The sequence below is a fragment of the Pseudomonas sp. PS01300 genome (assembly GCF_029960155.1).
Classification (GTDB): Bacteria; Pseudomonadota; Gammaproteobacteria; order Pseudomonadales; family Pseudomonadaceae; genus Aquipseudomonas; species Aquipseudomonas palmensis.
Genome location: NZ_JASCPN010000005.1, coordinates 57672 through 107140 on the forward strand (window position 1 = coordinate 57672; position 49469 = coordinate 107140).

General features: G+C 58.8%; 75 protein-coding genes and 3 pseudogenes (2 of these 78 cut by a window edge). 22 read left to right on the plus strand and 56 right to left on the minus strand.

All coding sequences use genetic code 11. The annotated features are described in order from the left end of the window. The 3 genes and pseudogenes from QMX96_RS04380 to QMX96_RS04390 all read left to right on the plus strand — a co-directional run. Nucleotides 1–69 (plus strand): annotated as a pseudogene (locus tag QMX96_RS04380) (IS3 family transposase); its annotated part reaches 531 nt to the left of the window's first position; the annotation flags it as partial. A gap of 599 nt (nucleotides 70–668) precedes the next feature. Then, nucleotides 669–1211 (plus strand): YniB family protein, encoded by a 543-nt coding sequence (locus QMX96_RS04385; RefSeq protein WP_282361227.1) that lies wholly within the window; start codon nucleotides 669–671, stop codon nucleotides 1209–1211. Between the two features lie 266 nt (nucleotides 1212–1477). After that, on the plus strand, nucleotides 1478–1744 hold the full coding sequence (locus QMX96_RS04390; protein WP_282361228.1) for a hypothetical protein: 267 nt from the start codon (nucleotides 1478–1480) through the stop codon (nucleotides 1742–1744). A 1368-nt stretch (nucleotides 1745–3112) separates the two neighbouring features. On the opposite strand, the gene QMX96_RS04395 is transcribed toward QMX96_RS04390, so the two are convergent. The 14 genes from QMX96_RS04395 to QMX96_RS26940 form a co-directional block, all read right to left on the minus strand. After that, entirely contained in the window at nucleotides 3113–3379 is a 267-nt protein-coding gene (locus QMX96_RS04395; protein ID WP_282361229.1) for a hypothetical protein, read from the minus strand. Continuing rightward, nucleotides 3372–3923 (minus strand): DUF2514 family protein, encoded by a 552-nt coding sequence (locus tag QMX96_RS04400; protein ID WP_282361230.1) that lies wholly within the window; start codon nucleotides 3921–3923, stop codon nucleotides 3372–3374. The genes QMX96_RS04395 and QMX96_RS04400 overlap by 8 nt, the downstream gene beginning before the upstream one ends. Then, nucleotides 3920–4402 carry a hypothetical protein gene (locus QMX96_RS04405; protein ID WP_282361231.1) on the minus strand — a complete coding sequence of 161 codons (483 nt, stop codon included), beginning with the start codon at nucleotides 4400–4402 and terminating at the stop codon, nucleotides 3920–3922. The genes QMX96_RS04400 and QMX96_RS04405 overlap by 4 nt, the downstream gene beginning before the upstream one ends. A 133-nt stretch (nucleotides 4403–4535) precedes the next feature. Next, nucleotides 4536–4934 (minus strand): DUF1353 domain-containing protein, encoded by a 399-nt coding sequence (locus tag QMX96_RS04410; RefSeq protein ID WP_282361232.1) that lies wholly within the window; start codon nucleotides 4932–4934, stop codon nucleotides 4536–4538. Next, on the minus strand, nucleotides 4931–5530 hold the full coding sequence (locus QMX96_RS04415; protein ID WP_282361233.1) for a DUF4376 domain-containing protein: 600 nt from the start codon (nucleotides 5528–5530) through the stop codon (nucleotides 4931–4933). Before QMX96_RS04415 ends, QMX96_RS04410 begins: the two co-directional genes overlap by 4 nt. A gap of 742 nt (nucleotides 5531–6272) precedes the next feature. Continuing rightward, the gene (locus QMX96_RS04420; RefSeq protein WP_282361234.1) at nucleotides 6273–6689 is read right to left on the minus strand and encodes a hypothetical protein; all 417 of its coding nucleotides are present in this window, start codon (nucleotides 6687–6689) and stop codon (nucleotides 6273–6275) included. Beyond that, entirely contained in the window at nucleotides 6690–7055 is a 366-nt protein-coding gene (locus QMX96_RS04425) for a hypothetical protein (protein ID WP_282361235.1), read from the minus strand. After that, nucleotides 7055–7954: a hypothetical protein gene (locus QMX96_RS04430; RefSeq protein WP_282361236.1), complete on the minus strand. Its 900-nt coding sequence runs from the start codon at nucleotides 7952–7954 to the stop codon at nucleotides 7055–7057. Before QMX96_RS04430 ends, QMX96_RS04425 begins: the two co-directional genes overlap by 1 nt. Continuing rightward, a complete protein-coding gene (locus QMX96_RS04435; RefSeq protein WP_282361237.1) occupies nucleotides 7951–13395 on the minus strand; it encodes a phage tail tape measure protein in 5445 nt (1814 codons plus the stop codon). Before QMX96_RS04435 ends, QMX96_RS04430 begins: the two co-directional genes overlap by 4 nt. Nucleotides 13396–13453: 58 nt before the next feature. After that, a complete protein-coding gene (locus tag QMX96_RS04440; RefSeq protein WP_282361238.1) occupies nucleotides 13454–13882 on the minus strand; it encodes a hypothetical protein in 429 nt (142 codons plus the stop codon). Next, nucleotides 13883–14131 carry a zinc ribbon domain-containing protein gene (locus QMX96_RS04445; RefSeq protein ID WP_282361239.1) on the minus strand — a complete coding sequence of 83 codons (249 nt, stop codon included), beginning with the start codon at nucleotides 14129–14131 and terminating at the stop codon, nucleotides 13883–13885. Nucleotides 14132–14225: 94 nt separating this feature from the next. Continuing rightward, nucleotides 14226–15032 (minus strand): KilA-N domain-containing protein, encoded by an 807-nt coding sequence (locus QMX96_RS04450; RefSeq protein ID WP_282361240.1) that lies wholly within the window; start codon nucleotides 15030–15032, stop codon nucleotides 14226–14228. Next, the gene (locus tag QMX96_RS04455) at nucleotides 15029–15880 is read right to left on the minus strand and encodes a Bro-N domain-containing protein (protein WP_349016777.1); all 852 of its coding nucleotides are present in this window, start codon (nucleotides 15878–15880) and stop codon (nucleotides 15029–15031) included. The genes QMX96_RS04450 and QMX96_RS04455 overlap by 4 nt, the downstream gene beginning before the upstream one ends. A 74-nt stretch (nucleotides 15881–15954) precedes the next feature. Continuing rightward, entirely contained in the window at nucleotides 15955–16107 is a 153-nt protein-coding gene (locus QMX96_RS26940) for an Arc family DNA-binding protein (RefSeq protein ID WP_349016778.1), read from the minus strand. Between the two features lie 93 nt (nucleotides 16108–16200). Between QMX96_RS26940 and QMX96_RS04460 the strand changes: the two genes are divergently transcribed. Further along, entirely contained in the window at nucleotides 16201–16626 is a 426-nt protein-coding gene (locus tag QMX96_RS04460; protein ID WP_282361242.1) for an Arc family DNA-binding protein, read from the plus strand. Nucleotides 16627–16740: 114 nt separating this feature from the next. Here the strand turns inward: QMX96_RS04460 and QMX96_RS04465 are convergent, their stop codons facing one another. Then, complete coding sequence (locus QMX96_RS04465; protein ID WP_282361243.1) at nucleotides 16741–17358, minus strand: hypothetical protein; 618 nt, start codon at nucleotides 17356–17358, stop codon at nucleotides 16741–16743. A 583-nt stretch (nucleotides 17359–17941) separates the two neighbouring features. Then, on the minus strand, nucleotides 17942–18511 hold the full coding sequence (locus tag QMX96_RS04470) for a hypothetical protein (protein ID WP_282361244.1): 570 nt from the start codon (nucleotides 18509–18511) through the stop codon (nucleotides 17942–17944). 175 nt (nucleotides 18512–18686) lie between these two features. Here QMX96_RS04470 and QMX96_RS04475 point away from each other — a divergent pair, with 175 nt between their 5' ends. Then, nucleotides 18687–19181 carry a hypothetical protein gene (locus tag QMX96_RS04475; RefSeq protein ID WP_282361245.1) on the plus strand — a complete coding sequence of 165 codons (495 nt, stop codon included), beginning with the start codon at nucleotides 18687–18689 and terminating at the stop codon, nucleotides 19179–19181. A gap of 204 nt (nucleotides 19182–19385) precedes the next feature. Here QMX96_RS04475 and QMX96_RS04480 read toward each other — a convergent pair whose 3' ends face one another. The 18 genes and pseudogenes from QMX96_RS04480 to QMX96_RS04565 form a co-directional block, all read right to left on the minus strand. Beyond that, complete coding sequence (locus tag QMX96_RS04480) at nucleotides 19386–19682, minus strand: DUF1799 domain-containing protein (RefSeq protein ID WP_349016779.1); 297 nt, start codon at nucleotides 19680–19682, stop codon at nucleotides 19386–19388. Between the two features lie 17 nt (nucleotides 19683–19699). Then, on the minus strand, nucleotides 19700–20080 hold the full coding sequence (locus tag QMX96_RS04485) for a phage tail assembly chaperone (RefSeq protein ID WP_282361246.1): 381 nt from the start codon (nucleotides 20078–20080) through the stop codon (nucleotides 19700–19702). Between the two features lie 42 nt (nucleotides 20081–20122). Further along, a complete protein-coding gene (locus QMX96_RS04490) occupies nucleotides 20123–20779 on the minus strand; it encodes a phage tail protein (protein ID WP_282361247.1) in 657 nt (218 codons plus the stop codon). Between the two features lie 65 nt (nucleotides 20780–20844). After that, nucleotides 20845–21345 (minus strand): KilA-N domain-containing protein, encoded by a 501-nt coding sequence (locus QMX96_RS04495; protein ID WP_282361248.1) that lies wholly within the window; start codon nucleotides 21343–21345, stop codon nucleotides 20845–20847. A 186-nt stretch (nucleotides 21346–21531) separates the two neighbouring features. Continuing rightward, a complete protein-coding gene (locus QMX96_RS04500) occupies nucleotides 21532–21984 on the minus strand; it encodes a phage tail tube protein (RefSeq protein WP_282361249.1) in 453 nt (150 codons plus the stop codon). Continuing rightward, complete coding sequence (locus QMX96_RS04505; protein ID WP_282361250.1) at nucleotides 21981–22397, minus strand: phage tail terminator-like protein; 417 nt, start codon at nucleotides 22395–22397, stop codon at nucleotides 21981–21983. The genes QMX96_RS04500 and QMX96_RS04505 overlap by 4 nt, the downstream gene beginning before the upstream one ends. After that, nucleotides 22394–22993 (minus strand): hypothetical protein, encoded by a 600-nt coding sequence (locus QMX96_RS04510; RefSeq protein ID WP_282361251.1) that lies wholly within the window; start codon nucleotides 22991–22993, stop codon nucleotides 22394–22396. The genes QMX96_RS04505 and QMX96_RS04510 overlap by 4 nt, the downstream gene beginning before the upstream one ends. Before the next feature lie 19 nt (nucleotides 22994–23012). Further along, the gene (locus QMX96_RS04515; RefSeq protein ID WP_282361252.1) at nucleotides 23013–23405 is read right to left on the minus strand and encodes a hypothetical protein; all 393 of its coding nucleotides are present in this window, start codon (nucleotides 23403–23405) and stop codon (nucleotides 23013–23015) included. A 3-nt stretch (nucleotides 23406–23408) separates the two neighbouring features. Further along, nucleotides 23409–23786, minus strand: a complete 378-nt coding sequence (locus tag QMX96_RS04520; protein ID WP_282361253.1) for a hypothetical protein — start codon at nucleotides 23784–23786, stop codon at nucleotides 23409–23411. A 2-nt stretch (nucleotides 23787–23788) separates the two neighbouring features. After that, a complete protein-coding gene (locus tag QMX96_RS04525; RefSeq protein WP_210015040.1) occupies nucleotides 23789–24094 on the minus strand; it encodes a HeH/LEM domain-containing protein in 306 nt (101 codons plus the stop codon). Between the two features lie 46 nt (nucleotides 24095–24140). Beyond that, nucleotides 24141–25118: a major capsid protein gene (locus QMX96_RS04530; RefSeq protein ID WP_088514735.1), complete on the minus strand. Its 978-nt coding sequence runs from the start codon at nucleotides 25116–25118 to the stop codon at nucleotides 24141–24143. 3 nt (nucleotides 25119–25121) lie between these two features. Next, the gene (locus tag QMX96_RS04535) at nucleotides 25122–25895 is read right to left on the minus strand and encodes a hypothetical protein (protein WP_176516936.1); all 774 of its coding nucleotides are present in this window, start codon (nucleotides 25893–25895) and stop codon (nucleotides 25122–25124) included. 113 nt (nucleotides 25896–26008) lie between these two features. Further along, nucleotides 26009–27103, minus strand: a complete 1095-nt coding sequence (locus tag QMX96_RS04540) for a minor capsid protein (RefSeq protein WP_282361254.1) — start codon at nucleotides 27101–27103, stop codon at nucleotides 26009–26011. Next, on the minus strand, nucleotides 27048–28355 hold the full coding sequence (locus tag QMX96_RS04545) for a DUF4055 domain-containing protein (protein ID WP_282361255.1): 1308 nt from the start codon (nucleotides 28353–28355) through the stop codon (nucleotides 27048–27050). The genes QMX96_RS04540 and QMX96_RS04545 overlap by 56 nt, the downstream gene beginning before the upstream one ends. Nucleotides 28356–28480: 125 nt before the next feature. Continuing rightward, nucleotides 28481–29809, minus strand: coding sequence for a terminase (locus QMX96_RS04550; protein ID WP_282361256.1), 1329 nt, complete (start codon nucleotides 29807–29809; stop codon nucleotides 28481–28483). After that, complete coding sequence (locus QMX96_RS04555; RefSeq protein ID WP_282361257.1) at nucleotides 29784–30260, minus strand: DUF2280 domain-containing protein; 477 nt, start codon at nucleotides 30258–30260, stop codon at nucleotides 29784–29786. Before QMX96_RS04555 ends, QMX96_RS04550 begins: the two co-directional genes overlap by 26 nt. Nucleotides 30261–30591: 331 nt before the next feature. Next, nucleotides 30592–30933, minus strand: a pseudogene (locus QMX96_RS04560) (HNH endonuclease); the annotation flags it as partial. Beyond that, the gene (locus tag QMX96_RS04565; RefSeq protein WP_282361258.1) at nucleotides 30903–31520 is read right to left on the minus strand and encodes a putative metallopeptidase; all 618 of its coding nucleotides are present in this window, start codon (nucleotides 31518–31520) and stop codon (nucleotides 30903–30905) included. The pseudogene QMX96_RS04560 and the gene QMX96_RS04565, both read right to left, overlap by 31 nt. Nucleotides 31521–31591: 71 nt before the next feature. Between QMX96_RS04565 and QMX96_RS04570 the strand changes: the two genes are divergently transcribed. Then, a complete protein-coding gene (locus tag QMX96_RS04570) occupies nucleotides 31592–31852 on the plus strand; it encodes a hypothetical protein (protein WP_054915215.1) in 261 nt (86 codons plus the stop codon). A gap of 23 nt (nucleotides 31853–31875) precedes the next feature. Here QMX96_RS04570 and QMX96_RS04575 read toward each other — a convergent pair whose 3' ends face one another. From QMX96_RS04575 to QMX96_RS04590, 4 genes are read right to left on the minus strand one after another with little or no spacing between them, the layout of a single operon-like run. After that, entirely contained in the window at nucleotides 31876–32124 is a 249-nt protein-coding gene (locus QMX96_RS04575; RefSeq protein ID WP_054915216.1) for a hypothetical protein, read from the minus strand. After that, a complete protein-coding gene (locus QMX96_RS04580; RefSeq protein WP_054915217.1) occupies nucleotides 32121–32309 on the minus strand; it encodes a hypothetical protein in 189 nt (62 codons plus the stop codon). Before QMX96_RS04580 ends, QMX96_RS04575 begins: the two co-directional genes overlap by 4 nt. Continuing rightward, the gene (locus QMX96_RS04585; RefSeq protein ID WP_054915218.1) at nucleotides 32306–32497 is read right to left on the minus strand and encodes a hypothetical protein; all 192 of its coding nucleotides are present in this window, start codon (nucleotides 32495–32497) and stop codon (nucleotides 32306–32308) included. Before QMX96_RS04585 ends, QMX96_RS04580 begins: the two co-directional genes overlap by 4 nt. Continuing rightward, nucleotides 32497–32727, minus strand: a complete 231-nt coding sequence (locus tag QMX96_RS04590) for a hypothetical protein (protein WP_054915219.1) — start codon at nucleotides 32725–32727, stop codon at nucleotides 32497–32499. The genes QMX96_RS04585 and QMX96_RS04590 overlap by 1 nt, the downstream gene beginning before the upstream one ends. Nucleotides 32728–32773: 46 nt before the next feature. On the opposite strand from QMX96_RS04590, the gene QMX96_RS04595 reads away from it, so the two are divergent. Both QMX96_RS04595 and QMX96_RS04600 read left to right on the plus strand, forming a co-directional pair. After that, on the plus strand, nucleotides 32774–32977 hold the full coding sequence (locus QMX96_RS04595) for a hypothetical protein (protein WP_143516634.1): 204 nt from the start codon (nucleotides 32774–32776) through the stop codon (nucleotides 32975–32977). A gap of 105 nt (nucleotides 32978–33082) precedes the next feature. Further along, nucleotides 33083–33505 (plus strand): hypothetical protein, encoded by a 423-nt coding sequence (locus QMX96_RS04600; protein ID WP_123752616.1) that lies wholly within the window; start codon nucleotides 33083–33085, stop codon nucleotides 33503–33505. Here QMX96_RS04600 and QMX96_RS04605 read toward each other — a convergent pair. The 14 genes and pseudogenes from QMX96_RS04605 to QMX96_RS04670 form a co-directional block, all read right to left on the minus strand. Beyond that, nucleotides 33486–33803, minus strand: a complete 318-nt coding sequence (locus tag QMX96_RS04605; RefSeq protein ID WP_060489639.1) for a hypothetical protein — start codon at nucleotides 33801–33803, stop codon at nucleotides 33486–33488. The genes QMX96_RS04600 and QMX96_RS04605 overlap by 20 nt on opposite strands. Next, a complete protein-coding gene (locus tag QMX96_RS04610; protein WP_054915223.1) occupies nucleotides 33803–34174 on the minus strand; it encodes a hypothetical protein in 372 nt (123 codons plus the stop codon). Before QMX96_RS04610 ends, QMX96_RS04605 begins: the two co-directional genes overlap by 1 nt. A gap of 861 nt (nucleotides 34175–35035) precedes the next feature. After that, complete coding sequence (locus QMX96_RS04615) at nucleotides 35036–35626, minus strand: hypothetical protein (protein ID WP_054915226.1); 591 nt, start codon at nucleotides 35624–35626, stop codon at nucleotides 35036–35038. Further along, nucleotides 35623–35748 (minus strand): hypothetical protein, encoded by a 126-nt coding sequence (locus QMX96_RS04620; protein WP_256582827.1) that lies wholly within the window; start codon nucleotides 35746–35748, stop codon nucleotides 35623–35625. The genes QMX96_RS04615 and QMX96_RS04620 overlap by 4 nt, the downstream gene beginning before the upstream one ends. Then, nucleotides 35745–36347: a recombination protein NinG gene (locus QMX96_RS04625; RefSeq protein ID WP_282361259.1), complete on the minus strand. Its 603-nt coding sequence runs from the start codon at nucleotides 36345–36347 to the stop codon at nucleotides 35745–35747. The genes QMX96_RS04620 and QMX96_RS04625 overlap by 4 nt, the downstream gene beginning before the upstream one ends. Before the next feature lie 199 nt (nucleotides 36348–36546). After that, a complete protein-coding gene (locus QMX96_RS04630; protein WP_282361260.1) occupies nucleotides 36547–37134 on the minus strand; it encodes a DUF1367 family protein in 588 nt (195 codons plus the stop codon). Then, nucleotides 37127–37288, minus strand: a complete 162-nt coding sequence (locus QMX96_RS04635) for a hypothetical protein (protein WP_282361261.1) — start codon at nucleotides 37286–37288, stop codon at nucleotides 37127–37129. The genes QMX96_RS04630 and QMX96_RS04635 overlap by 8 nt, the downstream gene beginning before the upstream one ends. Beyond that, nucleotides 37281–37670: a hypothetical protein gene (locus tag QMX96_RS04640; RefSeq protein WP_282361262.1), complete on the minus strand. Its 390-nt coding sequence runs from the start codon at nucleotides 37668–37670 to the stop codon at nucleotides 37281–37283. The genes QMX96_RS04635 and QMX96_RS04640 overlap by 8 nt, the downstream gene beginning before the upstream one ends. Next, the gene (locus tag QMX96_RS04645; RefSeq protein ID WP_282361263.1) at nucleotides 37667–37948 is read right to left on the minus strand and encodes a hypothetical protein; all 282 of its coding nucleotides are present in this window, start codon (nucleotides 37946–37948) and stop codon (nucleotides 37667–37669) included. Before QMX96_RS04645 ends, QMX96_RS04640 begins: the two co-directional genes overlap by 4 nt. Next, entirely contained in the window at nucleotides 37948–38172 is a 225-nt protein-coding gene (locus QMX96_RS04650) for a hypothetical protein (RefSeq protein WP_282361265.1), read from the minus strand. The genes QMX96_RS04645 and QMX96_RS04650 overlap by 1 nt, the downstream gene beginning before the upstream one ends. A 29-nt stretch (nucleotides 38173–38201) precedes the next feature. Further along, a pseudogene (locus tag QMX96_RS04655) lies at nucleotides 38202–38300 on the minus strand (Replication protein P); the annotation flags it as partial. Continuing rightward, complete coding sequence (locus QMX96_RS04660; protein WP_282361266.1) at nucleotides 38270–38923, minus strand: hypothetical protein; 654 nt, start codon at nucleotides 38921–38923, stop codon at nucleotides 38270–38272. The gene QMX96_RS04660 and the pseudogene QMX96_RS04655, both read right to left, overlap by 31 nt. After that, nucleotides 38923–40263, minus strand: coding sequence for a replicative DNA helicase (dnaB, locus tag QMX96_RS04665; RefSeq protein WP_282361267.1), 1341 nt, complete (start codon nucleotides 40261–40263; stop codon nucleotides 38923–38925). Before dnaB ends, QMX96_RS04660 begins: the two co-directional genes overlap by 1 nt. After that, a complete protein-coding gene (locus QMX96_RS04670; protein WP_282361268.1) occupies nucleotides 40260–41249 on the minus strand; it encodes a replication protein in 990 nt (329 codons plus the stop codon). Before QMX96_RS04670 ends, dnaB begins: the two co-directional genes overlap by 4 nt. Between QMX96_RS04670 and QMX96_RS04675 the strand changes: the two genes are divergently transcribed. After that, a complete protein-coding gene (locus QMX96_RS04675) occupies nucleotides 41233–41463 on the plus strand; it encodes a hypothetical protein (protein ID WP_282361269.1) in 231 nt (76 codons plus the stop codon). The genes QMX96_RS04670 and QMX96_RS04675 overlap by 17 nt on opposite strands. Before the next feature lie 71 nt (nucleotides 41464–41534). Here QMX96_RS04675 and QMX96_RS04680 read toward each other — a convergent pair whose 3' ends face one another. The 3 genes from QMX96_RS04680 to QMX96_RS04690 are packed head-to-tail and all read right to left on the minus strand — an operon-like array spanning nucleotide 41535 to nucleotide 42167. Continuing rightward, nucleotides 41535–41741, minus strand: coding sequence for a hypothetical protein (locus tag QMX96_RS04680; RefSeq protein ID WP_060476702.1), 207 nt, complete (start codon nucleotides 41739–41741; stop codon nucleotides 41535–41537). Between the two features lie 18 nt (nucleotides 41742–41759). Next, a complete protein-coding gene (locus QMX96_RS04685; RefSeq protein WP_060476701.1) occupies nucleotides 41760–41960 on the minus strand; it encodes a hypothetical protein in 201 nt (66 codons plus the stop codon). Nucleotides 41961–41990: 30 nt separating this feature from the next. Further along, nucleotides 41991–42167, minus strand: coding sequence for a Cro/CI family transcriptional regulator (locus tag QMX96_RS04690; RefSeq protein WP_019751331.1), 177 nt, complete (start codon nucleotides 42165–42167; stop codon nucleotides 41991–41993). A gap of 108 nt (nucleotides 42168–42275) precedes the next feature. Between QMX96_RS04690 and QMX96_RS04695 the strand changes: the two genes are divergently transcribed. The 6 genes from QMX96_RS04695 (at nucleotide 42276) to QMX96_RS04720 (ending at nucleotide 45718) form a co-directional block, all read left to right on the plus strand. Beyond that, nucleotides 42276–42944, plus strand: a complete 669-nt coding sequence (locus tag QMX96_RS04695; protein ID WP_282361271.1) for a S24 family peptidase — start codon at nucleotides 42276–42278, stop codon at nucleotides 42942–42944. Between the two features lie 7 nt (nucleotides 42945–42951). Beyond that, nucleotides 42952–43194 (plus strand): hypothetical protein, encoded by a 243-nt coding sequence (locus tag QMX96_RS04700; protein WP_282361272.1) that lies wholly within the window; start codon nucleotides 42952–42954, stop codon nucleotides 43192–43194. A gap of 22 nt (nucleotides 43195–43216) precedes the next feature. Beyond that, entirely contained in the window at nucleotides 43217–43534 is a 318-nt protein-coding gene (locus QMX96_RS04705) for a hypothetical protein (protein ID WP_282361273.1), read from the plus strand. Between the two features lie 25 nt (nucleotides 43535–43559). Continuing rightward, nucleotides 43560–44270 (plus strand): hypothetical protein, encoded by a 711-nt coding sequence (locus QMX96_RS04710; RefSeq protein WP_282361274.1) that lies wholly within the window; start codon nucleotides 43560–43562, stop codon nucleotides 44268–44270. A gap of 163 nt (nucleotides 44271–44433) precedes the next feature. Beyond that, complete coding sequence (locus QMX96_RS04715) at nucleotides 44434–44670, plus strand: hypothetical protein (RefSeq protein WP_282361275.1); 237 nt, start codon at nucleotides 44434–44436, stop codon at nucleotides 44668–44670. 784 nt (nucleotides 44671–45454) lie between these two features. After that, nucleotides 45455–45718, plus strand: coding sequence for a DUF1654 domain-containing protein (locus QMX96_RS04720; protein ID WP_267909304.1), 264 nt, complete (start codon nucleotides 45455–45457; stop codon nucleotides 45716–45718). A gap of 478 nt (nucleotides 45719–46196) precedes the next feature. Here the strand turns inward: QMX96_RS04720 and QMX96_RS04725 are convergent, their stop codons facing one another. Next, nucleotides 46197–47000: a hypothetical protein gene (locus QMX96_RS04725; protein WP_282361276.1), complete on the minus strand. Its 804-nt coding sequence runs from the start codon at nucleotides 46998–47000 to the stop codon at nucleotides 46197–46199. Between the two features lie 121 nt (nucleotides 47001–47121). Between QMX96_RS04725 and QMX96_RS04730 the strand changes: the two genes are divergently transcribed. The 7 genes from QMX96_RS04730 to QMX96_RS04760 all read left to right on the plus strand — a co-directional run. After that, nucleotides 47122–47256 (plus strand): hypothetical protein, encoded by a 135-nt coding sequence (locus QMX96_RS04730; protein ID WP_256127438.1) that lies wholly within the window; start codon nucleotides 47122–47124, stop codon nucleotides 47254–47256. Nucleotides 47257–47314: 58 nt separating this feature from the next. Next, nucleotides 47315–47620 carry a hypothetical protein gene (locus QMX96_RS04735; RefSeq protein ID WP_282361277.1) on the plus strand — a complete coding sequence of 102 codons (306 nt, stop codon included), beginning with the start codon at nucleotides 47315–47317 and terminating at the stop codon, nucleotides 47618–47620. Between the two features lie 63 nt (nucleotides 47621–47683). Further along, entirely contained in the window at nucleotides 47684–47896 is a 213-nt protein-coding gene (locus tag QMX96_RS04740) for a hypothetical protein (RefSeq protein ID WP_061302610.1), read from the plus strand. Between the two features lie 348 nt (nucleotides 47897–48244). Next, entirely contained in the window at nucleotides 48245–48733 is a 489-nt protein-coding gene (locus QMX96_RS04745; RefSeq protein WP_059395566.1) for an HNH endonuclease, read from the plus strand. A gap of 122 nt (nucleotides 48734–48855) precedes the next feature. Next, nucleotides 48856–49272, plus strand: coding sequence for a hypothetical protein (locus QMX96_RS04750; protein ID WP_282361278.1), 417 nt, complete (start codon nucleotides 48856–48858; stop codon nucleotides 49270–49272). Continuing rightward, nucleotides 49269–49460: a hypothetical protein gene (locus QMX96_RS04755; protein WP_282361279.1), complete on the plus strand. Its 192-nt coding sequence runs from the start codon at nucleotides 49269–49271 to the stop codon at nucleotides 49458–49460. The genes QMX96_RS04750 and QMX96_RS04755 overlap by 4 nt, the downstream gene beginning before the upstream one ends. After that, on the plus strand, nucleotides 49457–49469 hold the 5' end (the start) of the coding sequence (locus QMX96_RS04760) for a hypothetical protein (protein WP_150568869.1). It continues 209 nt past the right edge of the window; 13 of the gene's 222 nt are visible here — the first part of the coding sequence; its start codon is at nucleotides 49457–49459; its stop codon lies off the right edge, out of view. Before QMX96_RS04755 ends, QMX96_RS04760 begins: the two co-directional genes overlap by 4 nt.

Below are 49469 nucleotides of genomic sequence, written 5' to 3' on the forward strand. Positions count from 1 at the left end.
CAGTTCAACAGCGGGCTGGCGCCCGCTGTTGCTGAGGAAAAACTTAACGCAGTATCCGAGATTAGTTGACCACTACAGGGATACTAAAGGAGTTGCCCATGGACAAGGAACGTTATCAGACACAAGTGGCGTAAAATATTACCCCTCTTACGTCGTCTACTTATAGTTAGGTATCTCAATGCCCACAGCTCCAAAACATTGTAACGACTTCTTAGCCGTTGAGGCAGAATACCTACCTCAGTGCGAGGTTGCCATTCCTCGTCATCAGTTAATTCTCCAGCCTTGGAAGGACTGGACGGAAGAGGAAAGGCCCGATTGGTGGAGCAAGAGCTACAACAAACTAAAGCATCAACGCCATGAATATTTTGCTAACGCGACACTAGAGTCCGTGTTAAATTCTGTTGGAGCCCAGCTCTTAGTCTTACAACTTTATCACTATGTAGCCACTGGTGAGCATGTCTCCGTAGACATCTAAATGCGAAATGCTTTGTTTAATCCACGGCCACCAGACACATTCAAAGGTGGAGCGCTTTGATGTTATGGAGCCCCTTTCACCAACCTTCAACCGAGCACACCTAACTAGTGGTTACAATCATTCGCTCCGCTCACTGGGACGAGCTAAAGCCCGCCCCTTAACCAACCGCCAGCAATTTATTAGGAGTACAAGTTTGAACTTCAAGGACGCAAGAAAAAAATCAATCCGGAAACGTATGCTAGGAGCAGCAATCATCGCTCCGTCAATAATCTCTACTGGGATCTCTTTCCTGAAAACGTTGTATTTCCGTCTAGATGACGGAACGCAGTTAGGCGGCATGATTGCCCGCCCACTTAAAGAGCTTATAAATTGGATGTATCAGAACACACAGTATCTTAGTTTGTTCTGGGAAAAATCGCCGACCCCCAATCATATGGTTCTATCTGAGCCGCACAACCTCTATTTCATAGCTGTTTACTTACTTACATTTGTCGGCTTTGCTTTTTATGCGTCCGGCGCAAAGCTTGCGTCTCGCCTAGCGGAAATTAACGAAAAAATCGAGAATCAATTAATAGAAGAATCAATTAAAGGGGCTGGCACACGCAGTCGTGAAGAAATTGAGCGCACGACTGAAATACCATCAAGCAGTATATTTTCGCAGCTTCATCAACTGTATTTGGCTCCTGTAATAACAGCAGTAATTGGCGCTGTGCTACTAAAAATCATCGGCCTGTAAATTTCTAACAACTGGTTCAAACCGTTCGCCTTGCTCACTGGGACGGGCTAAAGCCCGCCCCTTAACCAAAGCGTTAGGCCTAAGAGGGAAGTTTTGTGGCTAAAATAACGGACTTAAATGGCGAGTGGGCGTTACCTATAGGCCAAGCATTTGTTGCTTTTGGCTAAATTGAGCATGTCACAATGGCATGCCTTAAAAAGATACCCAAAGACCGCATTAAGCGCTCGACGAAAATTTTCAAACTAACACAGCGCATTGATCTAATCTTGGAGTTACTGGAGAGCCACTCCGGTGAAGAATTCGCACGACTTTCCGAAAAACCAAATACAGCCAGGGAGCTGGCCAGAGTCAGAAATCTTATTGCGCACAACCCACTATTCTTTGAGTTTTATGAAAAGGCTGATGGCGAGATATTTCACCGAGAATTAATTGTTTCACTTAAAAATGAGAAGAAAATTTCACTCCCGGAACTACAAGATTTTTCCAGTGTCAGTGCAAAGGTGTTTAACCCACTAGACGCAACCAAGGCCTAACAAACGGTTCAAGTCGTTCGCTTCGCTCACTCGGGGCCGGTTAAAGCCGGCCCCTTAATCAAGCGTTAGAGTTTTGGAGGGTTGCATACATGATCAACATACTCACTGGGAAATTGATCTTTAAATTTACGCCCAACGGAGGAAGGGCTGTTCTATATAGATCTGCGTTTGTTACCGTATATCTCTACCTACTGACTATAGGCCTAAAATCACATACTAGAGAATATGCTGTTCTTGAATTTTCACTCGAGCAGCTTTTTGCAGAGGCGCACAGAACCATTCCATGGGCTGGTGCAATTTCTGGCGCTGTTTATGCGGCCCTATATGCGCGTTTTTCGTCTCAGTGGGCATATATTGCCGACCTGTAAAATCAGCAGCGCGGCCGTAGCGACTACTTCGGCAGAAGATTCTGAGCCAACAAACTATACAATATGGCAAGCTGATTTTATTGAAGATGCAGTTTGCATGCATCTAGCCACTAAGCGCGAGTTTAGCAGCGCCATTCATTCTATTCTTAAGGATCCCGATATTAGGGGAATCCTTGAAGAGGATGGTCAGCTTGGAAAGAGTGGAATTTTGAACTTATAAAATAAACCAAATGCAATTTTTAATAAATCCCCTAACAAGTTCGCTCACTCCGTTAGCTTAATGGTTAGGCGTTGACCGCTTCTGGCCGATTCTGTTGAAAACAGTCGGCCTCTGGGAGAGCTGCTTTTTAGCAGTTCAAAAAACGTTCAATTCTGGCGTTGCTGTGTAAAAACCAGGACAGCTCCGTCTTCTACCTTGGGTCGTGGTATTGGCGAACTGCTGCTAGCCGATGCCATCACGCGTACGCTGGCCGTCAGCAATCAGATCGCAATCTACGCACTGGCCGTCGATGACATCGACGACCAAGTTAGGGGATTCTACGAGCAATGCAGGTTATTGCCGCTTGGCTCGGATAGCCGTCGCTTATTCCTGCCATTGCAATCCTTTTAATCGCTCGCCAGGCAGGAACTCCCTGCCGGCTCAGCTCACACATAGCCCTCCACCGATCCTCCTCACGGGTAGTGACCAACGCAAAAAACACCGGTGGGGCAAAAATCAGAAGCCCTCGAAAACCACCAGGCATAAAAAAATCCAGTCACCGCTAAGTGACTGGATTTCTTGAGGTTTTTTGGTCGGGACGGAGTGATTCGAACACTCGACCCCTTGCACCCCATGCATGCCAAGCCAGCTAACGGCATGATATCACAGCACTTTTCGGCGCGCTCGCTGCAACCGACCGTCCATAGGTGTCCGTGAGCATCCTCGAGAGTCACGCATTTCTCACGCAGCCCCGGCTGCCCATCACGGCGCACCGCCAACCGCTCCCCTTCATTTATATAGCTACCCACCGAGCTCGGCCAGTCGCGCCAGGGCCATGTTCTCGATCATCACGTACAGCCGCTCGACGGCCAGGCGATCGACAGCCTTGAGAATCTCCAGAGCCTCGACCAGGCTTTCGGCGCGAGCCTGGGCGATCAGGCAGTTGACCGCCGTATCGCTCACCTCGATCTCCGTCACCCGCTTGCGCAGCAGGCCATGGATCTCTGGCGGCATGATGATGCCGGGCAAGAACTCTCCAGGCTGCGCCCTACCGTAACGATCACTCACTTCTGTCTCTCCGTTTCGCTGATAGGCCATTATAGATCGACTCGCAGGCCAGCCCAGCTATTCGGCTTCGCTCAAGCGCTTCCGCGAGGTCTCCCGCCATTCGGTCAGACTCTTCAAACAATCCCCCGAGCACCACGACGGCAGAGGCTCCTGCCTGGCGCTGCTGGGCAGTGATGGTGTCGCAGGTTGATGCTCGGCCGGCGCGCAGTCGGGCGATTTCACCCCGCAGCCCGCCAGCAGCAGACTCAGCAGCAGCGGCGCGGCCTTGGGCCAGTTCCAGTTTTTTTCGTGCACTCTCACCCTCCTCGTCCGCCAGGGCTTGGCGGCGCTGTTCTTCGGTCCTGGCCTGGGCGGCGGCGCGGCGGTCGCGCTCGGACACCTCCAGGCGGTAGTCGGCCAGGTCGTTACGCGCCGTCGCGGCCTCACTGCGAGCAGTCGCAGCGTCAGTTTTCCCCGCTCCCACGCGAATTTCCTGGCCTCCAGCCACGACCGCCAGCGCGGCCAGCCACCAGCACCAGGCCGGCACCACTCGGAGCCATGTCATGCCAGGACAGCCTTGAGCGCAGCCGAGTAGTTGCGCTTGAACTTCGCGCGCAGTTCTTCGGGCTGCCGGGCGTACGCACCAGGGCGCCACACGCGCAGGTACAGATCCCATGCGGCCTGCTCATCGCCGGCGCCGGGCAGCGGCTTAGGGTCGGTCCAGATCAGCAGGCGCGCCAGTGCAGCGGCCAGGATAGGGTCGCGGCCGATCGCCTGATAGATCGACTCGGCATCGAAGGCCACGCCGCGGGCGCGGCATACCTCCTCGGCCAGACGCTTGGACGCCGGGTGCGTCATGACACCCTTCACCCCGCCGCCGCGCTCAAACTGGTAATCACCGCGCGCCGGGCCTCCCACCTGCTGCTCCAAGCGCGTAGGGTTCTCCTGCAGGTTGAAGGCGTGCAGCAGGATGCGCGCCGGGCGCGTGCCCATCTGCGGCGGCAGCAGGGACAGGCCCTCGCGGATGTCTTGATCCAATGGCATTGGTTTTCTCCAGACAAAAAAACCGCCAGGCGGCGGTCGGTGGGCTAACATTCCGATCACGTTCTCCATGCGATAAAGGGCGCTGGAGAAAATAGAGGCCCCGGTGATTGCGAACCACCGGGGCTTCGTCGTTTCAGGGGCCAGACGAAGAAAACCCCGATCGGGTCGGGGTTGTGTAGTGTTTGCCACCGCCGAGTCTTACCCCGGCCCACATCAGCCAGGCACGCCATCGTGCAACGCCTTCGGCACGCAGCGCGCGATACAGAACAGCGTCGGCCTCCTTGCGCGCCATCTGGCCTGTGGTGTACAGCCAGTCATGCACCGTCGCCGCGTAATTGCCGTATCCCGACACCAGGGCGAAGAGCACGAACAGGAAGGCGTTGTGCAGCACCTTGATACTGGCAAAGTCGGTGGTGAATCCGGCCGGCACGGTGATCGTCCCGGCGTCATCCTCCAGCACCAGATCAGCCAGCAGGACGTGCGACCACTTGCCGATCTGCTCCGTTTTCAGCGTGGTCAGGAATTGGCTCATGTTGGCCATCCCTCTTCCAGCATTTCACCAGTGATGGAACCATCCGCCACGGCGGCGAGCAGATCGGCCTCACGGTCAAAGCAAGCCTGCACATGGGCACGCACCGCCGAGGCCAGCGCGATGACCTGCTCGCCCGTCAGCTCGACGAAGCCTGACGCCGTCTTCCACTTGATGCGGTACTCGGGATCGAGCGAGGCGGCGAACGCAGCGCCGGTCAGCAGCGACTGGCTGTCGCGCTCGGTGTTGACCGAGAGCCCCTCGACGACAGTGCCGCCGGTCTCGGCCTGGAAGCGGCGATCTGCGATGCGCTGCGCCCAGGCTTCTGCGATTGCGGCCTTCTCCTCGTCGCTCAGCGGCACCTGTTCATGCGTGACGATGACCACCTTGCGCTCAAGGTCTGGAGTCAGCGTCTCGGCGCCCCACTTCATGCCGGAAGCCAGCTCGCCGTCGCCGCTTTCTTCCGGCCACCAGGCGCAGTCCTGGACGCCGAGGTTGGGGTCAGTCCACGACAGGTCTGCGAGGGATTCTGATGTGAGGCCGATGAGGAAGGCGGGGATTGGCTCGCGGGTGGCCAGGCTGTTTTTGATTTTTACCATAGCTCAATCCTCACTCCGCCAGCGCCGCCTGTTCCATTGAAACCGCCGCCTCCTCCCCAGTTTCCGCCGATCACCCCTGAGCCAGCCGCCCCCCAGCCTGTTTGCGAGCCTCCTCCTACACCGACTTGGGCGGTGCCACCCTGGGCGCCGACACCCCCTCCTCCAGAAATGCTCCCGCCCGTGGAAGCTGTACCGCCTCCTCCTCCGCCCGTGTAACTGCCTTGCCCGTCTGCGTTTGTCCCTGTCGCCCCAGCGCCGCCATTTCCACGGGGGCCACCGGCGCCGCCACCGCCTCCGGGAGTCCCACCACCAGCGCCGCCTGAGAAGTTATAATCGCCACCAGATCCAACTCCTACCGCTGCCGCAGATCCACCGCCTGTTGCCTGCAAAGCGTAATCTAGGACATAAGCAGTAGTTGTAGCTCCGGTCGCTGCCGCAGCGGTTCGAGGGGCGGTTGAGTACTTCACAGTCATTCCTGGTCTCACTTTAAATATTTTCGTCTGCGCGAACCCTCCGCCTGCGCCACCGGTAGAGCTCGACCCACCACCACCTGCGCCAACTGCCGACACTCGAATATACTTAAAGCCCTTCGGAATCTCATACTCGCCCACCAGCGCTGACGTGCTATTGAAATCGACAATAGTAGGGTCTTGAAGAAGATGACTATCGTCTCCGTCCGAACGGGACAGTCCCAGCGGATTGCCCAGCGGATTCCCCAACACATTACCCAGTGGATTCCCAATCACAGGTCGGCCCTCGATGCGTCGAAGACGATACCGGCCGCCAGCGCCACTTGAGAGGCCGCGTAGAGCATTTCGCCTGGTTCCAGGAGGATTGGTGTTGTGGGGCTGACCTTGCTGAATGCCGTGCTTGGAATTTCAGTGGTGGCCGCCAGGGTATACGCCGGCATCAAAGCCGATGCGATCAAGTTGAAGACGGTAGGGGTCGCAGACTTGACCCTGAACAAGGCCAGCGACGACGCGGTCACGGTGGCTCTTGGCATGGCCGAAACGGCGAACACAATGGAGCCATTGGCGCCACCTGTGGCAAGCAAAACCGCCCCGGTGGGGGCTGATGTGCCGATACTTGCCAGGGCCGCCGTGACAATGGCGTTACTGCTCGCAAACTTCTGAGCAAAGGGTGCGTTGAACGTATTCATTTAGAAGCCTCGAATCATGCCGATGGTCATGGAGTGGATAAGCGCAAGGTTGCCAATAGAGCCAGGGGCGGATTCAGCTGCTGCCGCCGATGCAGCTGCGTTGTTGGCCGCCGCCTGGGCCGCAGCGACTTGCGCGCCGACGTTGGTGTCCACGGCTTCAGCCCGGTCAGCAGCCTGGCCAGCATAGATCGCGTCGGCGTGGACTTGCTGGGCCGTTTCGTTCATCCATTCGGCTTGCCCGTTCTGGGCGGTGACCATGGGCTGCAATGCCCCTACCAGCGCATCCGCCTTCGGCGTGAAGTCTGCCGGCCCGTCGCTGCGAGAGGGGGCGGGCGGCAAATCGGGAATAACAGGTGGGAGAGCCATCAAATAACCCCTTCAACAGTAATGGAACAGTCGGACACGGTCGGTCCGGAAAACACGATCTGGAAGTCCTTGTAGAAGCCGAACAGGATGGTGGCCTCGTAGCTTTCCTCGCCGATCCAGACCACGGGCGTGGCCCGCAGCTCGGCCAGTAGCCGGCGCACGCGCGCCACCTCGGAGGTTTCGAGCGACACGTCGAACTCGGCGCGGTTGGAATACGAACGCTGAATCACGGTGGCATTGCCGAAGTCGTCGGTGGTTTTGCGGCTGTAATCGGTGATCCCGACAGAACTGCCGTAGAGCGCCACACCGATGGTTTTCACCGCACCGATGACCATGTGCCCCACGGCGGCTTCGTCGGCAGCCTCTACCGTCACCACGATGTCAGCCGACCCATACGCCGGCATGTCGAGCACAACCAGGTCGGTGCGTACACCGATCGGCTCGAAGAACCAGTCGTACCAATTGGTCACCCCGGCATCGATGAGGCTGACTTCCTTCCGGTACACCTCGCCCTCGAGCGGGTCGACCATCGAGACGGTGACCGACCGGCCCTTGAGGTTGAACAAGGCCAGCGAGTTGACTACCGCACCCGGGCGGATCGTGACCTCGACCGACCCAGGATTGGTGGTCAACGACTCGACCTTGTTGTCGAACATTCGCCAGCGGTTTGTGGCTCCAACCTCAAGCCACTTGGCTGGGGCCTCGGCGGTGACCACCTCATCCCCCGGCTTCACTCCAGCAGGCACGTCGACCAGAGCCTCGTAGACGACATGGGCAAGAATCACCCGCTGCCCCTTGGTGTAGGCCGTCGCTGCAGCCCAGGCCGGATAATCCGTTTCCGGCACATTGCTGCTGACCAACTGGGCTTCGCCGATCACAATCGGTTTGATCACTCTCATGCGTAATCCCTTTCTTTTGGCGCGCCTTCGACATCCCACTTCTGAAGCAGCTGAGCGACCTGCTGGGCGTATTTGGCGATCTGGAAGCGTTGCGACTTGTTTGCTTCGAGCAGCTGATCGAACTTGGCCAGTAGCGCTCCGTTGTCACTGCCGCCGCCCATCACGCCTGCTCGGCTCGAACCGAAGGCCTGGACTGGACTCGGGATATCCAGCACCGGCCCACCCTGGGCGAACGCAGGCAGGCGCCCGGCATTCATCTGGTCGAGCAGATCGGTACCGAACATCCGCACCGCTCTGGCGTTCATCATGTATTCGCCGTTGGATGCGCGAATGAGCACGCTGTCGCTTGTTCCGGTGCCTGGCCCCGAGATCAAACCGCCCGTTGCATAAGCTGGGAGGCCGTTCTTATTGAGGTAGTCCAGCGCCGTCTGCTTGGTGGCAGACGATTCAGCACTATTGCCCAAGGCGCCCTTGGCGATCGACGCGGCGATATCCTGATAGGTCGCTGTGCCCGTTTGCAGCGCATTCGCCCAAAACGCGGCGCCCGCCTCGTCACCCTTCGTCCCGCGACCAAGCACTCGCTGGTAGATGGTGTCGACGATGGTGGCGTTGTTCTGCGGCGTGTTGGCCATTGCTGCGCCGGGCTTCTGGGTTTGCAGGCTGGCCACAACAGTGGCGTTCATGGCCTTGACCGCTTCGGCCACCGATTTCACCGAGCTGTCCACCCCATTGATCGCGTCGATCTGCTGCTGCGCGAACTCCAGCTGAGCGTCCAATGCATCCAGCTGGGCCTGCATGGCCTCTGCGTTTTTCTCCGCCGCTGTCAGCTGCTTGCCGTTGAGCTTGTTCAGCTCAGCGACCTGGTTCGCGGTGCGACCCTGGTCTCGGTTGAACTCCTCAAGCGAGCCGTACAGATCAGTGTTGTTCGATCCGAGCACGTCCAGCGCATCAGTCAGCCCAGAGAAACCGGCCAGAGAGCCGCCGGCACGGGCAATTGCCAGCGCCGAAGTCAGCGTGGCCTGGGCTTGGTTGCGCATCATGCGCACAGCGTCGTCACCGGTACCGCGCAACTGCTTGAGCGCGGTATTCAGTGCGTTGCTGATGCCAGTCAGATCGCCGATACGGCTGTTGGCATCCGTCAGCGACTTGTTGATGGCTTTCTGTTGAGCTGCCACGGCCCGCTGTACGGCAGCGAAAGCGGCATTCACGCTCGCACCAGCGGCCTGTCTATCTGCCTCAGCGCGCTGCTCCAGAATGTCGTAGTACGTCGCGGCCTGGCCAGACAGCGCCATCAGCGTGGCGAACATCGCCATCCCGTCAGTGGTGGTCTTGTCGATAGATTCGACCATGGCCCGGAAGCCATCTCTGGCCTCAGGAAGCGTCTGATTCGCCGCCTCAAACGCCCGAGTCACAGCATCGAGCGTATCGTCCATGCGCTCCGACTCGCCGATGAAGGCGCCGTAATACGTCGCAGCGTTCGCCTTCAGCGCATCGAAGCCGCCGGCAATGGCCGACAACTGCTCGGCTAGCTTGCCGCCCGCCACAGAAACGTCGTACATGTCGGTGTTCAGGTAGCGGATAACCTCGTTGACGCCCTCCAGGTTCTGCACGAACGCGGTGAGGCCCTCGAAGTTGTAGCCGCCAAGGCCGGCAGCGGTCGCTGCATCGACGGCAGAAACCATCGAGTCAGCCACACCGCCAAACCACTTGGTGATCTCCTCCTGGATCTCCTCAGCCGTCTTGTCCTTGGTGCTGATCTTTTGCGCGCCGATGTTCAAGCCGTCCAGCACGCCGTCGTTCAGCTCGACATTCAAACGGTCGAACAGATCGAGGACCGAGCCCTCGGTGGCGGCATAGGTGGCATCCAGGGCCGCCTGCATTTCCGGGTCGAGCGCCGAATAGCGGGTGCGCTTCTTGTTCGAGCTGAACAGGCCGCCTTTCTTCTTCTGGTACTCGTACTGCCGACCATAGAAGTCGCCATCGTTGACGGCAAGGGAGAGCCCCATGTCCTTGGTCACCCAGTCGCCGCCGAAGATCGAGCCGCCAAGCATGCCGCCAAGTGCAGACCCAACAATCCCACCGATGGCGGTGCCGATTGGGCCAGCGAGCGAGCCTAAAGCAGCGCCGGCGTAATAACCGCCAACACCGCCAGCCGCGCCGGTAGCGGCCCCCTTTAGACCGGACTGGCCATAGCCATAGAGCGCCCCGCCAATCCCAGCCAGGGTGCCCCCCAAGGCGCTTGTGCCGGGGTTCATATTCACGATGTTTCCAGCACCGTCGAGCATGACTCCGGCGCCACCTTGAACGGCCCCTGCGCCTGAGAAAAGACCGCTCAGGCCATTGCTGATGTAGTTGTAACCACCGCTGATAGCGCCCTGCATGCCGCTGAGGAAGCCCTCACCAGCACTCCAGCCAGCGGCTACAGCACTGCCAAAGCCCGAGGTGGCCACGTTGTAAGCTTTGGAGCCCCAGCTGAACAGATCTCCCAGCCCGCTTCCGCTACCACCGCCACCAAGCATCGAGCTTACGCCACTGCCGCCCCCTGGAGTGGACCCTCCAAGGCCCAGTGCGCTGAGCAGCGGCACTGTGATGTAGGCCTTGGTTGCGATACGAGCCAGATCGGCAACGATCGAGTCCGACAGCGACTTGAACGACAGCTTGCCAGTGGTGGCGAGGTTGACGAAGGCGTCCTCGATGCCGCCAAGCGCATTGGAGAACAGATTCTCCGTCTGCCCGGCAATGTCCTTGGTCTCCTCGATGTAGCTGTTGTAGGCGCGGGAGACACCGTTCTGCCAGTCGCCGCGAAGGGTATCCTCTTCCTTGTAATACTGCTCCTGAAGCTGAAGACGCTGGGCAAGCCACTTCTCAAGCTCAGCCTTTTCACCCGCGTACTCATTGTCGCTGATGCGCTTGAGCCGGTGATCGCGCTCCAGCTTTTCGAGATCCTTCTCATAGTCCTGGCGGATTTTGAGCATTTCCTGAAGCTGCTGCCGGGCGCGCTCGCCCAGGACGAACCCAGCAAGCTGAAGATCCAGAGAATCCTGGGTACGCTTCAGGTTGTCGTCCAGCGCCTGGCCGTAGGCTTCAATGGCCGCCGTTTCCTTAGCCATCCGCTCCTGAGACTGCAAGCTCAGCACCTGCTGGTCTGCATCCAGCTTCTGCAAGGCCTGCGTCATCTTCTGGCGCGTATCGGCTATGCGCTGATCGATCTGGATGCGCTGAGCGCCAGTAGTGCTGGACTTGTCAGCAAGTGCCTGCAATGCCGTGATTTGGGACTTGTAGCCCTCCTCTACATCAGTGCGCTCCTTGTCGATCAAGGCCGACTTCTGCTGGGCGTAGTCCTGCTGGGTGATCACGCCAGCCTTCAGCGAGGCATCCAGCACGCGCATTGAGTTCTGGTAGTTCGAGACCAGGGACTTCAGCGCGTTTTCGGCTTCGTTGAAGGTGGAGAGGTCGACAGGCGGCGTCCGCCCGGCAGGATCCTTGAACTGCTTGGCGATATCGGCCTCTACCCTGGCGATACGTTCGGGGTTCAGGCGCTCATCGTCGGGATTCTTCAGCCTGATGGCGTCGAGCGACTTTCGGTATTCCTTGAGTTTTTCTGCGCGCTTCTCAGCGTTCGTCCATGCAGATTTTTCGAGCGCGTCTACTTTGTCCGTCGCGATGATCGCTGCCTGCTGACTGCGCGCCTCATCCGCCTTGGACTTCGCAATGCCCTCCTGCTCCTTACGGTAGAGCTGCAGGGTGCGTAGCCGGTCTTCGTCCTCCTCGCGGGTACTACCGCGCTCCATCAGGTTCGGATTGTCATCTCCGATTATCGGAATGGCGCTGTAGGATTGCGGGTCCGCCAGCTTTCGCTCAAGCGCCTCGATTTGCTGCGCAAGAGTAACTTCTCTGCCAACGCTGTACGTTGCGTCGAGCGCTCCAGCCGCTGCGGCCTTGATTCCTTTCCAGGCCTTCTCAATCAGCCCAAGATTTTCCGTGATTTGACCTGAACGCTCCTTGATGGTGTCCGCGTAGGTATCGGTCAGTAGCTTGGCTGCCCCGATGGTGTCACCCTGCTCCTTGAGGGCTACGATCTGCGAGTAAGTTGAGGCAGTTAGGAAGTTGTACTGCTCATTGAGATCCTTGGCCGCCGCCACCGGGTCTTTGCCGATCTTCACGAACTCGTCTACGGTCTCCTCGACCGCCTTGCCGGTGACCGAGCGCCACTCCAAAGCAGCCTCTGTGATCTCTACGAAGCTGTCAGAAGCGACCTTCCCACTACCAGCCAGTTGGGTGAGCACCTCTGCCGCGGCGCCGGTGGTGCCAACAGTGGCCGCAACCTCGCGCGCCATCCCGGATAGGCGGTCAGACGTAGTTCCGGCGGCATTGCCGGTCGTGATCAGCGCCTTCTGGAATTCGACGGCCTCCTCGCTGCCCTTGTAATAGGCGTATCCAAGCACGCCCACAGCTGCAGCCGCGACGGTGAACGGGTTCACCAAGCCAAGGATGTAGCCCCCCATAGCCTTTGCGGCTGCACCGATGCCACCGAACGAATCCTTGATCTGAGATCCCTGCTGCAAGAACACCGTCAGCGGGGCCTGGCCGCCCTGCAGGCTGACAAAAATGTCGCTGAATTGGGCCGGCAGCATGCGCATTGCGGCAGCCGTCTGCTTGGCGCTGACCCCGGTCTTGCCAAGGTCATCGCTAAATCCTCCAAGGGAGCTGCGCGCCGCATCCAGCTTTGCGCTGTACTCCCGGAAATCATCCTCTGGAAGCAGGCCGCTTTTCCTGAACTTGGCCAAGTCCTCCTGTTGTTTTTCCAGACGAGCGAATGCCGCAATGGCTGGATCGATGGTGCCCAGGAGTTTCTCAAGCTCTTTGGCCTGATCAGAAGTAGCGCCGGTCGCTTTGCGCTCCGCCGCCGCCAGCTTTTCTTGCTCAGCCGCTGCGGTGGCAGCCATGCGAGCAGATCGATTTTGGGCTGCAGTCTGGTCAAGCTGCGCACGCATCGCAGCAGCTGCGCTACCAGCGGTCGCCTCGTAGGCGCGACTCATCGTTTCTTGCGACTTTGCTGAGTCCACAGCGGCGGTGGCGAGAGCCAGTAACCGGGACTTCGCCTGCTCGGCTGACTCCCCGACTTTCACTTCTGCGGCAGCCATTGTTTGGGCGCCGACCGAAGCAGTCGTGAAGGCCTTGGAGGCATCGGTGACAGACTGGGCCAGCTTTGCCATCAACTGCGCAGTAGAGTCCTGTCGAGAGTTGAGGAGTTTCAGCTCCTGGACGATCTGGCCGGTGTCACTGGAGATGCCAGCGACCGCCTTTTCCCAGGCTGCACCAACTCGCCTGGCAGAGTCTTCGGCCGATTTGCCGGAGTCAACCAGCTTATCCAGGTCGTCAGCAGCTTGAGCAGCCGACTCCGAATTCACCTCGATGCCAAGCTGGGCAAAGTTGGTCATGCTTTTTCTCCGGGCAATAAAAAACCCGCACTAGGCGGGCTTGTTTTTAGGTTTTTCTCTACAGCGCATCTATCTCAGCTTTCAGCTTGTTGATGGATTGCTCATAGGATGTTTTTTCCTGGCTTTCTTCAAGCCAGTCGCGCGGAGTGCTGAGCCAGTCCATGTAGCCTATCCATTTGGCATAGGCCTCGATAATCGCGGGCTTCAATTCAGGATTTTTTCCCAGGGCCTGCTTCAGCTCTGGCCTCATTTTCGGTTTTTCTTGGTCGACACACGACTTCGCCTTTTTGAAGGCCTTCGCGATTGCGGCCTTGTAGGCGGAGCTGCTAGTGCCGTGATCTCTCCCAACCAAAAATGCCTCCGTAGCTTCGCCAGAGCTGGTGATTGAGCAAGCTGCGGCAGCCCCCTCTAGCGTTGTCACGAAGCTCTCTTCAGGGTAGGCAGGAGCGGCCAAAAGCATCAGCGCGACGCAAGCTAGACGCTTCATTTACATCTCTCCCAAGGGTGAGCGGCAGTGTTTGCAGATGTTCGCATCTTTTTTTACGCGCTCTTTACATGACGGGCATTTTTTCAGCGAAACCCGTCCAACTACAAAGCCTGCCAGCAGAAGAACTGGAACCGACAAAAATAGAAACCCTGCTTCCATTTGCGCGCGCGACCCGTCAGGCGCATCGATCACATCGAGAAACCCAATGACGGCCGCAGCTAAAGCGAGTAGGTAGATAAATCTATGCATTTCACTCATCCATGGATTGATTGGGTGAAATCTACCACTACAGCGCGCCAACACCAAAACCCCGCACAGGCGGGGTTCGGCTTTGATTGAGCGGTTACCTCGACAGGCCGCGCGCGACGACCTCGGGCATTTCAGCCTGCAGCTTCTCGGCCAAGCGCTTCAGCGGCTTAGCCACCGACTCCTTCCAGAGGATCTGTTGAATCGGCTTGCCGTCGCTGTGCTTCTTGCCAGTGTCGGTGATGACGGCGAACTCCTTGCCTTCCGGCGTGACCTCCCAGCGTTTCTTGCCTGGTTTGTAGGTCACATGGTGCTGCAGCCCGCATTGCGCGAGCAGCTTGTTCATGCTGGCAGCAGTCATGCCGAACTTCGCGCCAAGCTCGGTCGGCGTGTAGTTCATCTCCTGGGTTTCGTTGACCAAGCGCTTCACGCCGGCCATTTCCATCAGGTCGATGCCGATAGCGGAACGGACCATGCTGTTCGCGCTCAGGATTGCTTGGTTACCTTCAAGCCCCAGGCTCTCGGCGATGCGCTTGGCAGCATCGAAGTTGTCGGCTGCCACGGGCAGACGCCGTTCCTGCGGGATAACTGCGTCGTTCGCTGCCGCCGAGTCGAAAGTCCGAATTACGTGCAGGCTGAATGTCGGGCTGACCCACATGGCATAGGCGTAGACCAGCTCCTTGCATGCGTAGGTTCCCGGCGAGCTACCACCACGCACCACCCTCAAAGCGGGAATTCCCGCTTTGGCAATTTCGTCGGCAAGCTCCTGGGCCTGACCAACCCGCATCCATTCGCTTGGCTTGTGCCGAGGCTCGCCGCCGGCGGCCCGGTGGAAGTCGTTGAGGCTGAACCGGCCATCATGGTCTTGGTGAATCTCGATGCCTGCGATCATCAGCGCGCTCATGCTGCAGCCCTCCCAGCCTGTATCTGCGACCGCCGCCTGAGCAGTACCGTGGCGGCAGCCACAAAGTCGAATAGCTCTTCGGTGGTCGCTATTAGCCCGCTAGGCGTGACAAGCGCGCGAAGCATCTCGCTGCACGTCATCACGCAAGCATCGCCAGGAATCTCCCGAACTTGCTGCTCACCCCTGTGATCGAAGCTGACCAGATAGCGAGAGCGCGGGCTTCCGGCGATTTGAATGCCTTCCTGCTTCGGCAGGTACTCGCCTTCAAGTGCGTACGCCGCCAGGTACTCGCAAGCCACGTCCAACTTGCCAGCAGGAATCAGTTCAGTGCGCGGAACGTTGAAGCGAGTGTGCAAAATAGCGTGAAGCTTGTGCCTGGCTTGGCGCTGGACGCCGACAGGAAGGATTGCAACCTTCTGGCTGATGACCCCGTTAATCAGGTTGGTGCCGCTGACGCCGATCACATCATCGACGAGGGTGGACATCTTGTTGTCGCGATCCTCATAGCGGCCATGCTTGCGAATGGCTGGCAGGACCTCGGCAGTCACCCACTTGCGGAAGGCGTGTGGCTTGCTGCCCTTTTTCACTGCATCGCGGCAGCGAAGAATCAGGGTATAGAGGCCGGATTCATTGATGACGTTGGCCTGGCCCTGACGACCTATGTTGAACATAGACCGTTCGTCTTCATCCAGAGCCTGCATGGCCTGGGTGGTGTTCGTCACATCCAGCACGCGGCAAACGTCGGTTGCTACGAACCATGGATCCCCATTGATAGTGACAGCTCGGACGCTATGCCCACGGAAGTCAAACGGGATGACACTGGATACAGCTGTGCTATTATCGCCCATGACGATTTCTTCTCCGAAGTTGATCTCGTTTCCCGAAGCCCTGACGACTCTCACCTCGTCGGGGCTTCTTCGTTTCAGGCTGCCGCTTGCTCTCGCCGCTTTTTCTCTTCCAGCAGAGCGAAAACCACTTCTGCCGTCTGCGAGCGACAGTTCCTCTGGGCTTCGGTTTCTACCCATTGCTTAAGCTCCTCTGGCAATCTCACCTTCATCTGTGGGTCTGTGCGCATACCTGCATCCTCATGGGACCACCGTGATCCCAAACAAATAGAACCACGGTGGTCCCATTGCTGTCAACACCACCGTGGTCCATCATCCGCGCCATGAGCAGAGAAGACTCCCAATTCAAATTACGGCTACCAGCCGACCTGCGTGAGCAGATTGAACAGGTAGCTAAAGAATCCAAGCGTTCGTTGAACGCTGAGATTGTTGCGCGACTTGAAAATAGCGTTCAGGCCGTGCTACCTGTTGGCGAGGTAATGCCTGCGAAAAAGGCAAAAGAGATCGCATCAGCAGCGCGGAAAAACCTCGCAACAGAAGTGCGCGCACTGGTCATTGATCGACTTAACGAAGCGATTCGACAAGGCGCATCATCCACTGGCGTTGATTTGACCGTCTTTCCTTTAATGGCCCATGAGGACAGTGCGTCAAACGAAATTGCTGACCCTATCGAGGCAGAACTTGTCGCAGCCGGCTACTCGATTAGCTGGGACGGTCCAGGCCACATGTGCATCTCGTTTGAAGACTAGCGAATCCCAACCCCGGCCGCGCGCCGGGCTTTTCGCTCACCCCAGATACAGCAAAGCCCACATCAGCGGGCTTTGTCGACCAGGTCATGGATCAGAAAACGGATGCGGGCTGGATCATTTGTTTCTGTAGTCGGCCTCTGCCATAGCGCCTAGCTTGCTTGCAGCATCATCAACGGCAAGGCCTATCACTCTGGTGATATCGGATTGTTCAAGGCGGGCATAGGCCATAGGAATGGCTCCCACTCCAACAATATCCACCTGCTTATCAGGACCGCCATCAATTGAAAGCGTCGCACGAACAGTCACTTTTGCCGCCGGGACAACATCGGTAGCCAGGCCGATAATTCCTGCCCTCCAGAATCCGGTCGCCTTTTCGTCGTCCACCCCAAACTCAAGAGCCACACTGGTTGCCGAGACTCGGATAGAGGCAGGCTTGCCGTCTGGCGTGTCTCCTATTCGAGCGGCAGGCACTCGAGAGCGAATATCAGCAGCGATCGCCTTGCTTAGTGGCTCGCCGACATGCACCTCGAATTCAAAAATCGACCAAGCTTTTCCAAAAGAAGGCTTTTGGGTGATCACCTTCCTCTGAAAATCCAGTGGCAGCACCAGCTGAGCGGTCGCGCCCTCAATGGGGGTGCGGTAAAGCGTGCCTCCCGACACCTCAGGCCGAACCTGCTTGGCAGAACAGCCAGCAAGCAAAGCAACCAGAAACAGCGCAACAATTCCTTTCATGACAACATCCTCAATTAGATGCTGGCAATTTACCACCATCGGGAGGAAGCGCCAAAACCCCGCGCAGGCCTGAGATTCCCAAATGCACGAAACCCAGAAAGCAAGAGCCCAGCGCGGGGCTGGGCTATGACTGATTACAGCCCTGCAGAAATCCACTCTGCGCTTGGATGCTCTCGGGAGAATGACCTGGCCTCGGCATTGAAGTAGGAACCGACCTCATCAAGCATAGGGGCGTCCCGCATTTGTTCATGCCCGGGGTCAAGAATGGTAACCAGGAGGTAGGGAGCCTGGGGCGCATCCCAGGCCCGTCCAAAGACAAGAACTCTGTCTGAGGTAAAGGCCTGCGGATCGCTAACACCCTGCTCGATCATCGCATTCCATCTAGACGTAGCATCATCCGACTCCAGATGGACTTTCTGGAGAATCCCTACGATGGATTTCGGGGCTACGAATGGGGAGGTCTTTCCGAACGTGTCGCCAGGACCTATGCCTCCGGACAGCCACAAAGCAAACTCATTAGCCAGATGTTGTGACGCAGTTGACCCAATAGTGAAGGTGAGCTTCCTGCTCACAATTACTGGAATCATGGCTGCGGGTCGTTCTCATTAGCCTTGGAGCGAAAGTAGGCGGTATGCTCTTTCACGACTTTGTCCAGAACGTCACGCGCGAGAAACGATGGGCGCTGCCTTGCCAGTTTCCGCTCTAGTGGGCTCAATTTGGACTGAGCCAGCCTTTCGTTAATTGTGCTCATCAGCGTATCTACTCTGGAAATCAGCCCGGCTATTGAGGTGATGACCTGCTCATAAGCCTCAACCACACCATCATCCGCCCCAAGCTCTGGCGCAGAGCGCGCGCCAAGACGCTTGGCCTGCATGATGCCAAGAGCCATGCGCGAACTACTTTGAACCGCTGCTAGCGACGGGATAACTTCCTCGACAAGGGGTTCGCCTTCCATGCTGTCAGTTGTCGCTCGACGGATCAGGCTGTCGCATGATTCGGATAGCGCTTCCATATTGCGGCGCGTATAGACCAAGGCCTCGACGGTTCCATCAATCGCCCTTAGAAGCTCTAGCGAGCGCGCAGCCTCGCCACTCATGATTCCGCTCATGATCTCCATGGGGTGCGGCTTGGCAGGGATGTTCCCAGCTTTCATGGCTCGCGGTCTCCGGGGCGGCTGCTATGTGTGACAACGTATCGTATCACTACACCCTGTCAAGTCGCCACGTCGCCTGGGCTGTCTACCCATTCAGCCTGTCTAAATGCTCAGTGGCGGCGATTTGGTGGCGACGGTAACGTTGCTCCTCCGAATATCGCCAAGGAGCGGCAAAATGTCACTTGATCGCGCACTGCAGTACGAAATTCTCACGGCGCTGGCTGCTAAGTATCCGGGGCAGATCGGAAACCCTTACGAAATCGGCGACGACCCGGACGCAACAACAAAGAACATTTACTACCTTGCGGAGCATGGGCTGATACGTGCGAAATTCTCAAAAGAGCTTTCCGCACTCATCCAGAAGCCCTATCTTGCCTCGATAACCAGCGCCGGGCTTGATTTCCTGGCTGATGATGGCGGCCTCAGCGCTATCCTCGGCGTCGTCACCGTAAAGCTTCACGAAGACACGCTCCGCCAACTCATCGCCGCGAAGATTGAAGCTTCAGCCCTTCCAGAGGCAGAGAAGCGTCCCCTGCTTCAAGTTGTTCGAGAACTTCCCGGCGAGGCCATAAAACACCTGTCAACGAAGCTATTGGACCTTGGACTTGAGAATCTGCCGGGTGCAACCGCGCTAATCTATACAGCCCTGCAGAGCGTCCGAGGGTTCTAGGTTCGTCACCACATAGGCGCAGCTCTGCATACCCGATGTGTCCTGTCTCTCGATCCCACAGATCCAGAAACAGGACTGGTAGATCAGATCCAGCGATGCTCAGAAATGCCTCTGTCGAGCTCGAGGACGACCTCCCGCCAATCAACGCCATCACTAGATCGTGTTGTTTTATCTGCATGTCGCTCTCCGCTTCGCCGCTCAACGTCACTCGTCCCGGCTATCTGCCATCGTCCTGAGCGCCGCCTGCTCCATCACGCGGACGTCTGCGAAGATGGCCTGATGCTGATCCTGATCTACTTCGAGCAGCCCCATCACCATTGGTAGTACCTGGTAGTCCAGGCCGGTTGGGCCAGACATTCCGGTCCGCCACTGAGTGCCCATCGCTTCGAACACGGCAAAGGACTGCACGTTGCAGTCCCACAACTCCACCGTCTGCTGGCAGTCTTCGGGCTTGAGGCCGAAGATCGCCAGCGACTCAGCGTCAGGTGCAGAGGAATACAGCGCCTGGACTACCTCACTCAGTTTCCCTCGCGGGATACCTTATACGCCCCGCGGTAGGCTTCCAGGATGGCCTCTGGGACAGCGGCTGCCGATCCGGCAAGGGCGCGCAGATTCGCCTCGTTCAGCTCTTCCTCAAAGCCCCAGGAAGCGATGATGGTCTGCAGCTGTTCGATCTGGTGATCCAGAATTTTCGCGGTGACCTCCCGAACAGTCGGCTCTTTCTCCAGCAGATCACGGACTTCCTTGTTGCTGGAGAGGTCGGCATCGGTGAAGTCAGCCAGCTTGTCTCGAGCCAGGTAGTTGAAGACGAACTGCACCTTGACCGGCTTATCCCCAACGCGGGGGATTTCAACGTCAGCTTTGAAGGTAGGGTTTTGCAGGATGGAAATCTTGGCCATGAATCAGGGTCCTTGAGGCGATGGGAAGTGGTTGGGCCGCGCTTAGGCGGCCAGGTAGCGAATCGGGCGGCCCGACAGGGAGAAGGTGATGGTCCGGGTCATCAGCTGGTTGCGCTCCAGAGTTGGGGTGTCGGTGATCGACACGAAGCCTGGATAGACGATCTGGTCCTTGTTAGGCAGGGTCAGGATCATGACGGTCTGCTGCTTGCTGTCGGTAAAGCGCTCGACGACCGGGACGTAGGCCGCAGTGGGCTGATCTTCCACAGTCATCTGCATGCTGATCGGGTTGCGGTTGGTCGGGTACTGACGGTCATCGTCTTCGGCCAAATAACCGACAGTCAGAAACTGCTGCTCGCCGCCACTGGTGGTTACGCCGGTGATCTTGGTGATCTCCGTCATGGTCAGCACTTCCTGGAACTTGCCGGTGTTGCTGCTGGCGGGGAAGAACGTGGTGTCCGTAGTGCTGATGTTTTCGAGCTTGAAGCTATCGGTATCTTCTTCCCCGACGCGAACAGCTCGACCATCCAAGCGTCCCCAGGCGGCCTCAAGCAGGACGAAATCCCCACTGATGAGCCCGTGCGCAGCGGAGGTAGCTTCGGCCGGGCTGGCGTTGGTGATGGCGGTGATCGGCTTGGCTTCGCCGAAGGTGGCAGCGATCTGTACGGTGCTGCCATTAGGCAGGGCAATGCGTGTAGCCATGGGGATTACTCCTATGGAACGAGAAAACCCGCTCATGGCGGGTGATGGGTGGTATGTGAGGCGCCCTAAGCAGCGTCTAGGCCAAGGGTCATTTGCAACTGATCGCGCCAGTACTCGACCTGGTGCTCCAGGCTTGGCTTTTTGCTACGCCAGCGAGCCAGCTCTCGACCGCTCAGACTGGCAACTTGCTTGGCATCGTCCAGGGCACGACAGGCGCGGTCAAACTGCTGCTTCTCGTTGAGCTCGCCGCGCAGTAGAGCGTCGATGTGCAGGTCGCACCAGACAGCAAACTTGAGGTCAAGCCAGCGTGCGAACGCGACCGCAAGCTTGGGATGCAGCCAGGTGCCGCTGTGATAGCGGCCACGGCGAGTTTCTAAAAGTGACTCAGGATCACAATTAAGTGCTTCGGCCAGCGCCGCCAGGTACAGCTTGGTTTCGTCTTGCTTCAGCCAGTCGATCGGACGCTTGTCGAACCGCTTGGCCACGTCAGTGGCGTTGATCCAGCCATCGCTGTTGAAGCGGACGGCTCGTCCTTCGTAGTGAAACGGAATGACATTATTGTTCATGGTTCATGCCCTGCAATGAGCCCTGGAAATAGAGCGGCCACAGCAACGCCCCAGGGAAGGCGCTTTCGGGTGCCCCCTAGCTGTGGCCTGAAAGAGACGCGGCCGGGGGTGGACGGATGAACGAACATCCATCGTTCGGCTGTACGGGCCTAGGCTGCGTGTTGGGTTGCCTTGCGGCGAAAAACGTCAGGAAGTGATTCGTTTTGGCGATCCGATGACGCGGATTCGATAGTTGCGGACCATCAGGTTGTTGCGCTCCATCTGAGGCATAAGGCCGCCACTGGCGTACCCGGCCCAGGCGATGTGAACGCCGGATGGAAGCGTGAACCGCCAGCCCAGTGCGGCGCGGGTATCGCGCCCCTTGTCGATCGCGGTCAGGTAGGCCGCAGCATCGGCATCCTCGACCGGAAGCTCAATATCGATGGGGTCGCGCCCAGTCGGGACGCTAACGTCCTCGTACTGGCCCAGAGGAACAAAGGTGGCGAAACGCTCATCACCACCCGAATGAGATGGCGTGGTGACCTTCTTTACCTCGATCCAGCTGGCATCGCTCATAGGTGGCAGACCGAACTGCACCTGGTCAACCTTGGCTGTTACCCAGGTCGTGGTGCCGTTGGGGAGCGGAATTCGACGTGTCATGGCGCCTCCGCCTGCCCGAGGTAAGTGAAGCTCACCGGAACCGTGTAGACCGATGGCTCGGTAATGGTCGGCCCCTGCTCTACTGGCTCGACAACCATGCCCTCGAAGCCGTTGCGACTGAGAGGGGTATCGATGCGGAACAGACCGGAGAGCTCGTCGATGATGGCCTCAGCCGTACCCATGACCTGGCCTGCCGGGCAGATGATGCTGACCTGGTAGACGCCGCTGTATTCGTAGGCCTCGCCGCCTAGGTAGCGGCAAGTTGTGCTCGCCGGTAGCTGGAAGGCACGAAGGTAGGTCTCGCCAGACTCGGCCTCGAACCCCTCTTCGAAGTTGGCCACGCGGATCGGCCTCACTGAGGCCCAAGCCATTAGCTTGGCTTCAATGGCTTTGCGGGCTAGTGCATGGCTCATACGCGATTCTCCTTGGCAGCCTCTTCCACAATCCGGCGGAAGTCCGCGACAGTCGTCCTAACCATGCCGTTTGGCGGGGTCTGACTGGAGTGTCCATATTCCAATGGAATCGCGTAGGGCAAGTTGTTCACCAAGTACGCTGTTTGCCCTACGGATAGCGCCTCAACCTGTGCGCGCAGCTCGGCAATTGCTTGAGCGCCTTCGGGGTCGACCCGGTCAAGATCGCCGTACGCTGGAGCGTCGATTGAAAACTGCCAATTCCCCCTAAATCGACCACCTACATATCCATCGGGCGCCTTGATGTCCATGCCATCATTGAGGCGCTTTCCAGGCTTTAAGCGGCCTGCCTTGGTCAGATTCGCAGGATCATTGCGAAGCTGGCTGTTATGGCTGAGCACCTCCATGTTGTAAGCATGAGCAATCTTGTTGACCTGCCATATTTCAGGCTGCCCAACGGGAGATCTCATGATGAGCCGAATGCCTACCTCAATCACAATGTCTTTGTAGGTGGCATCCAAAGCGTCTTTCGCCTTCTCGGCAAAGTCGCGGATGCTCTCGGCAAATCCACCTTGAAGCCCGCCGTAGCGCTGGGTCATGTGTGAGCCGCGTGGCATGTCATTTCCTCAGCTGGATGGTCCAAGTCGCCTGGGCAGGGTCCTGGGACACGCTGAGTGCGCGGTAGCCGCTCACCTGGTCGCCGATCTTGGGCAGCGCTGGGACATCGGTTACAGCGCCTGCCTGCCCTTCGAACAATTCGTTCTGCAACACCAGCAGCTTCACGTCCTGGGTCTCGATGCGTGAGCCGTCAATTTCCTTGGCCAAGTAGCTGCCGAACACACCGCGCCCGGCGTAATTGATGGTCGAGGCCGGGACAGTGCCGCCGATCTCGGGGTCATATCCGCCCTTTAGGGTGCGAGATCCGGCTACAGGCTTCACCGCGTCGGCAAGGCCGTCTGGATCATCGAACGCTTCCGCCAGCTCCGCTTGGAGTTCTTCGCGCATGCCCATGGGTCAGATCCTCTTGAGCATTACGGTGCCGGCGCGGCGGGTCCAGGGTGCGATGAGGTCGAGAGCGAAGTTCTCGCCGGTCGAGCGATCGACAGACCCCGCGACGTAGGTCTTACTGGTCGAGGTGCCAGCCTGGGCCGACACAGTCTTGCTCTGGATCTCGCGCTGGGTGTCCTTGTAGAGCTGGCCGGCGGCGGCCAACTTGGCCACCTGCGCGCCAGCACTCACGATGGCGTCCGGCACCGGGTCTGGCACAGTTCGCTTTATCTTGGCCGTCAGCCAGGCGTTGGCCATGGCCACGGCAAGGACCGCATCACCGGCGCCAGCCCAGCCCTGCCCGAGCTTTTCGTCAACGTCAGCGACAGTGATGAAGTCAGTCATGATCACTCCTGGGGGATCAGGGCTTGCAGGTCGGGCTTTTTCGCGCCGGCGTCGAACTCGATGCCCTTGGCAGTGAGCCATTCCTTCAGCTCGGGAACGTTCATCTTGCGCGGGTCAGTCTCCGCCTCTTCTTGGCCGTCTTGCTCGCCAACCTTGATACCCGCAGCCTCGTAGGCCTCGACGATCTCAGGCGCCTCGCCTTCGACCACAACATGCGTTGCGCCGTCGATGACCCCGAAGAACTGGCTCAGGAGCCGGTAACAAACGCCGCGCTCGCGGCCTGGCTTGTCGGTGTAGATAACTTTCATGGTGATCTCCTGCGCAGGGCGCCAAGTCGGCGCCCCGCATCATGGGTCAAGGGGTGGCGGTGCCGCTGATGACGGCGGCGAACGGCACCTGCTTGCGGTCGAACACACGTTCCCAGTTCGCAGCGCTGGCGTACTGGGTGGCGTTCGGGCTCAGGTTAAGGTTGTTGCTGCCTTTCCAGCTGAAACCGGCGGGCTGCAGGATGAAGGTCTTGCGTTCCCACAGGACTTCGGCACCGCCGCCATTGCCACCGTCCGGTTTGCGCTGCAGCTCGACCGGTACATGCGGGGCCCCCTCGCCATAACCGAAAGCGCCTTGGCCGAAGAATACCGACAGGAATTGACCGGGCGCGTAGGTCAGGCTGTCATCCATGAAGACCGGCTTACCCAGGTAGGTGGCCAGAATGATTTTTCCGGTCGAGTCGCGCAGATACTCAATCAGGTCCTGCTTGACCATCTGGTTCATGACCACCGAGTGCACGCCAATGGCTCCGAACATGTCAGCCGCATCGCCGGCAGTGAAGGCAGCGTCCTGAAACGCGGTGGCGCTGATGGTGGCACCTGCGTCCTTGACCATGTCACCGGCATTGTTGGCAATGTTCGAAGCGATGATGCCTCGTGCAGCGCCCAGCAGATAACGCTGCCACTGGCGGGTCCAGTACGTGCCGAAGCGGTTGCGGATGTGCTGCATGGGCTCGCTATTGGCCAGCTCAGCAGTGAGGTCGGCAACACCGTAGCCTTTGTTGAGGTAAAGCGTGCGGGCCCGCATGCTGCCCTGCTCGGCCTTGCCGACTTCGCCCAGGTCATCCGGGTTGTCGTTGGAGATGTTCGGCGCCTCGTCGGCGTCGAGATCTTGCCAGTAGCTGATCTCGGAGGTGCCCTGGCCGTTGTTGGCGATATTGTCGAGCGTCGGCGAGCGGGTCACGATTCCCGATTCGAAGACGGAGGTTTTTTCAGGGGTGTTCACCGGCGCCAGCGCGCCGTAGTAGTCGCGGACGAAGATGTCCGACAGCTGGGTCGTGGCCATGGATTAGGTTCCTTGGGTGGCTTGCAGTTTTTTGAATGCTTCGGGGTTGTCGCGAGCGATCGCAGCGCGCTCGGTCTCGGTGTACTCACCCCACTTCTTCGTGGCCTTGCCACCGTTGTCGCCGGTCTGCCCGGCACCCTGAGCCCTTGGCCACAGGTGGGTAGCGGTTTCGCGCAGCGATTCCGCCCATTCGAGGGGAGACAGCGGGGTCTTGCCGTCCTTCCCGTACACGACTTCGCCGGCACGGTCGGTGGCAACGGGCTCGCCGTCTTCGCTCAGTTTGAAGGTGCCCCGGGCGCGGAGAATGATGTCCTCGGCAGCCTCGGGCAGCGCGCCGGCTTTGATGGCGGCAGCGCGGATGGAATCGGCCAGCACCTTGTCGCTGTACTTGGCAGCGAAGGCTTCGGCCTTGTCCGCGCGTTCGTTGGCGGCCTTGACCTGCTTATCCAGGTCGGTGCGCAGGCGCTCGGTACGTCGGGTGATGACTTCGTCCAGCTTGCCCTCGGCGATCAGCTTGGTCTCTTCGTCCTGGCCAACCTTGGCCAGCAGCCCCTTCACTGCCTCGATATCCAGGCCTTCGAATTGACCCTTCAGTTTGTCCAGCTCGGTCTTGATGGTCTTGTTGGAGCCGATCAGCTCCTGGTTCTTGGTCTTGAGGCCCGAGACCTCACCGTCCAGGAATTTCTGAACCTCGCCACCCAGCGCTGCCTTCAGCGCGGCGGTTTGGGTTTCGTCGAGGGTGAGGCCGTGGGCGGCCGGGTCGAAGTCAAAAGGCATGTGGCTATCCCCTGGGGATTGATTGGCCCACCTGGCGGGCATGAAAAAGCCCCGCAATTGCGAGGCCTGTAGATCGCGCCACAAAATTGTGGCTCTGCGTTTTGTGGCGCGGGTCAGCTGATGCCGGCCCGCTCAAACGCCAACGGTTCCAACTCCTTGAGTTGGTCCAGAGTCAGCGGCTTGAAGTTCTTGTCCAGTTGCAGCGCAGCGAAGCGTTCAGCCGTCAGGCCGCCATCGCGGAACAGCTTTGCGCGGACGGGGCCCAGTGCGGCGTCTTGAAAAGCCGCTGGCTGCGTTTTCAGCCATTGGTAGTAGCCGAGCCCTGCCGATACCTGCGCACCGCCGCCAGCCCCCACAGACGCCCGCGTTGCGCCTTCGGCAAACAGCGCCGACAGCCTGGTTACCGGCACAGTAGTCGAGCGGCAGTTGACGTGCGCCGGCGGCAACGGGCCCTTCCCTACCTCGAACACCCGACCGTCCAGGCTCTTGCAGAGGGTGCTGGTCTTACGGTCAAGCGTTGACACCCAGCGATAACTAGGGATGACATCGGAGTTCGCCTTGAGCGTCTCCATGCGCGCCGTGGTGGACACATGCTGAACTGCGGTCTGAACGATTGAGCGGGCGTTGCGGTTGCTTACAGCCAATACGCCGTCGGTGAAGTTCTGTGCCGCAGTACCGCGAATGGCCTGGGCGATCTCGGCGTTGGTCTGACCCTGCACGACGCCGAGCCGTATGGCGTTCGTTACCCGAGTCGACTCGGTGCGCGTCCAGCCGTTGAGGAAGGATTTCAGCAGCGTGCCGCCGTCAATCCCCGACACCTGCAACGGCTGCGTGTTGATCGCCGTTCGGATCAGGGCCTCGGTCGGCATGATCGCGTCGATCAGGAGCGCCTTGGCCAGGCTCCGGCCTTCAAAGGCGGCCTCATACAGGGCGATGTCCACCAGGTCGGCCTGCATTCGGTCGCCGAACGCCTTGTAGATCTCCAGCAGCTTGCCGCCCACCCGCCCCAGAAACTCCTCGAGCCTGCTGCGGCTGTAGGTCGTCAACTCTTTGCGCGTGAGCTGATCCCTGACCTGCGTGTCGACCTTGCGCAGGACGGTTTCGAACTTCTTGACCTCGCCAGCCTTGAGCCGCTCCAGCAGTACCGCGTGCCTACTGAGCTGCTCCAGCAGCACCTCGTCCGCCGCCTGCGTCGGTTTCGTCCCCATCGTCTTTGTCCAGGTTGATGCCAGCTGACTCGCGCTCGTCGCTGATCAGGCCGGCCTCTTCGTTATAGGCCCGCTCAGGCAGCTTGCCGGTGGTGAGGTACTGCCAATACGTCTCGGCGCTGATGGTGCCTGCCATGACGCTCTTCTGCAGCTCGGCCAGTACCTGGGCGTTGACCTCCGGGATCACGAACTCAGGCTTAACCGTGAAGACCACCTCGTCCGGGTTGAAGCCGGTCCACTCCGCGGCGTACCGCAAGGCCTGCTCGATGGCCTCTGCAGCGGTGATCACGATGCTATGCAGCGTTGCATGCTGGTCGTTCTGCCGGGTCTTGCGGGCCTCGCCCGACTCAGTGCCGGAGACGTCCATGACCTTGGCGCCAGCTTCGAGCGCGGCGTTCTTCTGGTCTTCCATCGCGGTGCGAACTGCCTGGATGCCGGCGCCCTGAAACTCCAGATAGCCACACTGGCCTCTGGGGCCGAGATCCCATGCCGCTGACGGCCCCGTGACACTGAGCTCCACACTCTCGTCCAACCCAGAGATCCACGGCTGCGGGTGGCTGGTCTGGTGCAGTGCGGTGAAGTAGTCGGCACTGAGCTGGTACGACTTCAGCGCAGCCCGGGCCATGGTCAGCAGCGGGACCTCGTCCACGTCCGGTGAGTTGTCGGTCGAGCCGCAGTAGATGACCGGGATGTAGCCCAGGCCCCGTACCAGGTTGGCGCTGCCGTCGACGACACCCAATGGTCGATCATCCTCTACCAGCTCTCCGGCCTCGTTGCGTACACCAGTGCGGCAGACCGTGCCGTCCATGTAGAACTCGCGATAGACCGTCTCGCATTCGTGGCTGTAGCGGTCCTGCTCCTTGCGTCTGAACTCGCGGAACACCGACAGCACCAGGTCCTGCCGGCCACCTTGATCGGCAGTGTCCCAGTTGATCGCATTGCGCACCGCGTAGGTGGCGAAGTACGGCTGACCCGCATCATCGATGTTGACCACCAACGGTACCCGGCCATGGGAAATGGCCTGGCGTACGATCCGCAGGAACAGCTGAGTCAGGCCGAAGCCGTCGGCCGTGGCGTTGTCCTCAAGCCCCTTCAGGCCCGCAGGCAGCTTCACCTCGGGTATCAGCCGCGATACCAAGCCCATCATCGAGCGGAGCGAGTCACGCACCCAGTGCTCGTACTGGGCGCGGTCGGTGTAGTTACGATAGAGGTAGGCGTTGCCCGCACCGTCCAGCTTCTCTGCCTCGACCATGCCGCTCGGCTTCGGCAAATTGCGTGGGCTGCGCTTGATGGCGCCCTCGCCCTCCAGGGCGTCGTCCATCATCCGCCACTCTTCGATGTGAGCGTCGTAGTCTGGGTTGGTGGATTGAACAGGCATTACGCCAAACCTCCGATGCGGCGAGTGCCGGCGGACTGAGTCTTGATCGGGAACCGCTTGGCGATGAAGTAGCCGGCGGCGTCGTTCATGTGGTCGTGCCCCTTCTTGGGGTCCTTGTCCGGCTCGCCCTTGTCGGTGTACGTCTGCCGTTCCAGGCACTGGGTGAGCTGCGGGCACTGGTCGATGTTGACCTTCATGCGCCGCTCCCCGTAGGTGTTGAGGAACATAGCGTTGACCGCGTTGATACGGTCCTTCACGCCGGGGTTCTGCGAGTCGACCACGACGGTGAAGCCGGCCTTCTTGAGCAGCGACAGATCCGACTCGCTGGCGTTCTTGCTGCTGGTGTTCTGGCCGCTGGCGTCCGGGTACACGGAAACGCTGTGACCAGAGAATCGAGCCTTGATCTTCTCGATCATCTCCGGCGTGTCGCGCACTGAATGGAACTCATCCAGCGCCATCGGCAAGCCGTCTCGGACCACGTAAACAACCGCGGCCATCTTCATGACGTTGAAGTCCATGCCGATGTGTATGGCCTCGCCTGGCTTGATCCGCTCGCTCGTGCGGCACTCCGCGCGGTCGAAGGTGTAGTAGACGACGCCGGCATAGTTCTCGAACCCGGCCTCGTATTCCTGCCGGAAGGTTCGCGGGTCCATCTTTCGGCGTGCGGCATCCAGCTCCTCGGCAGGAACGTTGCCGCCCTGCAGGGACGTGTATTGCCAGCTCTTGTGGTCTGGCTCCCCGCCCGGCTGCCCATCGCGGTATGTGTCGTAGCAGTGATTGAAACCCTTCGGAGTGCCGATTCGCAGCGCATGCCCGCCTTTGCGCGACTCTCCGGTCTGGGGAATCGTGTACTGGCAGGTCGAGAGCATCGGCCTGAGCACTTCTTCCCAGGCTGCCCACGGGCAGTCTGCCCATTCGTCCACTAAGACGAAGAACAGGCCGGAGCCCCGCAGGTTGTCGTAGTTATCCAGGCCCACCACACGCATGATGTGGCCTGACTTGAGGGTAATCGAGCACTCGGTTTCGTTGGGGCGGGCTGCGCGCCATGCCTCAGGGATGGCCTGCTTCAGCCGGCGCCAGAAGACTCGCTTGGCCTGCTTGAACGTTGGCGCCCCATACCAGATCTCGTCTTCGACGCTCACGCCCCACTCTGCAGCGAGCCGCGCCGCGCGACGCATTTCAGCCTTGCCGAGGAAGGTCTTGCCGAATCGACGCCCACAAACCGCATCACGGAAGCGCGCCTCCGGTTGAAAGCCCCAGCAGTAGATGTTCGCTTGCTTCGGCGTCAACTTTACCGGCGCGTCATAGGTGCGGGGTAGTCGGGACATTCTCGTCTGGCTCCAGCGTGTACTCAGCAACGGCGTGCTGCTGGTCCGCCTGGGAGCCAAGGGGCTTGTCGGGTTCTAGGCGGCGATTGACGTAGACATCACCAACCTCCTTGGCCGCCTGCTCCAGCACTTGGATGGCAAGCGGAAGGTTCTTCATCGTCTCGGCGCGCTCAGCAATTCGGCCCAGGGCTCGCAACCGGTAGGCGCGGTTGGCGATCGGGATCTCTGCTGTCTCTTCGCGGAAACGCTTGCGGGTGTCTTCGAACAGGGTCACCCAGCGCTTGGCCAGGTTGCGTGCTGCTCGCTTGGTTGGGTCGTGGCTTTCAACAGCCTGGCGGCTGATCTCAATGCCAAATTCATTTTTGACGGCCTCTGCCACCTGAGACGGTGTATCGAAGCAGGCCAACGCCTGAACGATGAAGGCCTTCACCTCGTTGCTCAGGGCTGCCATAGATTGTTTTCCGTCAAGCGCCTGTCAAACATCAAGCCGATTTAAGCAGGCAGGTTCCACAGGCCCTCGCAATGTTGATCTTGGCCACCTCTGGCGGCCGGCTTGCAGCCGATTAAACGGCCAGCAGATGGGTCCAGTTGCGGCCATGGACTATGTCTTGGATGGCAGAATGGCTAACCCCGTAGCGGCGCGCAAATGACGCACATTGGCCATATTCCCCGGTGTATTCCGAGCGTATGGCACGCACATCATCCTCAGTCAGAGCGGCCTTGCTGTTTCTCGCGCCCTCCCGCGACAGAAGACCCGTGCGGAATGCGTGGCGCATGTTTCCGCTTCGTGTGACGTATTCAAGATTATCGAGTCGCGGGTTCTGCTTGTTTCCGTCGATATGGTTGACCTCTTGCCCCTCTGGGCATGGCCCGATAAAGACATGAGCAACAAGGCGATGGACATACCAATTCGTGACTTCGCCGTCACTGGAAAGCGCGACGGCTGGATACGCCCCACCACCCGGAATACGGGGCTTGAGGATTGCACCAACACGTCCACGACCGCTCTTCGGCTTTACTATGCGCTTTACGTCGCCATAGTTGCTAACCGCATAGTCAGGATGGGATTGAATGACCTTCCATTGCTCGATCATTACGCAGACCTCATAAGGCACGTACCGCATGCGCTAGCGATAGATTCGCTGCTTACCGAAGGTGTGGTCTTGGCGGCCTCGACCATGCGGGCCAGTTCGCCGTCCGGCGCCCCTACTCCGTATCGCTCAACAATCGAAATGAACTCGCTGACGTCATGTCCACGAAGGAAGAGTTTGGGCAGCCCCTCCTGTGTGAATTTCGGGGCGCCGTACTGGTCCGTAGCGTGAGCTATGTGCATCAGTTCATGTTCTACCAGTCGCGCGAAATCCGTGTCGGAGCACTGGGCGCAGTAGTCAGCGGCAAGGGTGATCAGGAACTCAGGCTCTTCGCCGAACCAGTCGCGCATCTGCTGCTCTTGGCGTGCCTTCTGCCAGCCACCCGCGCGGATCATCAACTGCTCAGCCTGGCCCAGGACTGACCTGCCCTTCTTCGCAAAGCTGGACGACGCCCACATGACTCCGACGCTCGCATCGATTAGATGGGCGTGTTCTTCGTTGTGGATGCTTCCAGTGGTGTCGAGGATCTCGCGCTGTATCCACTCCCAGACTTCAGGAGCTGGCCTGAGGATCAGCCAAGGCGACTCAAGCAGATCGGCCGGTGGGATCGGTCTACTCATTGTTCACCTGCACCTTGAAATGGTGGCCCGTTGCCGGTATTGGTAGCGATTGACTTTTTGGAGGCGAAACGATGCTGAGACTTACCGAAGGCGAAAAACATTACCTTCTGGAAATGCGCGCACTCTCAACCGATGCAGAAGGCAACGATATTTTCGTGGGCCTTACCAGCGACGAATCGGAGCGATACCACTTCCTCAGTAATCCATTGCGTCATGGAGCGCCGGAAGAGAACGAGGAGTATCTCGCGCTCAACCAAAAGCATGAACTAGCGCGCCACCAGGTGCTGGCAGCCGAGCACATCAAGCGTACCGAATCGCCTACGCAGCACTGAGCCACCCTCCGGCGGTGGGCGCTTCACTCACCGCCGAGCAGCACATCAATCAGCTTCTGTTCACCCAGCCGCATTGCACCCAGGCACTGCAGGTCGTCGCACTTCGGGCCAAGGCCAAAGACAGTTACCTCGCCCCTTGGGCCGATTATTGTCAGCGCGCCCACGGTGCATTCAGGATGCTCGCCAGCATCGAGGTCATCGGCGATCTTGCGCAGGGTCTTGGCAGCATCGCGCCAGTCCTCCCGCTTGAACTCAACGAGCTTCGCGGTCATGCAGTCACCTTCTGTAACCACTCTTCAATGATCCGGCGCAGAACCGGCTCGGTCAGGATGGCTGATGGTTTGTCGCCGGCGATCACCGAGCGCACTAGATCACAAGGCAGCACATGGACACCGTCAACAGCCGCAACCGTCAGGTGCGGGCGATGATCGGCGATGTCGTGGATATCTGCGCTCATGCCTTCTCCATACTGTAGGTTTGTGCGTGCGCGTGCCCGTGCAGCTCTGCGACGATGAGGCCTTGCGGCAGGCCGGCAGCCTTGGCAGCGTCGATGGCCTTGGCGATCGCGCCATCCAGCTCTGTCAGTGCCTCGATGATGTCTTGGCTCAGCGGCAGCGCGTGATGAAGGCGCGTGACGTTGCCCATCAGCTGAATGGATCAGCAGGCTTGGCGATCGAACGCACAAACCACATGAAGCCCTGCTGCAGGTTGGTCTTGGCCAGGGCCAACAGCCGCGGATCAACGCCCTCGATCTGGCCGATCTGCTTGAACAGGTCGCCGGCATCAGCCTCCAGGGCCTTGATCGAATTCATACCGTCGATCTCGCTCTGGGTGAGGTCGCGGTAGCCGGTGATCTTCTTGTGCTGGTTATCCATGGATGATTCTCTATGCTGTTTGCAAGGCCTAATGGAGAAGGACGCTATGGAAGGAAAAAAGGATCTCGCCAAAAAGCATCTAGAGCTGATCGACCAACTCAAGCGGCTTTCTAGCATGCTGCACGATCACCCAGGCAGCACCGATCCACTGCTGGTCATGCGGCTTGATTATCGAATACACCAACTAGAACAAGCTGTCGTGCAGGAGAAAGGCTGGCGATCTCCATTTTCGACAGGGGTTAAAAGATAGGCGCCTGATCTGTCAGTCAGCATCGCGCCACGAAACGGCGCATGTCGATTTCGTGGCGCGGTGGAATTATCCTATCCGCGAATGAATTACCCCACAGGGATCGGGATGACCAAGCTAACCAAGATTCGTATTGCCCTCACGCTCGGTGCGATCGTAGGAATCGCTCCTGTGACACTGATCTTCATATGGGGACTAATCTATTTGGTCATAGCCATCGTCTATACGGATAAGATTGCCTTGCCAGTGACGATAATCGCCATCTCTGTACCGAGCCTATGGGGGTGCTGGAAATCCTATGCAGCCGCAATGGCGAGCAAGCCCAGGCACCCACGTGACTGGCGAGTTATCGCGTCAGTCATTGTCGCCACTTTCTGGGCCTTCCCATGCAGCGCGGCAATGAGCTGGGATCTCACGATCCTATTCACATTTCTCATGCCGGGATTGACTGCAGCGATCATGCTCGCCGTGACCGAGTGCCGCGCTCGCAGGAATGGTCAGAACGGCGAGGTTACGGCGATACCCGATTGAGGGCCTCATCAGCCTTGTCGGCCGCCTTTGTAGCGGTGGTCGCCGCCTTGGTTGCCTTCTCGGCTGCTGAGCTGGTCTTGCGGGTCAGCTCATCCAGGCGGTGGTCACGTTGCAGCGTGGCCTCGTCGTAGGCGGCGCGGATCTCGGCGACCTGTTGGCGGTAGGAATCAGCCAGCGCCCACTGTCCGAGCTGGAAGCCGAAGAACACCCCGCCGGTGACCAGCAGCATCGCGATGAACCACACCTCCACCCGACGCCACCAATGGCGAGCCATGAATTGGATTGCGCACTTGTCCATCAGGTAGTCCCTCCGAGCTTGATGCGCAGGCGGGCGATCTCGTCGCTTTGCAGCGTCACCCGCTCTGTGAGGTTGGCGACCTGACTGGTCAGGGCTTCGATTTTCCCTTCCATGCGGCCGACTGTTGCGGCCAGGTCATTGCGCTCCTTGGCGAACTGGTCAGCGCGGGCCTCGGCAAGCTTGCGGGCCTCGCGCTCCGAGTCGAGCAGCTCATTCAGCCGGCGGACGGTGCCTATGTCGGCGTTATCCATGGCGCGGTCAGCTGCATCCTTGGAGAGGAACTTGCGCAGCCAGAGGAAGCCACCCAGCAATACGGTGCCCGTTCCGCCCAGCCAGGTAGCTGTGCCTGGGCCGAGGTCGGTTGGGTCCATTCTTAACTCCGGAAACGAAAAAGCCCCGGCAAATGCCGAGGCTTCAATAAAAAAACCCGGCCTTTCGACCGGGCATCCCGAACCGCCTTTCCGACCCGTGTTGCCACGAGCATGTGCAGTTCGGATAGCCATACTGCCATGTAATCGCTGTATCCGCTACGTCAGCTGGAGACGCGCGTCACCGGTGAACCGCAAAAGCTCAACGCAGATAAAGCTTTACGCTTGCGGGGCGGGAACTTCATCAACGCTGATGCAGTGCTCAATCTCGGTGATCTTCACGAGGGCCTGCTCTGCAAGCGGATAACCGATCATGAAGCGCACAGCTTTGATCGATGCCACTACCGACTTAGCCCAGCTGCCTGGGCGTGTCATCTGCATAAAACGGGACGGCCGACACAGCCAAGATCCTCGGCATTGCCTAGACTGCAGCCCAGACCGACATGATAGGAATCGTGATGAGATTTAGAATTGACTATTTCCTGAGGGGAAAGGAGCGATGGTGGTGCTGCGAGGCATCAACTGACACCCTATCGCTCGATGATGCTTTGCTCGCACTCATCACGCTCCACATGTCCTATGAGGACCAGGTATTGCGCGTCGATCTGCCTCGCACCTCAGCTCTGGATCACATTCAGCTGGCGAAGGAGCTCGGTATCTCAGACGTGAGAGTAAGCCCCTCAATAACAAAAAACCCCGATTTGTAGGTCGGGGTTCGTCTGTGTCGTGCTGCTTGCAAGCCGCATAAACGAAAAGCCCAGCACGACGGCGGGGCTATGTTGAATCTTAAGAGTAATTTGCCAAAGGCAAAACTCTAACAGTGGCGATACGGTATCACCAGCCGCACGGGAACGCAATAGGCCCTCAAGCGGCACTCTTCATTTCGTAAATTACGGCCGCAACTGGTCCGAGCGCCATCCGATCCACATCCTCACAGCAGTCGAACGCCAGCCGCACGAACCCACCCCAGTCGCGCTCCCAGTTGGCTGATTCCAGTCTTACCCCGTAGTGAGCATCCAGCCACGCCCTGAAACCTTCCGGCGACGCCAGGGGGTCATCGTTGGCCGACTGGCCGCCCTGGTGCATGTAGCGGTACCGGGTCATGACTCCCTTCACCACGTACTCGAGCTTTTCGCGCTTGGCGGCGGTCATGCGCGGCGACTTGCTCTGCACCAGGCTGAAGATCACTTCCTCTGCTGTCTCTCGGGTGTCGTCATCCAGGCGCGGGTTGTACATGAAGTTGCCAAAGGAGCGGACCTGGCTGTGCAGCTTGCCGATCGCCGACTGCACTCGCCCGGCAAGCGCCTGGTGCACCGCGTGGCTCGCACTGCGCTGCTTGTCGGTGGTCTGCACCATTGCTCCCAGCAGGCCCAGTTGCTCGATGAATGCACCCTGGCTATCCCAAGCCGTGTAGAGGCAGTCATGCCATGCCTGGCGTGCGCTGTTCAGTTTCATCGGGCACCCTCCTCGCGCTTGCGCTTCATTGCGATCAACTGGCCGCGCCCAAGGCACCAGGTCGAAGCGATTGCCATGGCCAGCAGGAAGATGCAGGCCGTATCGGTGATGGTCCAAGTCATGCTGCAGCCTCCTTCAGCTGTTTGATCTTTGCCCGGTACTCGGCCTTGATGGCCTTCAGGTCGTCGATGGTGTACTTGCAGGCCTGATGAGGGCCTTCGAGGAAAGCCACCTGGTCGGCGCCGATGCGCTGAACCAGCCGGATGCGGTACGCGACCGCGTTGCCGGACAGGTTCCGGTTGCACTTCACGCACTGGCGGTGCACGTTGAGCGGCTCGAAGCGCAGCTCAGGACAGGCGCCAACAGATCGGTAGTGGCCGGCGTCCCAGCGGCTGCCTGTGATCAGGTCGTGGTCACTGGGCAGCGAGTCGCAGCTGATGCACGGCAGGTGCTGGTCACGCAGGCGGATGTAGGTGTTGAACTCGGCCTGGGCCTCGCGCAGGTAGTCGCCGCGGCTCTTCAGCTTCTCCTTGCGCACCTTGACCTCGCGGCGCTCGAGCTGGTCGATGGCCTTGCGGGCTTTGTCGCGGTTCGCCGGCGCGATGGCCAGGCCGCAGGCTGGACTGCAGACGGCCTGGCCCAGGCGGCGCGGCGGGAAGCTGGCGCCGCACGCAGGGTTCTTGCACTTTTTCGGGCGCGGTTGTTTGGCTTGAAGGCTCATTGGTGCACGCTCCCCGGCTGGCCTGGTTGATTGCTGCCGGTACACTCCAGTTCGTGATCGCTGGCCCTTGGGCAGCGTTTGCATCCGCACACCGGGCAAAGGATCATTTTCGTGGAGGACAGCGGCATCCAGCCAAAGGGACCCTCCACGCCAATCTTGTGCTCCTGAATGCATCGATGGCATTCACACTTCGGATGGCTCATGCAAAGCTCCCGATCTGGTCAGCAGCAGCCAAGGCTGCCTGCTCGGTTTCGAAGTGAGCCGACAGCACCAGGCGCCAGCAGGCGTTGAACACGTCGCGGTACAGCGGCTCGAAGGCCGTGTCGTCCATTGCCGCCCAACTGATCGACTTGGCTTCCTTGCGGACCCCTTCCGGTGTGCGCACCAGGTGGAAATGGCCGGCCTCGATGGTCACCCACTCGCGGAACGCTTCACGGCTCTTGTCGACTGCGGGGAAGCGCTGGGCGCGATCGGCTTCGAGCTGGGCGATGTACGAATCCACGGCAACTGAGAGCTGCCCTGGCTTGCCGCTGCACTCCTCGAAGTACTTGGCCAGCCCAAGAATGCCCCGCAGCTCTTGGCGAGGAACCAGGCCGCCCACCGGCTCCCAGTAGTCCCAAGCCAGATCGAGCATGGCGAAGAACTTGCCGTGGAACCTGGCGTTGCGCATCTTGGTGAACTTGCCGTGGATGACCTGGCCAGCTTTCCAGCACTGGATGGTTTCACGGTCAGCCTCGGTGGCCGGCACCAGGCCTTGGGCGGTGCGGATAAGGGCGAGTTCAGCCATGGTTTCGCTCCTCGATCTTGCTGCACTCGAAGGTGCGCTTCCCGACATAGAACTTGCCCAGGCGCTCGCATTCGGTAACTACGGTGTGATGTGCCCAGGACCAGCCGATGGCAATTCCAACGATCAGAGCGAATAGGAGGCCGAACTTATCCATGGGGCACCTCCTTGGCCATGGCCGCGCGCCCGGCGATGTACTCGGGCAGGTTTCGGCAACCTTCGTCATCCTCGTAGAGGGCAAGAAGATCGCCCAGGGCATTGCGCAGCGCCTCGTTCTCGGTCCTGAGCTGGTCGCGCTCGACCATCAGGTCTGCACAGTCACTGCGCAGTGATCGGATGGCGCGCATGTGCGGGTCTTCACGTAGCCGCTCGATCTCCGCGAGCAGGGTCATTACCGCGTGAGGGTTTAGCGCGGCCATCAGCTCGGCAGGAGCCACATCTACAGATCGAGCGATAAGCTGCAGGTCCGTATACCAGGGGTCTTCAAGGTCGATCACTGCCTTCGCCAGCGCCTTCAGCCTTGCTTTGTCGATGGTCATGGCGCCACCTTCAGGCCCTGGACCTCGATGGCGGTGATCAGAGCCATCTGCGGGTAGTAACGCACCTCCTGCTCGCCTCCTACTTGATCGATCATGTCCGACTGAACCTCGGGAAGCTCCACCACCACGGCCTCGCGGGACTGGTTCCATGCCTCTTGCCAGAACAGCCATTTGCGATGGACTGTGCCGAAGTGGTAGCTGTCGCCACTGCGGCGAATGGACTTTCCGTCCGCCAGAATCAGAGCCTCAAAGGCGGCGCGCATCTTGTTGGTGTCCATCAGTGCTTCTCCAGATTCAGGCCGGCGCCGTCGCAGGCGTCGCATTTCTCGATGTCGTAGCCGTCTGGGGTCAGGCCGCCAACTTGGCCCTCTCCGTGACACTGCTCGCAGATCAGGGCTGTGCGGTCGTAGATCACGTCGATCCAGCCCGGAGAGATGAAATCAGTGACCGCCGCATCGCAGTCGCTGTAGAACTGCTTGAGGGCGTGGGCGATGTTGCGCATCGCGATTACCTGTCGAGTCGTCAAAGGCATCACACCCCCTCCCCGGCCGGCTGCCCGGCGCGCTTGATTTTCAACTTGGCCAGCAGGTGTGCACGGTTCATGCTGCACCTCGCAGAGAAAGACGGAATTGCTGACGGTCTAGGAACCACTTGATGGCCCGCTCACAAGTGCTGGGGGCAGGAAGGGAGGCCATGCGCTCGGCATTCACCGGTGCATGTGTTTCTCGCAGGCACTGCTCCATGTCGGATCGATCAGCCATCCCAAGGAACAGCTCTTCCAGGATGTCGCCGATAGGCCGGACGTTATCCATGATGTCGCCCTTGGCTGCGGCGCTGATGCGCGCCCACATCCCGTAGTCACCGTGGTCGCGCACCAAGCAGTGGAGGTCATAAGGGCAAAGCCCGTTCGTCCAGCCGGCCGATCCACGGACAAGCATCCCGCAGTTCATCAGCCCCTCACGATCGGATTCGGGCCGCCCCACCAGGAACATGACTTCACGGCCTGTGCGCTCCATCACTGCGTCGGCCTTCTCGATCTCGATCTCAGTAGGATTCTTCCCCTTCACCTCCAAGTAGATCCCGACGTTAGGCAGCCAGAAATCAGGTAAGTAGTAGCCATCATCGACGCGAACCAGATCGGGCTCGTAGAGGTAAAAGATGCCTGCAGCTTCCAGCACTCGCGCCCACAGCAGCTCTGTGTAGGAGCGGAGGCGGTAGCCCTTGTGGTGGTAGATCGCTCTGCGCTCTCTCATCAGAAATTCACCTTCACGACGTTGTCTTGTTTGGCCCGGCTGGCCAAGGGCATGAAGCGGGAGCGGTCGCCCTGGAAAGCGGTTGGCACCATGCCGATCTCGCCGTCTCGGTTCTTGCGAATCAGGATTTCCCCGATGCCTTTGTCCTGGGTGTTGGGGTGGTAAACCTCATCGCGGTACACGAACATCACGATGTCGGCGTCCTGCTCGATAGCCCCGGATTCGCGCAGGTCGCTGAGCACCGGGCGCTTGTCTGGACGGGATTCGCAGCCGCGGTTGAGCTGGGACAGGACGATGACAGGGCACTCCAGCTCTCTGGCCAGCAGCTTGATCTGGCGCGACATAGCGGTAACGTCCTCTGTGCGCCCCTTGCCCTCGCCTTCCATCAGGCCGAGGTAATCAATGACCACCAGGCCCAGACCGCCCATGCGGTGCGACTGGCGGCGTGCAATGGCGCGAATGCGCGGCATCGTCATCACAGGCACGTCGGATACGCAGATCGGCGCATCGCGCAGCTTCATAGTGGCCGCGGCCAGCTGCACGCTATAGTCACTTGCGCACTCGCCAGTCTTGAGCGATGGCAGCGGAATTCCACCGACCGCCGCCAAGAGACGGTCAGTCAGCTGCGTCTTGCTCATCTCCAGGCTGATAACCAGCACCGGACGGCCCTGATTGATTGCCACGTCTGCAGCTACGTTCATCGCCAAGGTGGTCTTGCCCATTGCAGGGCGACCGGCAACCACGATCATCTGACCTGCCTTCAGACCCTGGGTGTACTTGTCGAGATCCGGGATGCCTGAGCCCAGGCCTTCCATCGTCACGCCCTTCAGGAATTGGTCATGGCGCGCCTGCAGAACCTCAACATGCTCTGCCAGAATGTCGCCGATCATCTGGCACTCGCCATCGTTGCCGGCGGCGTCCAAGCCCAGCACGATGGATTGGGCCAGGGAGATCTTGTCCTCGATGTCGGCCTGCTCATGCGCGACTTCGTTGATGCGCTCCGCAGCGGCGGACAACTGCCGACAAATCGCTCGGTCACGGATGATCTGGGCGTATGTCTTGGCGTTGGCCACGCTTGGGGTATTTGCTTGGAGCTCTGCGGCGTAGGCCGTGGTTCTGGTGCCGCTGGGGAGCTCGGCACGGCGGTCAGCCAGGGTGATTACGTCCACCGGCCGGCCATCTACGTGAAGCTCCAGGATCAGGCGGTACAGATCGGCGTTGTCATCCCAGGCGAAAGCCTCAGGAGACAGGCCATCAGACAAGACGTCGATCAGATGCGGCTGGCGGAGCATGGAGCCCAGTACGCCGTGCTCAGCTTCGAGGCTATGAAGTTCGATCATTGCGCAGCCTCCGCGATTTCACGAAACACAGCGCGGCTCACAAGGGCTTCCAGGCGAGGCTGTACGTTCGCGCCACGGAAGAACACTTGGCTGCGGTTGTTTGCCTTCTGGAAGAACCCCAGCCAGAACCCCTGGCCACTCTGGTGAGCAGCAGATTCATTCCAGCGCTCAGCGATCATGCTGCGCAGCACACGGTCTGTAGGGACTGTCACGGCGGGAAGGCTCGAGCAGACCTTGTGGTACAGGTCGATGATCTTGTCGACCGGAACGCCTGCCTCGCTGGCACCATTCGGATTGCGCTTGAACTCGCGGCCCAGCCAGTTGACCAGGAAGCGGCGCCAGTCCTTCTTCGGCTTGCTGCCGCTGGCCCAGGCCGCTGCACGCTTGATCTCGGCCTCGACGTCGATTGGCGCGTAGGCTTGAGCCCATTTGGTGATCAGGTTGACGTCGACTTCGAAATCTTCGCCAGTGAACACAACCTGCTTGCCTTCCGACTGAGCGGGCTCCGCCCCCCGGGGGGCAGTAATCTGTTCCGAAGGAACAGTTACTAGGGGTTTTTCTTTCGTATAAAGAAGGGAGTCGTCGGGAATTGGTAGTTTCGTTACGTTGTCGGACTTACCAATTTTGGTAGTTTCGACTGATTTTGGTTGAGTCGATTGCTCCTTTTTCGGCTCTTGGTACACCCATTCACAAGGCGGGCAAATGCCGATTTCGCCACGGCTACCGCCAACCCGGTACAGCACTCGACGAGCCAGCAGGCTGCTGATAGCACGCGAAACGTGCGCAGGCAGGATGTTGGTCATCTTGGCCACTTCGTCGGCAGTAATGCGGCGCTCTGTCAGGTTGTAGCCGATCACCAGGCGAGCAATCGCGTGCAGTGTCTTGAACTCAGCTGGCGACAGGTGAACCGCTGCCAGAGCGTCCATCAGCTGATTGTCCATCCGGGTAAAGCCCCCGGCTGATTTGAAGGTGAAGACGTTACTCATGGGCTGCTCCAGGGCGCGGGGCAGCCAGGAACGCGTGCAGGTGATGCAGGCATTCACGGACGAGCTGTCGTTTAGATTGGCGCGAGTACTGGGCTCGAACCTGGCGAGCGGCAGTTACGGCCTGCTCGAAATGATTGCGCGCCACGAAATCGTGATTCGCATTTTGTGGCGCGAGGGCCACGGTATTGCTTTGGGTGCTCAGGTGCATATATGATGACCTCACACAAGCGTTACGAATGCAGTACAAGAAACCGGGCGGCCACCCGGTTTTTTTGCGCCTGCGGTTTAGGTGTCACTTTTGAGGCCCTCTTTAGGGGCCAATTGGTACAGCTTCGCTTTGGGCCTACCGACCATTGCCGGCCCTCCCATTGCCAGGAACTCGATGGCAATAGCCTCAAGTGCCTGATCAATGCTCAAGCCCTTCTTCAAGGCAAAAGCACTGATCTTTCTCTTCGCACCATCACTCAGGTGCTCGTAGTCGATTTCGGGCACGTGACCTCCATAGGGCCCCTAGGCCGCGCTAGACTGCTTGTCGTCCTTGCTCAGCGCTTCAATCGCACCGTTTTCCACGGCCCACTCGATCATTTCGTAGAGGTAGGTCGCGTGCTGCATCTCTGCGCGCTCTGCTGCCCGGGCCAGGATGCGGTCCAGGGTTTTGTTGAAACGGACCTTCCGAGGCGTATCACGCTTGTGGGATTGGTCTGCGTACATGCGGGTACTGCTCCTTGCGGTTGAAATTGGTTAGGCGGCGGATTTCGTAGAGGCCTTAAGCTTCCCTTTTGTCAGTACCTGGATTTGGTACTGGCGAGACTCCGGGACGAATTCGCCCCACTGGGTGACTGCGCTCGGGTTGATCAGCAAGGCGTCAGCAAGCTTCTTTTTGGAGCCGAAGAAGGCGGCGGCATCAGTTGTCTTCATTGCTTCGCTCCTTTGGCGATAAGGCTATTTAAGCATGCTAATTTTTGAACAGCAAGACCATGAGCATGGCAAGCCCATGCTAAATTTCAGTTGGCTTAATATTTGAGGATGAATAGACCTGAACGAATCGCTGCGGCGATCAAGCACAGCAGAAAGCTGAAGAAGGAGATCGCGCGCGAATGCGGCGTCACACCTTCGGCTGTAACCCAGTGGGTAACGGGCGACAGCAAGAGCATGAAACCGGAAAACCTATTCGCGCTGGCAGACGCTACCGGCGTAAGCGCTGAGTGGCTTGCAAATGGCACCGGCGGAATGACTAAAGAAACCTCTGGATTCGACGCCAACGTAGAGCCTGTTCCTGGCCCTGTCAGGTATTACGAATACCCAGAAATCAGCTGGGTTCAGGCTGGGATGCCAATGGAAGCGATAGAGATCTCGAACGTTGCGTCGTGCGAGGTTCATCCATCAGACGCATGGGCCGGTCCACAGGGTTTTTGGCTCAAAGTGAAGGGGCCGTCGATGACCTCCTCTAATGGCATGTCTTTCCCGGAGGGAATGGTGATCCTGGTGGCGCCTGGATTCGACGTTGAGAGCAGCCAGTTCGTGGTGGCCAAGATGGTCGATACCAACGAGGCGACCTTCAAGCAGTTCATCTGGGATTCTGGCCGGGCCTTCCTCAAGCCACTTAACCCATCGTTCCCGACTGTCGAGGTGGATGGCGAGTGGGTTCTTGTGGGGCGCGTAGTGGATGCCAAGTGGCCGCGATCGGCTCTGTGAGGTTGCCATGCCCCTAACCAAGACCAACCAAGAACTACGCCGCGACCTCCAGGGCCTGGCCTCTGACCTGAAATGGTCAGCGGTCGAGCTGATGCGAATTGCTGAACGACTGAGCCAGGCCGGAAACGAGAATGACGCCCAGGCAGTGATTAGGATCTGCCAGGTGATGCAGAACGGGGAAGGTCGGGTGGTGGGCGTGGGGCGGATTGAGCGGGGCGGAGTAAATAGGTCGACGAGGGTTTATGCGTAGATTTTCATCATAAGGAAAGGAAATGAGCAGAGTGTACGAGCGGAATGAAGTTTCACCCCAGGCTCCGGTGATTAAGCGTACCCCCAATCATATTAACGAGCACTGTACGTCCGTATTTGTTATGGCAATGGGTAGCGCCGAAGGCCAGCGGTTAGTTCTTCAATTTGGCAGGGATGCAGTGGAACTGGCTGATGGCTCCACGAGGGGCGACAACAGGGTTCAGACGATTCAGCATACGTTTGCAAACCTGACAATTGACACCTCAGAAGCGGTAAGGATGGCTGAAGCTATTCTCAGGCTAGTAAAAGAACATGGCGAGCGCGTGCATGCAGGGCCTTAGTCAAAGACCCGGTGATGATCTTGCAATGTTCTCTATCGTCATTGCTCAAGCCAAGAACGATCCAGAAATTCGCGAGGCGATCCTGGCAGATGGTTCATATCGCACAATCTGGCCGCTGATCATCGATCAAAATGACAAACCACAGGCAGTGGGCGATACTCATCGCATGAACGACATCACTCGTGAAGAGCTGAGCAGCACCCTGTCCGCTATTGAAGAGCGGATGGATAAGCGCGTCGAGCGGATGGAAGCGTCCGAAGACCGTCGCGCCGAAGCCTATCGCCGCGAGCAAGAAGCTCGAGACCGGCTGTATGCGGAACGATTTGAGGCAACAAGCCGGCGGCTTGAAGATCGGGACAAAGTCATTGACTCCAAGTTAGACGCCATGAGTTCAGCGGTGCTTCGCATGAGCGAAAAGGTTGATGGGTTTGAGAAGGTACTGGACAGCAAGCTGGCCGACGTCAAAAGCTCGAACCGCAATGCAGCCTGGGCGATGCTTGCTATCGCTGCGGCCACTGTAGTAGGCATTTGGGGAGTAAATTCGACGATTGTTGGCAGCGTTACCGGCTTCTTTGATGCTGGAAAAGCCTCAAGCCAAGCCCAACAAGACATCGAAAAGCTAGTCAAAGACTCGAAGCTTCAAAGCGAGGAAACCTTCAAGCTTCTTCAGCAAATTCAAGCTCAGCAGCAATCAGCTCAGAAGGTTCCCGAGCCAGCCAAGGCACCTACTCAGTAAACAGCAAACCGGCCCAGCGCCGATTTTTCCACGCTTAGCATTACGCCATCCATCGCCCTACAATCCGACCAAGCTGAAGGATCAGCACCCATCGCAGAGAGCCCGCCACTGAGCGGGCTTTTTGTTGCCTGCTACGATTTCCTCACCACTTGGAGGAATCGCTATGGCCGACCTTCCTGACGACCCTACAGCGGCGTTGCTTTACCGCCTCAACCAGAACATCAACGCGCTTGGCGCCGCCATGGAGGAGGTCGGGATCTGGCTCGACCAGCGAGGGGCAACAGAAGCGCATGATCGGATCAATGAGCACCTGGAGGTGCTGATGGATAACAGCGACTCCATTGCCGATCTGCTGGCCGAGCTGATCGCTAAGCAGAATTCGGACAGCCATGGCGCCTGAGCCAGCGCCTACCCCCTAAGACATGAAGCCCGCCTCGGCGGGCTTTTTCATACCTATCCGCGCCCCGCGCCGCCGCTACCTCTCAACCATCGGGTCACTGGAGCCCTTCGCCTCATACTGTGCTCGATTGAAATTGCGCTGGACCTCCTTCATGTCGGCGTCCCCGCGCTCGGTGCGTGAGGCCATGCACGTGAGCTCTCGAACTCCGCCGGGCCCTTCGATTTTCATTGCGTAGGGCTCACACGCCGCCCCCTTTCTGAGGTAGCACCTTGGGTTTTCCCCAAATATACACGCCCTTGCAGCACTATTCCTGTGGCTCTTCATAGGCGCCCAAGAGCCACCTTTTTTAGCTTGGATGGAGAAGGTGAGGCCTTCGTCGCCGACATTGGGGTATTCAGTGAGCGCCTCTGAAAATGCGCAAGGAATGTAACTTACAATCGCCAAGACCAGAGCCGGAACAATTTGGCGCCGCATAAAGACCTCCTAGGCTTCGTGATGGTTGACCTGGTCGACAACCATCACCCAGGTGACAGGAGTGTAGAAAGCTTCCGCATGATCTTCCTGCGGCCACGACAGGCGGCCATCTGAGACGGGGCATGCCTTCACGCTTTTTTCACGCCCCACCTTGCACAGTGAAGGCTCATACGCTTTCCCTTTCGCCCGCCCATCCCTGCGGGCTTTTTTATGCGCGCCCGCCAAAAGAGCACAAATGTGCTCTATCCAGTATTGCCACTGACCTCCATATTATTTACTGTACATCCATACAGCACATGGAGTTTTTACCGTGGCCAAAGCCAAGACCGCATCCAAGTCCCAAGCCCCTACCCCGCCTACGCGATACGAGCTGATGGGCGCCCGCATCCAGAAGATAGTCAATTCCCCGGCAGCTCAAAGCTCACGCTCCGTCATCCTGGCCAAGGCCGACCATGAGGCCCAGGAAGATTGGGAGCGCTTCCTGGACGAGGTGGCCGAGAATGACAATGTGACCATCGCCCCGCGTGAGGATGGCTCAGTTCGACTGAGCTGGGTCGTACCCAAGGAAGACTGATTTTCAGCATCCCTCTTTGCCCGCCTAGCGCGGGCTTTTTTGTTCCCACCAGATTCAGCATCCTAAATTATTTTATTGAGCATGCTTGACCGAGTGATTTCAGCTTGCTAAATTTCACTCCATCGAGGCGCTACACAGCCCCTCGGGAGGCCCTCAAGCCTCACCGCTCTTTAAAAACCAGATGAACGCCGAGCTGGCCGATGCATAGCCAGCGGACGTGCCGCGCAACGGTACGCAGCGATTCGACCTCATGTCGGCGCTGGGCATAGGAGACCTCATTCGGAGGGCGTAGCTGGAGAGGCTGCGTGATGTTGAGTAGGAACGAAGCTTATGGGGACTGGAATTTTTCCTCGTGTTTTGCCGAAAGACGTTGACGGGAAAGCGACCGTTGGCCTGTGCAAAGAAAGAGATTACCGGCTCGCCACGTGTGAGCCGGATGCTCTCCAGATGATCTTGAAAAGGATCATGCGGAAAGCAGTTACCTGTTTGAGCCGTAACTGCCTGGTACTTGATAGGCGCGAATTTTCCTAAAGCCTGATATGGCGTGTGCCTTTTCGAGCTTTAACCGCTTTTCAAGCTGGCTAATCTGAAGCATCAAGCCTCTAGGATTTTCAATGCTTCCAGATTCCAGAATCGCTCGCAAAGAAGCGATCTTGGCCTCGATTTGCCTGACAAGGTTTCCTGTTCCGCCGGCATACTGCCGATCAGTAAGCGCTTGCGCCTCATCTTGCTTGGCGATTTTCTCAAGTCTTAAGCAGCTCTGGCAGGTCCAGCTGGGCGGAACCCGGTTGAAACCGACCGCATACACATTGCGGCATTTACTGCACTCCGCTCTGACTTGGGGTTCGGTGCTTAGTCGCGCTTGATCTGGGCGCAACTTTGTTGGCGGGGACTTCCTTGGCTTTTGGCTACGAGCCTCTGTGCTGGCCTGGGACAGCCTGTCAAAAGCTTTAAGCGCGCCCTGATCATTGGGAGACTTCTCAAGGTAGTAAGCAAGCGCTTCAAGCTTTCTCAGGCTATTCGCGGTGCTGGTTGATGAGACGGCCTCCACCAAGGCTTTGTAGTGAGCATGACCAACGTCAATCCCTCTGTAGGTTGTGCTCTCGACGCGCCGATTAGATCTCCCCTGGACACCACATTTGCCGCTTAGGGGTGGCTTATACCGCGAACCTCTATCAGTCTTCGTATCCGCTGATTCGCTACCGTCTCGGGCGCCATCAGTTTTCTTAGAACTCATCCGCTCCTTGAGCTGCATCAGTACCGCGAGATTCTTCGGGTCCATGGCCTTCGCCTCTGATTTCAACTTCCCCGAGATTACCAGCGGCAAAGAGCCATCACCACCACGTATTCACTGAAGCACCTGGGCGACCGGGTGCTTTGGGAATCCACTGGAGGAACACAGCATGAACCGCAAGCAATTCCGCAAAGCCCGCGTCGCCGTGAAGTCCGACCGCATCAACAACACCTGCAACTGCCTCGTTCCTGGTTACGAGAAGGCGCTGATCCTTGAGTTGATGCACCGCCCACGCTCCTGGTGATTTCACTCGCAGCCATTCCCAAGAGTGGCTGCCGGGAAATCAACCCGAGGGCATTCACGTGAACAAAGAAGAAATCTACGACGAACAAATCAGTCCGCTGATGCAAAGCATCATCGGCATTTGCCGTGAGCACGGCATTGCATTGATCGCCAGCTTCAACATCGCCCATGACGGTGAGGGCCCGAACGGCGAAGACTGCTCCCGCCTGACCTGTACCTCCCATCTGCCTGATGGTGAAGGGGCTTTCGATGAGCGCTTCAGCAAGGCCGCCGCGGCGATTCAGCGAAGCGCTCCGCATCACATCGGCATGAACATCACGACACAGCATGCCGACGGCACCCGGACGCTTACTGCGGTGATTTGATTTCACTGGCTGGCCTTGGCGGCAGGGCCAGACGGGAAATCAACCGCCCTGGAGGGCAGATCGATGTCCCAAACATTCGAGCAAGGCTGGGCAGCGCGGCCATTCGCTCAGCAGTTCCCGGAAATGAACGCCGACGAGGCCAAGCGCCTCGACCACATCAACACGTCCATCACCACGCTGTATCTGGCCGGCCTGCTGACCGACAAGCAGGCCAACGAGATCCGCACCAAGAAATTCCCCAAGGTCGTCACCAAGGCGGTCCTGGGCAAGCGCTGATTCCCTGACAGCCGGGAAGACGGCCCGATGCCCTGCTCCCCATCGCAGGCTGCACCGGGGTGTGAACTGAATCCTGCCGCCAAGCAGCACAGCTTCTATCCAGCGAGATCGGGAGGAACGAACACCGGTCGATGCAGAGATTGGCTCCTGCCAGTTCACACCCCGATGCAGTTTCCATCGATTTAAAGCGCATCACCGTTTGCCTTACGCAAGTTAAGGCTCACCGCAGCAAACATTAATCGACGTACACGCAGGCGAATCCGGAGCCTACCCGGCCAGACCAGATGCATGTGAGGTAGCGCTCACCGCCTGCACCCCTTCCCTTCACATCGACTCAAGGAGACGCAAATGCTGACGCATGAGCGCCTGCGCGAGCTATTGGCTTACGACCCTGAAAGCGGGGTCTTTACCTGGCTCCAATCGAAAGGCACCCGAGTTGCTGGAAAGCCTGCCGGTTATATCTGCGGCGAGAAAGGCATCTACATCATGGTCGACAAGAAGGGCTACCGAGCCCATCGCCTCGCATGGTTCTACATGACTGGGGTATGGCCTGCAGACCAGGTTGATCACATCGACAGAAACCCAAACAACAATGTTTGGGCGAATCTGCGCGAGGCCACTGGATCCGAGAACAGCCACAACACCAAGCGTGCGCATACCAATACCAGCGGCGTAAAGGGCGTGTCGTGGGTATCAAGTCTGGGAAAGTGGCGTGCACAGGTGAAACTTCGCGGCGTCATCCATTGCGCTGGCGACTTTGACGACCTTCAGAAAGCTACAGAGGCTGTTCGATCTCTGCGATCCAGGCTGCATGGCGAGTTCACTTGCCACGGGTAGCCACCTATTCCCCTAAATCAAAAGTGACCGCATCGGCAGGCGCCAGGCCACCTTTCACGGTGGGTTTGGTCACCCGCGCCTGGCTCCTGGCCAATGCGGTTGCTCACGCCCTGGAGGCGATAATGTCAGCACTACGAAAAGCCCAGTGGCTCTACGACAACGCCGAGCCTGAAGACGATTCTGTGCATCAAGAAGCGATCCAGGCTTGGATCGAAGACAAGGCCGAGCAATTGGTCGGTGGTGCTGATGTGCTGGTGCGTCAACGCTTTGGCCCGCCGGTGGGTATCCGCCAAGACCAGTTCGTGTCCAAGGTCGCCGAGCATCTCAGGGCGCTGCAGGAGGCTGAGCAAGACGATCTGAATGCCTTGGCCTTACTTCTGCTTCAAGCGGTAACAGGTGGTCCCGTGAAGAACTTGGTCGAGGAAGTCGTTGGCCAGAGCGATCACAGCCGCGGGACACTCTTCGAAATCGCCCAGTCGATGCTTGAGCCGTATGCCCAAGCAGGCATCGAGGCTGATGCAGAGGATGCCGAGCTATGAGCCCGCACATCCTGATCGACCAGGAACTGGATGCTATGTCGCATCCAGGCACCCCGCTCAGCTTGAGCGTCATGCTCCAGCGCCAGCTCACCGAAATGATGGCGGATCAGCGCATCACCATCGAAGAGTTCAACCACTACTGCGCACGACTCAACAGGGTTGTTGATGGGCGCAAGGAGGCTGCATGACCACGCCTA

Bases quoted from the DNA above. Each gene is read 5' to 3' on its own strand.
- QMX96_RS04550 (WP_282361256.1), bottom strand. From the start codon at position 29,809: ATGTCCCGACTACCCCGCACCTATGACGCGCCGGTAAAGTTGACGCCG.
- QMX96_RS04685 (WP_060476701.1), bottom strand. From the start codon at position 41,960: ATGTACGCAGACCAATCCCACAAGCGTGATACGCCTCGGAAGGTCCGT.
- QMX96_RS04625 (WP_282361259.1), bottom strand. From the start codon at position 36,347: ATGAGCCTTCAAGCCAAACAACCGCGCCCGAAAAAGTGCAAGAACCCT.
- QMX96_RS04465 (WP_282361243.1), bottom strand. From the start codon at position 17,358: ATGAAAGGAATTGTTGCGCTGTTTCTGGTTGCTTTGCTTGCTGGCTGT.
- QMX96_RS04435 (WP_282361237.1), bottom strand. From the start codon at position 13,395: ATGACCAACTTTGCCCAGCTTGGCATCGAGGTGAATTCGGAGTCGGCT.
- QMX96_RS04530 (WP_088514735.1), bottom strand. From the start codon at position 25,118: ATGGCCACGACCCAGCTGTCGGACATCTTCGTCCGCGACTACTACGGC.
- QMX96_RS04445 (WP_282361239.1), bottom strand. From the start codon at position 14,131: ATGCATAGATTTATCTACCTACTCGCTTTAGCTGCGGCCGTCATTGGG.
- QMX96_RS04515 (WP_282361252.1), bottom strand. From the start codon at position 23,405: ATGGGCATGCGCGAAGAACTCCAAGCGGAGCTGGCGGAAGCGTTCGAT.
- QMX96_RS04570 (WP_054915215.1), top strand. From the start codon at position 31,592: ATGCTGAGACTTACCGAAGGCGAAAAACATTACCTTCTGGAAATGCGC.
- QMX96_RS04470 (WP_282361244.1), bottom strand. From the start codon at position 18,511: ATGAAAGCTGGGAACATCCCTGCCAAGCCGCACCCCATGGAGATCATG.
- QMX96_RS04590 (WP_054915219.1), bottom strand. From the start codon at position 32,727: ATGGATAACCAGCACAAGAAGATCACCGGCTACCGCGACCTCACCCAG.
- QMX96_RS04705 (WP_282361273.1), top strand. From the start codon at position 43,217: ATGAGCAGAGTGTACGAGCGGAATGAAGTTTCACCCCAGGCTCCGGTG.
- QMX96_RS04475 (WP_282361245.1), top strand. From the start codon at position 18,687: ATGTCACTTGATCGCGCACTGCAGTACGAAATTCTCACGGCGCTGGCT.
- QMX96_RS04460 (WP_282361242.1), top strand. From the start codon at position 16,201: ATGAGCAGAGAAGACTCCCAATTCAAATTACGGCTACCAGCCGACCTG.
- QMX96_RS04595 (WP_143516634.1), top strand. From the start codon at position 32,774: ATGGAAGGAAAAAAGGATCTCGCCAAAAAGCATCTAGAGCTGATCGAC.
- QMX96_RS04450 (WP_282361240.1), bottom strand. From the start codon at position 15,032: ATGAGCGCGCTGATGATCGCAGGCATCGAGATTCACCAAGACCATGAT.
- QMX96_RS04580 (WP_054915217.1), bottom strand. From the start codon at position 32,309: ATGAGCGCAGATATCCACGACATCGCCGATCATCGCCCGCACCTGACG.
- QMX96_RS04740 (WP_061302610.1), top strand. From the start codon at position 47,684: ATGTCCCAAACATTCGAGCAAGGCTGGGCAGCGCGGCCATTCGCTCAG.
- QMX96_RS04725 (WP_282361276.1), bottom strand. From the start codon at position 47,000: ATGGACCCGAAGAATCTCGCGGTACTGATGCAGCTCAAGGAGCGGATG.
- QMX96_RS04540 (WP_282361254.1), bottom strand. From the start codon at position 27,103: ATGGGGACGAAACCGACGCAGGCGGCGGACGAGGTGCTGCTGGAGCAG.
- QMX96_RS04410 (WP_282361232.1), bottom strand. From the start codon at position 4,934: ATGAGCCAATTCCTGACCACGCTGAAAACGGAGCAGATCGGCAAGTGG.
- QMX96_RS04555 (WP_282361257.1), bottom strand. From the start codon at position 30,260: ATGGCAGCCCTGAGCAACGAGGTGAAGGCCTTCATCGTTCAGGCGTTG.
- QMX96_RS04430 (WP_282361236.1), bottom strand. From the start codon at position 7,954: ATGAGAGTGATCAAACCGATTGTGATCGGCGAAGCCCAGTTGGTCAGC.
- QMX96_RS04525 (WP_210015040.1), bottom strand. From the start codon at position 24,094: ATGAAAGTTATCTACACCGACAAGCCAGGCCGCGAGCGCGGCGTTTGT.
- QMX96_RS04510 (WP_282361251.1), bottom strand. From the start codon at position 22,993: ATGACCCAGCGCTACGGCGGGCTTCAAGGTGGATTTGCCGAGAGCATC.
- QMX96_RS04605 (WP_060489639.1), bottom strand. From the start codon at position 33,803: ATGGACAAGTGCGCAATCCAATTCATGGCTCGCCATTGGTGGCGTCGG.
- QMX96_RS04440 (WP_282361238.1), bottom strand. From the start codon at position 13,882: ATGAAGCGTCTAGCTTGCGTCGCGCTGATGCTTTTGGCCGCTCCTGCC.
- QMX96_RS04520 (WP_282361253.1), bottom strand. From the start codon at position 23,786: ATGACTGACTTCATCACTGTCGCTGACGTTGACGAAAAGCTCGGGCAG.
- QMX96_RS04485 (WP_282361246.1), bottom strand. From the start codon at position 20,080: ATGGCCAAGATTTCCATCCTGCAAAACCCTACCTTCAAAGCTGACGTT.
- QMX96_RS04490 (WP_282361247.1), bottom strand. From the start codon at position 20,779: ATGGCTACACGCATTGCCCTGCCTAATGGCAGCACCGTACAGATCGCT.
- QMX96_RS04620 (WP_256582827.1), bottom strand. From the start codon at position 35,748: ATGACTTGGACCATCACCGATACGGCCTGCATCTTCCTGCTGGCCATG.
- QMX96_RS04500 (WP_282361249.1), bottom strand. From the start codon at position 21,984: ATGACACGTCGAATTCCGCTCCCCAACGGCACCACGACCTGGGTAACA.
- QMX96_RS04400 (WP_282361230.1), bottom strand. From the start codon at position 3,923: ATGACATGGCTCCGAGTGGTGCCGGCCTGGTGCTGGTGGCTGGCCGCG.
- QMX96_RS04635 (WP_282361261.1), bottom strand. From the start codon at position 37,288: ATGGATAAGTTCGGCCTCCTATTCGCTCTGATCGTTGGAATTGCCATC.
- QMX96_RS04565 (WP_282361258.1), bottom strand. From the start codon at position 31,520: ATGAGTAGACCGATCCCACCGGCCGATCTGCTTGAGTCGCCTTGGCTG.
- QMX96_RS04535 (WP_176516936.1), bottom strand. From the start codon at position 25,895: ATGCCTTTTGACTTCGACCCGGCCGCCCACGGCCTCACCCTCGACGAA.
- dnaB (WP_282361267.1), bottom strand. From the start codon at position 40,263: ATGATCGAACTTCATAGCCTCGAAGCTGAGCACGGCGTACTGGGCTCC.
- QMX96_RS04615 (WP_054915226.1), bottom strand. From the start codon at position 35,626: ATGAAACTGAACAGCGCACGCCAGGCATGGCATGACTGCCTCTACACG.
- QMX96_RS04575 (WP_054915216.1), bottom strand. From the start codon at position 32,124: ATGACCGCGAAGCTCGTTGAGTTCAAGCGGGAGGACTGGCGCGATGCT.
- QMX96_RS04505 (WP_282361250.1), bottom strand. From the start codon at position 22,397: ATGAGCCATGCACTAGCCCGCAAAGCCATTGAAGCCAAGCTAATGGCT.
- QMX96_RS04690 (WP_019751331.1), bottom strand. From the start codon at position 42,167: ATGAAGACAACTGATGCCGCCGCCTTCTTCGGCTCCAAAAAGAAGCTT.
- QMX96_RS04585 (WP_054915218.1), bottom strand. From the start codon at position 32,497: ATGGGCAACGTCACGCGCCTTCATCACGCGCTGCCGCTGAGCCAAGAC.
- QMX96_RS04750 (WP_282361278.1), top strand. From the start codon at position 48,856: ATGTCAGCACTACGAAAAGCCCAGTGGCTCTACGACAACGCCGAGCCT.
- QMX96_RS04755 (WP_282361279.1), top strand. From the start codon at position 49,269: ATGAGCCCGCACATCCTGATCGACCAGGAACTGGATGCTATGTCGCAT.
- QMX96_RS04730 (WP_256127438.1), top strand. From the start codon at position 47,122: ATGAACCGCAAGCAATTCCGCAAAGCCCGCGTCGCCGTGAAGTCCGAC.
- QMX96_RS04495 (WP_282361248.1), bottom strand. From the start codon at position 21,345: ATGAACAATAATGTCATTCCGTTTCACTACGAAGGACGAGCCGTCCGC.
- QMX96_RS04455 (WP_349016777.1), bottom strand. From the start codon at position 15,880: ATGGGCGATAATAGCACAGCTGTATCCAGTGTCATCCCGTTTGACTTC.
- QMX96_RS04695 (WP_282361271.1), top strand. From the start codon at position 42,276: ATGAATAGACCTGAACGAATCGCTGCGGCGATCAAGCACAGCAGAAAG.
- QMX96_RS04425 (WP_282361235.1), bottom strand. From the start codon at position 7,055: ATGGCTCTCCCACCTGTTATTCCCGATTTGCCGCCCGCCCCCTCTCGC.
- QMX96_RS26940 (WP_349016778.1), bottom strand. From the start codon at position 16,107: ATGCGCACAGACCCACAGATGAAGGTGAGATTGCCAGAGGAGCTTAAG.
- QMX96_RS04545 (WP_282361255.1), bottom strand. From the start codon at position 28,355: ATGGTCGAGGCAGAGAAGCTGGACGGTGCGGGCAACGCCTACCTCTAT.
- QMX96_RS04710 (WP_282361274.1), top strand. From the start codon at position 43,560: ATGTTCTCTATCGTCATTGCTCAAGCCAAGAACGATCCAGAAATTCGC.
- QMX96_RS04700 (WP_282361272.1), top strand. From the start codon at position 42,952: ATGCCCCTAACCAAGACCAACCAAGAACTACGCCGCGACCTCCAGGGC.
- QMX96_RS04405 (WP_282361231.1), bottom strand. From the start codon at position 4,402: ATGCCATTGGATCAAGACATCCGCGAGGGCCTGTCCCTGCTGCCGCCG.
- QMX96_RS04745 (WP_059395566.1), top strand. From the start codon at position 48,245: ATGCTGACGCATGAGCGCCTGCGCGAGCTATTGGCTTACGACCCTGAA.
- QMX96_RS04600 (WP_123752616.1), top strand. From the start codon at position 33,083: ATGACCAAGCTAACCAAGATTCGTATTGCCCTCACGCTCGGTGCGATC.
- QMX96_RS04715 (WP_282361275.1), top strand. From the start codon at position 44,434: ATGGCCGACCTTCCTGACGACCCTACAGCGGCGTTGCTTTACCGCCTC.
- QMX96_RS04630 (WP_282361260.1), bottom strand. From the start codon at position 37,134: ATGGCTGAACTCGCCCTTATCCGCACCGCCCAAGGCCTGGTGCCGGCC.
- QMX96_RS04610 (WP_054915223.1), bottom strand. From the start codon at position 34,174: ATGGACCCAACCGACCTCGGCCCAGGCACAGCTACCTGGCTGGGCGGA.
- QMX96_RS04420 (WP_282361234.1), bottom strand. From the start codon at position 6,689: ATGAATACGTTCAACGCACCCTTTGCTCAGAAGTTTGCGAGCAGTAAC.
- QMX96_RS04660 (WP_282361266.1), bottom strand. From the start codon at position 38,923: ATGAGAGAGCGCAGAGCGATCTACCACCACAAGGGCTACCGCCTCCGC.
- QMX96_RS04645 (WP_282361263.1), bottom strand. From the start codon at position 37,948: ATGGACACCAACAAGATGCGCGCCGCCTTTGAGGCTCTGATTCTGGCG.
- QMX96_RS04640 (WP_282361262.1), bottom strand. From the start codon at position 37,670: ATGACCATCGACAAAGCAAGGCTGAAGGCGCTGGCGAAGGCAGTGATC.
- QMX96_RS04650 (WP_282361265.1), bottom strand. From the start codon at position 38,172: ATGCGCAACATCGCCCACGCCCTCAAGCAGTTCTACAGCGACTGCGAT.
- QMX96_RS04670 (WP_282361268.1), bottom strand. From the start codon at position 41,249: ATGAGTAACGTCTTCACCTTCAAATCAGCCGGGGGCTTTACCCGGATG.
- QMX96_RS04415 (WP_282361233.1), bottom strand. From the start codon at position 5,530: ATGGTAAAAATCAAAAACAGCCTGGCCACCCGCGAGCCAATCCCCGCC.